Origin of the sequence: Streptomyces sp. NPDC087845 (assembly GCF_044742755.1) — a bacterium.
GTDB lineage: Bacteria > Actinomycetota > Actinomycetes > Streptomycetales > Streptomycetaceae > Streptomyces.
Window position 1 is genome coordinate 113,857 of sequence record NZ_JBIUVC010000005.1, and the last position, 56,135, is coordinate 169,991.

Consider the following 56,135-nt stretch of genomic DNA (forward strand, 5'->3'; position numbering starts at 1 on the left):
GGCGAGCGCCGAGGAGCGGGAGACGCGCGGGTTCATCTCGATCACGATGACCCGGCCGTCGGCCGGATCGACGGCGAACTGGATGTTGCAGCCGCCGGTGTCGACGCCGACCTCGCGGATGATCGCGATGCCGATGTCGCGCAGCCGCTGGTACTCGCGGTCGGTGAGCGTCATCGCCGGGGCGACGGTGATCGAGTCGCCCGTGTGGACGCCCATCGGGTCGAAGTTCTCGATGGAGCAGACGACCACGACGTTGTCGTTCTTGTCCCGCATCAGCTCCAGCTCGTACTCCTTCCAGCCGAGGATGGACTCCTCCAGGAGCACCTCGGTGGTCGGGGAGAGCGTGAGGCCCTGGCCGGCGATGCGGCGCAGCTCGTCCTCGTCGTGCGCGAAGCCGGAGCCGGCGCCGCCCATGGTGAAGGAGGGGCGGACGACGACGGGGTAGCCGCCGAGCGTCTCGACGCCCGCGAGGACGTCGTCCATGGAGTGGCAGATGACCGAGCGGGCGGACTCGCCGTGGCCGATCTTGGCGTTGACGGCCTCGACGACGCCCTTGAAGAGGTCGCGGTCCTCGCCCTTGTTGATGGCTTCGACGTTGGCGCCGATGAGCTCGACGCCGTACTTCTCCAGGACACCGTTCTCGTGCATGGAGATCGCGGTGTTGAGCGCGGTCTGGCCGCCCAGCGTGGGCAGGAGCGCGTCGGGGCGCTCCTTGGCGATGATCTTCTCGACGAACTCGGGGGTGATCGGCTCGACGTAGGTGGCGTCGGCGATCTCCGGGTCGGTCATGATCGTCGCCGGGTTGGAGTTGACCAGGATGACGCGCAGGCCCTCGGCCTTGAGGACGCGGCAGGCCTGGGTGCCGGAGTAGTCGAACTCGGCGGCCTGCCCGATGACGATCGGGCCGGAGCCGATGACCAGGACGGACTGGATGTCGGAGCGCTTAGGCACGCTGGCCCTCCATCAGGGAGACGAAGCGGTCGAAGAGGTACGCGGCGTCGTGCGGGCCGGCGGCTGCTTCGGGGTGGTACTGGACGCTGAAGGCCGGCCGGTCGAGGAGCTGGAGCCCCTCGACGACCTGGTCGTTCAGGCAGACGTGGGAGACCTCGGCGCGGCCGAACTCCGTGTCGGACACCGTGTCGAGCGGGGCGTCGACGGCGAAGCCGTGGTTGTGCGCGGTGACCTCGACCTTGCCGGTCGTGCGGTCCTGCACGGGCTGGTTGATGCCGCGGTGGCCGTACTTCAGCTTGTAGGTGCCGAAGCCGAGGGCGCGGCCCAGGATCTGGTTGCCGAAGCAGATGCCGAAGAGCGGGGTCTTCCGCTCCAGGACGCCCCGCATCACGGAGACCGGGTGGTCGGCGGTGGCCGGGTCACCGGGGCCGTTGGAGAAGAAGACGCCGTCGGGCTCGACCGCGTACACCTCCTCCAGCGTGGCAGTGGCGGGCAGTACGTGCACCTCGATGCCGCGCTCGGCCATCCGGTGCGGGGTCATCCCCTTGATGCCGAGGTCGATCGCGGCGACGGTGAACTTCTTCGTGCCGATCGCGGGGACGACGTACGTCTCCTTGGTGGCGACCTCGGCGGAGAGGTCGGCGCCCACCATCTCGGGGGCCTGCTGGACACGGGCCAGCAGCGCGGCCTCGTCGGCGACGGCGTCGCCGGAGAAGATCCCGACGCGCATGGCGCCGCGCTCACGCAGGTGGCGAGTGAGGGCGCGGGTGTCGATGCCGCTGATGCCGACGACGCCCTGGCGCTCCAGCTCCTCGTCGAGCGAGCGCCGCGAGCGCCAGTTGGAGGGCACCCGGGCGGGGTCGCGGACGACGTAGCCGGAGACCCAGATCCGTCCGGACTCGGGATCCTCGTCGTTCACGCCGGTGTTGCCGACGTGCGGGGCGGTCATCACGACGACCTGGCGGTGGTACGAGGGGTCGGTCAGCGTCTCCTGGTAGCCGGTCATGCCGGTGGAGAACACCGCCTCGCCGAAGGTCTCCCCCACGGCCCCGTAGGCACGGCCGCGGAAGGCGCGGCCGTCCTCCAGGACGAGTACGGCGGGAGCTTTGGCGGCTCCCCGGGTGGAGATCGTCATCGTGCGGTGCCTTCCGTAGTGCTGGTGAGATGGTTGATGGCCTCGACCCAGGCCGGGTGCTCGGCCGAGCGGTCGGAGCGGAATCCGGAGTCGATCAGCTTGTCGCCGTGCGCCCAGGTGATGATCAGCAGGCCGCCCTCGGGGAGGACCTTGCCGGCGATGCCCTTGTCGAGCCTGGCCTCGCGCAGTGCGGCGGCCGGGACGAAGAAGTCGGCCGCCCCGGGTCGTACGACGTCGAGTCCCTGGTCGGTCAGGGTGAGCTCGACGCGGCTGCGGGTGCCGAGGCCGTGGGCGACGATCCGGTCGAGCCACTGCCCGGCGGTCGTCGAGGCGTGGTAGCGGCCGGTCAGCGTCAGCAGCTTCTCGCCGTCCGCGAAGCCCTCCGGAGTGGAGCCGAGTTCCGGCAGACCGGACTGGAGGCTTCCCCGCCATTTCCATCCCTGGCGCATCAGCCAGTAGACGAAGGCGATGAGGACGATCAGTCCGATGACCCAGCTGATGCGAGCGGACCAGTCGGTCACTTCGGCCGACTTCTGCTCGGCGGCGAGCTGGAGGTGCAGGGGGGTCAGTGATGTCACGCGAGCTTCCCGTCGACGACCGTGGCACGGCCCCGCAGGAAGGTGTGGGTGACTCGCCCCGGCAGCTCGCGGCCCTCGTACGGAGTGTTGCGGCTGCGGGAGGCGAAGCCCGCGGGGTCCACGACACCACGGTAAGCCGGATCGACCAGGGTGAGGTTGGCGGGCTCACCGGCCGAGACGGGCCGGCCGTGCCCGTCGAGGCGGCCGATGGCGGCCGGGCGGAACGACATCCGGTCGGCGACGCCCGCCCAGTCGATGAGGCCGGTGTCGACCATCGTCTGCTGGACGACGGAGAGCGCGGTCTCCAGGCCCACCATGCCCATGGCGGCTGCGGCCCACTCGCAGTCCTTGTCCTCGTGCGGGTGCGGGGCGTGGTCGGTGGCGACGCAGTCGATGGTGCCGTCGGCGAGCGCCTCGCGCAGGGCCATGACGTCGGCCTCGGTGCGCAGCGGCGGGTTCACCTTGTAGACGGGGTCGTAGGACCGTACGAGCTCGTCGGTGAGGAGCAGGTGGTGCGGGGTGACCTCGGCGGTGACGTTCCAGCCCTTGGACTTGGCCCAGCGGACGATCTCCACGGAGCCGGCGGTCGACAGGTGGCAGATGTGCACCCGGGAGCCGACGTGGGCGGCGAGGAGGACGTCGCGGGCGATGATCGACTCCTCGGCGACGGCGGGCCAGCCGCCGAGGCCGAGTTCCGCGGAGACGACGCCCTCGTTCATCTGGGCGCCCTCGGTGAGGCGGGGCTCCTGGGCGTGCTGGGCGACGACACCGTCGAAGGCCTTCACGTACTCCAGTGCGCGGCGCATGATCACCGCGTCGTCGACGCACTTGCCGTCGTCGGAGAAGACCTTCACTCCGGCGGCCGAATCGTGCATGGCGCCGAGCTCGGCGAGCTTCTTGCCCTCCAGGCCGACGGTGACGGCGCCGATCGGCTGCACGTCGCAGTAGCCGGATTCCCGGCCCAGCCGCCAGACCTGCTCGACGACACCGGCGGTGTCGGCGACGGGGAAGGTGTTGGCCATGGCGTGCACGGCCGTGAAGCCTCCGACGGCCGCTGCCTTCGTCCCGGTGAGGACGGTCTCGGAGTCCTCGCGGCCGGGCTCGCGCAGGTGGGTGTGGAGGTCGACCAGGCCGGGCAGCAGGATCCGGCCCTCGGCCTCGACGACGCTCGCGTCGCCGGCCTCGATGCCGGTGCCGACCGCTGCGACGGTCTCGCCGTCGATCAGGACGTCCTGGGGTTCGCCGCCGAGGATCTTCGCGCCGCGGATAAGGATCTTGCTCATGGTTACTTGTTCTCCTCGGTACGGGAGGGGGCGGTGGCGGGCGACGGGTGGGCCGGGGCGGCGGGCTCGGAGCCGCCCAGCAGCAGGTACAGGACGGCCATGCGGATCGAGACGCCGTTGGCGACCTGCTCGACGGCCGTGCACCGGTCGGAGTCGGCGACCTCGGCGGTGATCTCCATGCCGCGGACCATCGGGCCGGGGTGCATGACGATGGCGTGCTCGGGCATCTTCGCCATCCGGTCGCCGTCCAGGCCGTAGCGGCGGGAGTACTCGCGCTCGGTCGGGAAGTACGCGGCGTTCATCCGTTCGCGCTGTACACGGAGCATCATCACCGCGTCGGACTTCGGCAGCACCTGGTCGAGGCCGTAGCTGACGTCGCACGGCCACTGCTCGACGCCGACGGGGACGAGGGTCGGCGGGGCCACCAGGGTGACGTGGGCGCCGAGCGTGTGCAGCAGGTGGACGTTGGAGCGGGCCACACGGCTGTGCAGGATGTCGCCGACGATGGTGATCCGGCGGCCTTCGAGATCGCGGCCGAGGCCGCTGTCGGCCCCGACGAGGCGACGGCGCACGGTGAAGGCGTCCAGGAGGGCCTGGGTGGGGTGCTCGTGGGTGCCGTCACCGGCGTTGACGACGGCGCCGTCGATCCAGCCTGAGGTCGCGAGGCGGTACGGGGCACCGGAGGCGCCGTGCCGGATGACGACGGCGTCGGCGCCCATCGCCTCCAGGGTCAGCGCGGTGTCCTTGAGCGACTCGCCCTTGGAGACGGACGAGCCCTTCGCGGAGAAGTTGATGACATCGGCGGAGAGGCGCTTGGCGGCGGCCTCGAAGGAGATGCGGGTACGCGTCGAGTCCTCGAAGAAGAGGTTGACGACGGTACGGCCGCGCAGGGTGGGGAGCTTCTTGATCGGCCGGTCCGCGACCCGTGCCATCTCCTCGGCGGTGTCGAGGATCAGGACGGCGTCGTCGCGGGTGAGATCGGCGGCCGAGATGAGGTGACGCTTCATCTGGGTGTTCTCCGGGGGCTGGAGGATTCAGGCATGCGGGCGCACGGAGGCAGCCGTACGGGCCAGGGGTGCGCCGTACGGGTGAAGTGCGGTTACTGTGCGCCCGCGGGAGCGGTCTGCTCGACACCGAGCAGCACAGCGTCGCGGCCGTCCTCCTCGGCGAGCTGGACCTTGACCGTCTCCCGCAGCGACGTGGGGAGGTTCTTGCCGACGTAGTCGGCACGGATCGGGAGTTCGCGGTGACCGCGGTCGACGAGGACGGCGAGCTGCACCGCGCGGGGCCTGCCGATGTCGCCCAGCGCGTCGAGCGCGGCGCGGATCGTACGGCCCGAGAAGAGGACGTCGTCGACGAGGACGACCAGGCGGCCCTCGATGCCCTCGCCGGGGATGTCGGTGCGGGCCAGGGCACGCGCCGGGCGCAGCCGCAGGTCGTCGCGGTACATCGTGATGTCGAGGGAGCCGACCGGCATCTTCCGGCCGGTGATCTCCTGGAGTTTCTCGGCGAGCCGGCGGGCGAGGAAGACGCCCCGCGTCGGGATGCCGAGAAGTACCACGTCGTCGGCGCCCTTGGCGCGTTCGACGATCTCGTGGGCGATTCGGGTCAGTACCCGGGCGATGTCGGGAGCCTCGAGAACGGGGCGTGCCGCGTTGCCAGTGGCTTCATGCTGTGCGTCCATAAGAAACGGACCTCCTTCTCCGCCTCACTGGACGGACCTTAAAGGACGTCGAAATTGCGTCATCCACGTTACCAGGGCTTGTGCCGGGCCCCGGTCGCACCCCCGGGAGGTGCCGGTGCGGACCGTTCGGCTTGACGCATCCAAGTAACGCTGCGTAACCTCACAGTGAGTTACCAGCCACGCGGCGGAGCCGCAAAATGTTCCAGCGTCCGGGGAGCCTTATGTCCAGCGAATACGCAAAACAGCTCGGGGCCAAGCTCCGTGCCATCCGCACCCAGCAGGGCCTCTCCCTCCACGGCGTGGAGGAGAAGTCGCAGGGCCGCTGGAAGGCCGTCGTGGTCGGTTCGTACGAGCGCGGCGACCGTGCCGTGACCGTGCAGCGCCTCGCCGAGCTCGCGGACTTCTACGGGGTCCCGGTGCAGGAGCTCCTGCCCGGTACGACGCCCGGCGGGGCCGCCGAGCCGCCGCCGAAGCTCGTACTGGACCTGGAGCGCCTCGCCCACGTCCCGCCGGAGAAGGCCGGACCGCTGCAGCGCTACGCCGCGACGATCCAGAGCCAGCGCGGTGACTACAACGGCAAGGTGCTCTCGATCCGCCAGGACGACCTGCGCACGCTGGCCGTGATCTACGACCAGTCGCCGTCCGTGCTCACGGAACAGCTGATCAGCTGGGGCGTGCTGGACGCGGACGCGCGCCGCGCCGTCGCCCACGACGAGGGCTGAGGCCCCTTCGCAGAAACGTGCCGCCGTGTTGACGCGGGCCCCTCTCCGGGGCCCGGTCGGCACGGCGTTCTCGTTGTGCGGCAGCCGGACGCCCGGCATCGGGGCGCGGACGTGCCGAAGGGCCCACGGTCGTCCGACCGTGGGCCCTTCGTCGGCTGAACGCCGCCGGAGGCTACTGCTCCCGGCGAAGGTTCGGCTTGAGGTCCTTGAACCGGGCCAGCAGCCCGTTCACGAAGGACGGGGAGTCGTCGGTGGAGAACTCCTTGGCGAGCTGGACCGCCTCGTCGATCACCACCGCGTCCGGGGTGCCGTCCACCCAGATCAGCTCGTACGCACCGAGCCGCAGGATGTTCCGGTCGACGACCGGCATGCGGTCGATCTCCCAGTCCACGGCGTAGGTCACGATGAGGTCGTCGATCCGGTCCGCGTACTGCGCGTACCCCTCGACGAGCTCCATCGTGTACTCGGTGACCGGCGGCTGGCGGTTGTCGGCCCGCGAGTGCCGCACCCAGTCCGCGAGGACCGTCTGCACGGACTCACCGCGCTGGTCGGCCTCGAAGAGGATCTGGAAGGCGCGCTTGCGGGCCTTGTTCCGGGCAGCCACGGTTAGCTGTTCACCCGGCCGAGGTAGTCGCCCGTGCGGGTGTCGACCTTGATCTTCTCACCCGTGGTGATGAAGAGCGGAACGCCGATCTCGTAGTCGGTCTCCAGCGTGGCGGGCTTGGTGCCACCGGTGGAGCGGTCGCCCTGGACGCCCGGGTCGGTGTGCTTGACGGTCAGCTCGACGGCGGCGGGCAGCTCGACGTAGAGCACCTCGCCCTCGTGCTGGGCGACGGAGGCGGTGAAGCCCTCGATCAGGAAGTTGGCGGCGTTGCCGACAGCCTTGCGGTCGACCATGAGCTGGTCGTACGTGTCCATGTCCATGAAGACGAAGTACTCGCCGTCCATGTACGAGAACTGCATGTCGCGACGGTCGATGGTGGCCGTTTCGACCTTCACGCCGGCGTTGAACGTCTTGTCGACGACCTTGCCGGAGAGCACGTTCTTGAGCTTGGTGCGCACGAAGGCCGGGCCCTTGCCGGGCTTGACGTGCTGGAACTCGACGACGGACCAGAGCTGGCCTCCGTCGAGCTTGAGCACCAGGCCGTTCTTGAGGTCGTTCGTGGAAGCCACGGTTGCGGAATCTCCTGGACTGAAGCTGGTGGAACGACCGAGGATGCGCGCTAGAGCGCGAGCAGCTCCTTGGTCGTAATGGTGAGTAGCTCGGGTCCGCCGTCCGCCTCGGGGCGCACGACGAGCGTGTCATCGATCCGGACCCCGCCCCGGCCCGGGAGGTGGACCCCCGGTTCGACGGTGACCGGCACACAAGCGTCCAGTTTACCCATGGCCGCAGGTGCCAGCTGCGGGTCCTCGTCGATTTCGAGCCCCACCCCGTGCCCGGTCCATGGGGCGAGGCTCCCGCCGTGGCCCGCGGAGTCCAGGATGTGGCGGGCCGCGCGGTCCACGTCGCGGTAGGCGGCGCCCGGTACGAGGGCTTCGCGCCCGGCCCGCTGAGCGGCGAAAACCAGGTCGTAGAGCTCGATCTGCCAGTCGGCCGGCGACGTCCCGATGACGAACGTGCGGCCGATCTCGCAGCGGTAGCCGCGATAGTTGGCGCCGAGGCAGACGGAGAGGAAATCCCCCTCCTCCACCCGTCGGTCCGAGGGCCGGTGGCGGCCCTGGCCCGAGTTCGGCCCGGTGGCCACGGAGGTGGTGAAGGCGGGGCCGTCGGCGCCGTGGTCCACCAGGCGGCGCTCCAGCTCCAGGGCGAGATGCCGTTCCGTGCGGCCCACCAGGATCGATTCGAGGAGTTCCCCCAGGGCCTGGTCGGTGATCTCTGCGGCGATCCGCAGACAGGCGATCTCCTCCTCGTCCTTGACCACCCGGAGCTGCTCGACGGTGGCACCGAGGTCGGCGAGCCGGAGCCGCGGGGCGACCGAGCCCATGGCCCGGTGGCGGGAGACCGTCAGATGGTGCTCCTCGACGGCCAGGGACTCCGCACCCGAGGAACCGGCCAGGTCCGCGGCCGCGACCGCCGGATCACCGTCGCCGTCCGCCAGCGGGGACACCCGCAGCTGATCGTCCGTGCGCCCGTCGGAGGGATCGTCGGGCGGGTCGCGGGGGCAGAGCAGCACGTCCCCACCCGGGCCGAGCAGCAGCACGGCACCCGGAGGCGCTCCGCCCGCGAGATAGCGGACGTTGGCGGGGCGGGAGACCAGCGCGGCCGCGGATCCGACGGCGGCGCACCGGTCGCGGAGCAGCCCGCGGCGGACGGCGTACACGTCTGACATGCCACGAGCCTACGAGCGGTGGCGCGGGCCTGCTCGGTCAGCGCATCCGACCGGGGGCCGCGGCCCGCCCGTCACCGGACCGGGAATCACCGCTCGGTGGTCGTTCACCAGGCCGGTGGACTGGCTATGGAGCGGGCGAGTATGTCGTCCAGGACGCGGGCGGTGGTCTGCACGTCGTACGTCGAGTTGTCGATGATCGGCAGTCCGGAGCCGTACCACCCGGCCATCCGGCCGTGGATCCGGGCGACCTCCTCGTCCGACAGGCGGCGGTTCCCGCTGCGGGCGGCATTGCGCTCCAGCACGATCTCCAGGCCGGGCAGCAGGACGACGGGCAGCAGTCCGGGGCCCACATGGCGCTTCCAGCCGCCGAGACCGACGACCGGCCGGTCCGGGAAGACGGCGTCGTCCAGGATGCAGGAGATGCCGTTGGCGAGGAAGTTGCGGGCGGCGAAGCCGCAGGTGCGGCGGGCGAGGCGGTACTGGGCCTCGGAGTGGTCGTTCCACCCGGCCTGGGGGTCGGCGAAGCCGGAGCAGACCCATTCACGGACGTCGTCGAGGCTGACGTGGGCCGTGGGGACCCGGCGGCGGCTGGCCCAGAGCTTGGCCACGGTGGTCTTGCCGGCGCCCGCGGGCCCGATCAGCAGAACGGCGAGGGTCGCGCTGCCGGTGCCGGACTCGGCGGGTGGCGACGGTAGCGGAACGGGTCCGCCGGGCGGCAGCTGGATGTGCCCGGTGGTCTCCCTGGAGCGCGGTGCCGGGGCGTGCTGCGGCACGGGTCCACTCCAGCCCGGGGGCGTCGGGGGCGTGGGAGGGGTGCTGGGCGGCGGCCCCGGCGGTCCGGGGAGCTGGGCCTGGTGCGTCCAGCCGACAGGTCCGCTTCCGGGGCCTTGGGGCGGCGGCAGCGGGGCCCCCACTGCGTGCTGCATCCGGTGCCACTCCGTCTCGTACAGGCAACTGGCGCTGGTGGAACGGCAACCGTACCGTCCCCGGCCGCCACGGGGGGAACGGCCGGGGACGGTCCACAGTGCCCGGTCGGCCAGGTCGGCCGTCCGGTGTGCCGGTCCGTCAGCCGGTCGTCTCGTCCGCGAGGGCACGCAGGGCGAGGCGGTAGGAGCCGATGCCGAACCCGGCGACGGTCCCGGTGGCGACCGGTGCGACCACGGAGTTGTGGCGGAATTCCTCCCGTGCGTACGGGTTCGAGATGTGCACCTCGATCAGCGGGGCGGTGCGCTGGGCCGCCGCGTCCCGCATTCCGTACGAATAATGGGTGAAGGCGCCCGGGTTGAGAACGACCGGAATTGAACCGTCCGCGGCCTCGTGGAGCCAGCGGATCAGCTCGCCCTCGTCGTTGGTCTCCCGGACCTCGACGTCGAAGCCGAGCTCCTTGCCGAGGGCCTGACAGGTCTCGACGAGTCCGGCGTAGGACGTGGCGCCGTACACATCCGGCTCGCGGGAGCCGAGCCGGCCGAGGTTCGGCCCGTTGAGGACGAGGACCCGGCGGGTCACGCCGACACCTCCCCGTAGGCGGCGAGCAGCACGGCCGGGTCGGGGCCCTCCAGCACGGTGGGCTTGCCGAGGCCGTCCAGGACGATGAAGCGCAGCAGGTCGCCGCGGGACTTCTTGTCGACCTTCATGTTCTCCAGCAGCTTGGGCCACTGGTCGCCGCGGTAGGTGAGCGGGAGTCCGACGGACTCCAGGACGGCGCGGTGCCGGTCGGCGGTGGCGTCGTCGAGGCGTCCGGCCAGCCGGCCCAGCTCGGCGGCGAAGACCATGCCGACCGAGACGGCCGCGCCGTGCCGCCACTTGTAGCGCTCGTTCTTCTCGATCGCGTGGGCCAGGGTGTGGCCGTAGTTGAGGATCTCGCGCAGCCCGGATTCCTTGAGGTCGCTGGAGACGACCTCGGCCTTGACCCGGATGGCGCGCTCGATCAGCTCGGCGGTGTGGGGCCCGGTGGGCGTCCGGGCTCCGTCCGGGTCCGCCTCGATGAGGTCGAGGATCACGGGGTCGGCGATGAAGCCGGCCTTGATGATCTCGGCCATGCCGCTGACGTAGTCGTGCACCGGCAGCGAGTCCAGCGCGGCGAGGTCGCACAGGACCCCGGCGGGCGGGTGGAAGGCGCCGACGAGGTTCTTGCCCTCGGCGGTGTTGATGCCGGTCTTGCCGCCGACGGCCGCGTCGACCATGGCGAGCACGGTCGTGGGCACGGCGATCCAGCGCACTCCGCGCAGCCAGGTCGCCGCGACGAATCCGGCGACATCGGTGGTGGCTCCGCCGCCGACGCCGATGATGACGTCGGTGCGGGTGAAGCCGGTCTGTCCGAGCGCCTTCCAGCAGTAGGCGGCGACCTCGACGGTCTTGGCCTCCTCGGCGTTCGGCAGCTGGATCGCGATGGCCTCGTAGCCCTGCTCGGCGAGGTCCTGGCGGACCGCCTCACCGGTCTCGGCGAGCGCCTCGGGGTGCAGGACGGCGACCCGCTTGGCGCGGTCGCCGATGAGCGTGGGCAGCTCGCCGAGGAGCTGTCGGCCGATCAGCACCTCGTACGGGTCGGTGCCCGCGCTGCCGGCGATCTGGATACGGGTAGGGCCCTGCTCGGTCATGTGTTCTCCCGGCCGGGGGTGACGGGGGCGTCCGTGCGTTCCGGCAGTTCCAGTGCGTCGAGGACCGCCTGGGCGACCTCTTCGGGGGTGCGCTCGTCGGTGGCGACGGTCACCCGGGCCACCTCGGTGTACAGGTGGCGGCGCGCGTCCATCAGCTCGCGCCACTGCCGGCGCGGGTTGACGGCGAGCAGGGGGCGGGCGGTGTTCAGGCCGACCCGCTTGACGGCCTCCTCGACATCCATCGAGAGATAGACGACGGGGCGGTCGGCGAGCAGCGCGCGGGTCGTCGCGTCGAGCACGGCGCCGCCGCCGAGGGAGAGGACACCCGTGTGCTCGGCGACGGCGGTGTGCACGGCCTGTCGCTCCAGCTCGCGGAAGTGCTCCTCGCCCTCGTCGTAGAAGATCTCCGGGATCGGCTTGCCGGCCGCGGCGACGACGTCCGCGTCGGTGTCCCGGTAGGTGGTGCCGAGCCGGTCGGCCAGCAGTTCACCGACCGTGGACTTGCCGACGCCCATCGGCCCGACGAGGACGATCAGCGGGCCGCTCATCGGATCTGCAGGTGGTCGAGGTACGACTGCACGTTGCGGCGGGTCTCCGTGACGCTGTCCCCGCCGAACTTCTCCGCGACGGCGTCGGCCAGGACCAGAGCGACCATCGCCTCGGCGACAATGCCCGCGGCCGGAACGGCACAGACATCGGAGCGCTGGTGGTGAGCCTTGGCGGGCTCACCGGTGACCACATCGACGGTGGCGAGCGCGCGCGGGACGGTCGCGATGGGCTTCATCGCGGCGCGGACCCGCAGCAGCTCGCCGGTGGTCAGACCGCCCTCCGTGCCGCCGGAGCGGCCGGATGCGCGCTTGATGCCGTCCTCGGTGACCAGGATCTCGTCGTGCGCCTTCGAGCCGGGAACCCGGGCCAGGTCGAAGCCGTCGCCGACCTCGACGCCCTTGATGGCCTGGATGCCCATCAGCGCCGCGGCGAGCCGGGCGTCGAGGCGGCGGTCCCAGTGGACGTGCGAGCCGAGGCCGACGGGCACCCCGTAGGCCAGCACCTCGACGACGCCGCCGAGGGTGTCGCCGTCCTTGTGGGCCTGGTCGATCTCGGCGATCATCTCCTTGCTCGCATCGGCGTCCAGGCAGCGCACCGGGTCGGCGTCCAGCCGCTCGACGTCGGCGGGCGTCGGGTAGACGCCGTACGGCGCCCTGGCCGTGGCCAGCTCGACGACATGGCTGACGATCTCGATGCCCGCGGTCTCCTTGAGGTACGACCGGGCGACGGCACCGAGCGCGACCCGGGCCGCGGTCTCCCGGGCGCTGGCGCGCTCCAGGATCGGCCGCGCCTCGTCGAAGCCGTACTTCTGCATCCCGGCGAGGTCGGCGTGGCCGGGACGGGGGCGGGTCAGCGGGGCGTTGCGGGCCAGCGCGGCCAGTTCGTCGGGGTCGACCGGGTCGGCCGACATGACCTGCTCCCACTTGGGCCACTCGGTGTTGCCCACCATCACGGCGACCGGCGAGCCCATGGTGAGACCGTGCCGCACTCCGCCGAGGAAGGTGACCTCGTCCTTCTCGAACTTCATCCGCGCACCGCGGCCGTAACCGAGCCGCCGCCGGGCGAGTGCGTCCGCCACCATCTCCGTGGTGATCGGGACACCGGCGGGAAGACCCTCCAGCGTCGCCACGAGTGCGGGGCCGTGCGACTCCCCCGCGGTCAGCCAGCGCAACCTGCTCAACGGTGCTCCTCTTGCTCGCGCCTGGAACTGCGACGGCGCGACCGGGTGCGCGGCCCTGGCCCGCCGCTTCGATCCTCCCACGACCGGGGGCGTGAACCGGCCGCCGGTCCAGCAGACGGACGCCTCCCGTTCACCGGGCGGGAGGGGTCAGCGGGCGGCGAGTGCCGCTTCCCCGGCCCGCCGCATGGCCGCGAGCGGCGCCGGCGCGCGGCCCGTCATCTGCTCGACCTGAAGGACGGCCTGGTGCACCAGAAGGTCGAGACCTCCGATGACTGCGCCCTCGCGGGCCGCCCAGGCGGTGGCCAGTCCGGTCGGCCAGGGCTCGTACAGCACATCGAAGAGCGTGCCCGGCCGGTCCGGTACGGCGCCGGCCAGCGCGTCCGTGGCACCGGCCGGAGTGGTGGCGACGACCAGCGGAGCACGCAGCGCCTGCTCGGCCTCCGCCCAGTCGGAGATCCGCACGTCGACGCCGAGCCGTTCGCCCCAGCCGCGCATCTCCTGACCTCGTTCCCGGCTGCGGACGTACGCCGTGACCGGTCCCGTACAGATCTCGGACAGTGCGGCGAGCGCCGAGGAGGCAGTCGCTCCGGCGCCGAGGACTGCGGCGGATTCGGTCTTCTCGACACCGCGTTCCCGCAGCGCGGCGATCATGCCGGGGATGTCGGTGTTGTCACCGACTCGTCGCCCGTCGGCCGTGAGGACGACCGTGTTGACGGCCTCCACGGACGATGCGGTCGCGCTGACGGAATCCAGCAGCGGGATGACCGCGCGCTTGAGCGGCATGGTCAGCGAGAGCCCGGCCCAGGTGGAGTCGAGCCCCTCCATGAAGGCGGGGAGACCCTCCTCGTCGATCTCGAAGCGGTCGTACGACCACCCGTTCAGGCCGAGTTCGGCGTACGCGGCCCGGTGCAGCACCGGGGAGAGCGAGTGGGCGATGGGCGAACCGAGGACGGCTGCCCGGCGACGCCCGTCAGTCGAGGCCATGCTCTTCCTTGAATTTCCGGTTGAGCTTTTCGTGCTCGGCGGCCGTCTTGGTGAACTCGGTCTTCTTGCCGTCGAGCGAGATGAAGAACATCCACCCGTCACGAGTGGGATTGAGTGTCGCTCGCAGGGCTTCGTCACCCGGATTGCTGATCGGACCCGGCGGAAGGCCCTCGTGGTAATAGGTGTTGTAGGGGTCCGGATTGGTCCGGATCTCCTTCGAGCTGATCTTGATCCTGCTCTGGTTCTTGAGGTAATTGAATGCGGAATCGAATTCAATCTTACGGTTCGTGATGACGTTGTTCGGCTTCAAGCGGTTGTAGACGACTTCGGCCATCTTGCGGAAGTCGTCGTGCGTGAGGCCCTCCGCCTGGACCATGCTGGCGACAGTGAGAACCTGCCATGGGCCATCCAGCTTGTACTTCTTGGCCGTTCCCTCAAGGTCGAACTTGTCGTACTCCTCGTTGGCACGGGAGACCATCTTCTTCAGAAGTGTCTCCGGCTTGGTTTCCTTGGTGACCGGATAGGCGGCCGGGTAAAGGAATCCTTCCAGCGGGTCCTTGATGTCCTTGTCGTCGCTCACCCAGTCCGGCAGACCGAGGTCGGACGCCTTGGACGTGGCAATTCCCTTGGTCGTTCCCTTTTTGAGGCCCAGCTTCTTGTCGATCATCCCGTAGATGACGATGTTGCGGTAACCCTCGGGAATCACCAGAAGATTCTGGCTGTTCGGGTCGGTCATCATCTTCAGGGCCTCGGCCGCGGACATCTTCTCGTGGAGCAGGTAGACGCCGGCCTGGATCGACTTGCCCTTGGGGTTGTCGTTCTGCGCGGCGACGAACGCGTCGACGCTCTTGACGACGCCCTTCTGCTTCAGGATTTTGCCGATGTCGTAACCGAGGGCGCCCTTCTCGATCTCGACCTCGACATCGCCCGTGCCCGTTCCGGTGAAGTCGGGCGCCGCGCCGAACTTGTCCTGCCAGAGCGAGTATCCGAGGTAGCCCACTCCCCCGACGCCGCCGACCAGGACCACCGCGACGACCAGGCAGGCAAAGCCGCTGCGGCTCTTCTTCTTGCCCTTGCCCCGGCGCTCGTTGCCACCCCGGCTGCCGCGGCGTGACTCACGCGGGTCGTCGTCGTGCTCGTCGTCCTTGTCGCCCCCGTCGTCCGCGCCGGTGAAGAAGGGGTGGGTCTCCTCCGGCTGGACCTCCGGGTCCCAGTCGGGGCTCTGCACCGGGGCCGGCTCGGGAGCGGCCTCCCGGCGGCCCGGGGGCTGCGGCGGCGGGTAGGCCTCCGGCGTGCCGTAGTAGTCGTGCGTCTCGCCGTAGCCGGCCTGCCGGCCACCGTACGGGTCGGCCTGCTGGGCGTCGTAGGGCATCGCGGCGGGCTGCTGTCCGGTGTCCCAGCCGCCGTTGTTGTACGGGGGCTGGGACTGCTGGGGCTGCTGCTGCTGCGCGTACGGGTCCTGCTGGACTCCGTACCCGGGTTGCTGCTGGTAGGACTGCTGCTGCCCGTACGGGTCCTGCGACTGGGGCTGCTGCGCGTAAGGATCCTGGGGCTGCGCCTGGTGCGCGTACGGGTCCTGCGGCTGCGGCTGCTGCCCGTACGGGTCCTGGGGGTAGGGCTGCTGGCCGCCGCCGTACTGGTTCTGGCCGTGGGCAGGCTGCTGTCCTCCCCATCCCTGGTCCCCGTACAGGGGATCCTCGGGATGCCACGGTTCGGAGCCGGGGCCCCGGCCATACTCAGTCATCGATCCCCTAGAGCCGCGAGACGACATTCCGTCTCTGTGCTGTGCGGTTCGTTCGAACACCGCCGCATCGCGCGGAACGTTACCGTATCGCGATCAGGCAGCCACTTCGACGCCTTCGCCCGGGGCTTTGCCTGACGCCCGTTCGGACTCCAGAGCGTTCTGAAGGATCACCACAGCGGCAGCCTGATCGATGACGGAACGGCCTTTCTTGGACTTCACGCCCGAAGCGCGCAGTCCTTGACTGGCCGTCACTGTGGTCATCCTCTCGTCCACCAGACGCACCGGAATGGGCGCGACCGAGCGGGCGACCTCCTGGGCGAAGACCCGGATCTTGGCAGCGGCGGGGCCTTCACCGCCGCCGAGCGACCGCGGCAGACCGATGATGATCTCGATCGGCTCGTACTCCTCGACGATCTGCCCGAGCCGCCGGTGGGCCGCCGGGACATCGCGTCCCGGAACGGTCTCCACCGGCGTGGCGAGGATCCCGTCGGGGTCGCACGAGGCGACCCCGATCCGGGCGTCCCCGACGTCGATCGCGAGTCGACGGCCGCGGCGCATCTGCGTCATCCCCGCCGTCACGCCGTCTCGGTGACGAGGCGTTCGACAGCGGCCACGGCGGCGCCGATGGCCTCGGGGTTCTGGCCGCCGCCCTGGGCGACGTCCGGCTTCCCGCCGCCACCGCCGCCGAGGGTCTTGGCGGCCGCACGGACCAGGTCGCCGGCCTTGAGTCCGCGCTCACGGGCGGCCTCGTTGGTGGCGATCACGGTCAGCGGCCGGCCGTTGGCGGTGGTGAACAGGGCCACGACGGCCGGGCGGCCGCCCTGGACGCGACCGCGGACGTCGAAGACGAGCCTGCGCAGATCGTCGGCCGACGTGCCGTCGGGGACCTGCCCGGTGACCAGGGCGACGCCCCGTACGTCCTTGGCGGAGTCGGCCAGGCCGGCGGCGGCCTGCAGGACCTTCTCCGCGCGGAACTTCTCGATCTCCTTCTCGGCGTCCTTCAGCTTGCCGAGCATTCCGGCGATCTTCTCCGGGAGCTCCTCGGGGCGGCCCTTGACCAGCTCCTGGAGCTGGGCGACGACCGTGTGCTCCCGGGCGAGGAAGTTGTACGCGTCGACGCCGACGAGGGCCTCGATACGGCGCACACCAGACCCGATGGACGATTCGCCGAGCAGCTTCACCAGGCCCAGCTGGGCGGTGTTGTGGACGTGCGTACCGCCGCAGAGCTCCTTGGAGAAGTCGCCGATGGTGACGACCCGGACCCGTTCCCCGTACTTCTCGCCGAACTCGGCGATGGCCCCCTGCTTCTTGGCCTCGGCGATCGGCATGACCTCGGCCTGGACGTCGAGTTCGCGGGCGAGGACCTCGTTGATCCTCTGCTCGACGTCGGTGAGGACCGTGCCGGGTACGGCGGCGGGCGAGCCGAAGTCGAAGCGGAAGCGGCCCGGCGAGTTCTCCGAACCGGCCTGGGCGGCCGTCGGGCCCAGTGCGTCGCGCAGCGCCTGGTGCGTGAGGTGCGTGGCGCTGTGGGCGCGGGCGATGGCGCGGCGGCGGGTGGTGTCGATGGCGGCGTAGGCCGAGGCACCGACGGTCACCTCGCCGACCTGCACCGAACCCTTGTGGACGGAGACGCCGGGGACGGGCTGCTGGACGTCGCGGACCTGGATGACGGCGCCGCTGTCCAGCCGGATGCGGCCCTGGTCGGCGAGCTGGCCGCCGCCCTCGGCGTAGAACGGGGTGCGGTTCAGGACGACTTCGATCTCGTCGCCCTCGGTGGCGGCGGGCGAGGGGACGCCGTCGACGAGCAGGCCGACGATGGTCGACTCGCCCTCGGTGGCGGTGTAGCCGGTGAACTCGGTGATGCCGGAGTTGTCGGCGACCTCGCGGTAGGCGGACAGGTCGGCGTGGCCGGTCTTCTTGGCCTTGGCGTCGGCCTTGGCCCGCTCCCGCTGCTCCTTCATCAGGCGGCGGAAGCCGTCCTCGTCCACCGAGAGGCCCTGTTCGGCGGCCATCTCCAGGGTGAGGTCGATCGGGAAGCCCCAGGTGTCGTGGAGCAGGAACGCCTTGTCGCCGGCGAGGACCCTGCCGCCGGCGGCCTTGGTCTCGGTGACGGCGGTGTCGAGGATGTTGGTGCCGCCCTTGAGGGCCTTGAGGAAGGCGGCCTCTTCGGCGAGGGCGACGGTCTCGATGCGCTTGCGGTCGGTGATCAGCTCCGGGTACTGCTGCCCCATCGTGTCGATCACGACGTCGACCAGGTCCTTGACGACCGGGCCCGTGGCGCCCAGCAGCCGCATGTTGCGGATGGCGCGGCGCATGATGCGGCGCAGGACGTAGCCCCGGCCCTCGTTGCCGGGGGTGACGCCGTCGCCGATGAGCATCACGGAGGTACGGATGTGGTCGGCGACCACGCGGAGCGAGACGTCCGAACCGTGCTCGGCGCCGTACCGGACGCCGGTCAGCCCGGTGGCCCTGTCCATGACGACGCGCAGGGTGTCGGTCTCGTACATGTTCTGTACGCCCTGCAGGATCATGGCGAGGCGTTCCAGGCCGAGACCCGTGTCGATGTTCTTCGACGGCAGGTCGCCGAGGATCGGGAAGTCCTCCTTGCCGTCACCGGCGCCCCGCTCGAACTGCATGAAGACGAGGTTCCAGATCTCCACGTAGCGCTCGTCGTTGACGGCCGGGCCGCCCTCGACGCCGAACTCGGGGCCGCGGTCGTAGTTGATCTCGGAGCAGGGACCGCAGGGGCCGGGGACGCCCATGGACCAGAAGTTGTCCTTCTTGCCCAGGCGCTGGATCCGCTCGGCCGGTACGCCGATCTTGTCGCGCCAGATGACCTCGGCCTCGTCGTCGTCGAGATAGACCGTGATCCAGAGCCGCTCGGGGTCGAGACCGAAGCCGCCGTCCGCCACGGAGCTCGTCAGAGCCTCCCAGGCGTAGCTGATGGCGCCTTCCTTGAAGTAGTCGCCGAAGGAGAAGTTGCCGCACATCTGGAAGAACGTGCCGTGCCGGGTGGTCTTGCCGACCTCTTCGATGTCCGGCGTCCGGACGCACTTCTGCACGCTGGTGACGCGCGGGGCGGGCGGCTTGACCTCCCCGAGGAAGTACGGCTTGAAGGGAACCATGCCCGCCGGGACGAGCAGCAGAGTCGGGTCGTCCGCGATGAGCGACGCCGAAGGGACGACGGTGTGACCGCGCTCCTCGAAGAAGCTCAGCCAGCGGCGACGAATTTCAGCCGACTCCATCAGTGGTCCTCATTCCGGTTGTACGAGTTGTAGGGAAGCTTGCGGTAGCGGGCGGCTTCGAGGGACCTGTCGGGTCCGACGGGCTCGGCCGCTTCGACGGCGAAGTGGCGCCGTACGGGGAGCTCGGGGTCGACCGGTGCCTCCAGGCCCAGCGCCTCGCCCAGTTCGGCCTCGCGCCGGGCCATGGACTCACGGACGTCCAGAGCGAAGTCCTTGAGCTTGTGGCCGGTCTCGATCGCCCTGTCGGCGGCCTGCGCCGCGAGGCTCTCGGGGGTCAGCTGCTTGAGCTTGCGGTTGACCTTGGTGGTGGCCCAGACGCCGGCGGCGGCGCCGGCGGTGAACCAGAACGTACGGCGGAACATCGCTGCGTCAGTCCTTCGATCCGCGGGAGTTTCTGCCGTTGCGCTTCCTGCCGCGCGCGGACGGCACGGTACGGCCGACGATCACCGCACGGCGGGCCGGCCGTCGGGCAGGTTCCGGTTCCGGGCCGGCCTTGCGGCCGATGGCCTGGCGCACCCCGTAACCGAAAGCGGCGACCTTGACGAGCGGCCCGCCGAAGGTCGAGGCGACGGTGGTGGAGAGAGCGGAGGCGTTGGAGGTGACTTCCTGGACGTCCGTGGCGATCGCGTCGACCTTGTCGAGCTGGGTCTGCGCGGAGCGCACGGTGGTGGCGGCGTCGGCAAGCAGCGGGACCGCCTGCTCGGTCACGTCCGCCACGAGCTTGGTGGTCGCCCTGAGCGTCTGGGCCAGCCTCACCAGTACGACGGCGAGGAACGAAACCAGGATCGCCCAGAAGACGGCCACCAGGATCCCGGCCACCTCTCCACCGGACACAGTGCACCGCTCTCTAGCTTGTCGCTGTCTCTGTACTGTCTCTGTCTGTCTCTGCTCGGTCCGGCGACCGCTGCCGCAACAGCCAGTCGTCGTCTCCCGAGCCTATCGCGCCGGTGGTCGCGCCCCGTACCGCATTACCGGCGGGAAGGACCGGAGTTGCCATAAGGCGATTGTACGGAGAGCATCCATGCCAGTACTCTGCGTGTTTCATGCGACGCCCCCAGCGCTCCTTCCCCTCCCCCCACGGTCCGGGAACCCCCACAGCCGCCCCCGGCGGTCTCCCGGCGGAACTCAACAGCTTCGTCGGCCGGGAGAACGAACTGGCCGACCTCGGCCGGCGGCTGGACGAATCGAGGCTCGTCACCGTGGTCGGGGTGGGCGGGGTGGGCAAGACCCGCTGCGCCACCAAGATCGCGGCGCTCATGGAGAAACGGTACTGCGACGGTGTCCGCATGGTGGAGCTGTCCGCCATCCACGATCCCGAGCTGCTGGAACACGCGCTGGTCGACGCCCTCGGACTGACCGATCACACCAGCAGACCACCCCGTACGACGCTCGTCGAGCACCTGGCCGGACGCCAACTCCTCCTGGTGATCGACGGCTTCGAGCATCTCGTGGACGCCTGCGCCGAGCTCGTGCGCGAACTGCTGCGCCGGGCCCCGCAGCTGCGGGTGCTGGCCGCCGGGCGGCTGCCCCTGGAGCTGGACGGCGAGCTCACCTTCCCGCTCGCGCCGATGACGGACGAGGACGCGATGCTGCTCCTCGCGGAGCGTGCCGCCGCGGTGCGGCCGGGGTTCCGGCTGACGGACCGCAATCGCGCGAGCGCACGGGAGCTGTGCCGCCGGCTGGACGGGATCCCGCTCGCGCTGGAGCTGGCCGCCGGACGGCTGCGCGCCCTCTCCACCGAGCAGGTGCTGCAGCGCCTGGACGACCGCTTCCGGCTGCTGACCGGCTCCGGCCGCGGCGCCCTGGCACGTCACCAGACCCTCCGCACGGCCATCGGCTGGAGCCACGAACTCTGCGCTCCGGAGCAGCGGCTGCTCTGGGCACGGCTCTCGGTGTTCGCCGGGCAGTTCGATCTGGAAGCCGTCGAGTACGTCTGCGGCGGCGTCGGCCTGCCGGCCGAGTCGGTGCTCGATGTGCTCTGCGGACTGCTGACCCAGTCCGTCGTTGTTCGAGAGGACTCGGCGGCCGGCACCCGCTACCGGATGCTGGACACGGTGCGGGAGTACGGCGCCGAGTGGCTGGCGGCCACCGGCGACACGGACCGGCTGCGCCGCCGCCACCGGGACTGGTTCCTGGGTCTGGCCACCTGGTGCGAGCTCGACTGGTTCAGCCCGCGGCAGGGTGAGGTGGCCGCCCGGGTGGAGAGCGAGCTGCCGAATCTGCGGCGGGCGATGGAGTCTTCGCTGGAGAGCCCGGGCGAGGCCCACCTCGCGCAGTACCTCGCGGGCACCCTCTGGTTCCTCTGGGTGGGCTGCGGACGCCTCTCGGAGGGCCGGCACTGGCTGGACCACGTGCTGGAGGAGGAGACACCGTACGACTCCTCGCGGCTCAAGGCGCTGTGGGTGCTGGGCCATGTGGCCGTGCTGCAGGGGGACCCGGTCGGCGCGATCTCCGCACTGCAGGAGTGCCGGGACGAGGCCGACCGGGCCGACGACTCCACGGCGCTCGCGTACGCGGTGCACCGGATGGGGTGCCTGGCGCTCGTCACGGACGACATGGTCAGGGCGCAGGAGTTGCTGGACGACGCGCTCGGCCGCTACCGGGAACTCGGCGAGCTGAACAGCAATGTGCTGATGGCCCAGATCGAGCTGGCGATGGCGGTCGGGTTCCACGGGGACCTGGACGGCGCCGCCGCGATCTGCGAGGAGGTCAGGGAGATCTGCGAGGACCACGGGGAGCGGTGGGCCCTCTCGTACGCGCTGTACGTACTGGCCTTCGCGGCGCTGCAACGGGACCGGCCGGACCGGGCCCGGGAGCTGCTCGGGGAGTCCCTGGCGATCGGCCGCGCCTTCCACGATCTGCTCGGCTCGGTCCTCGCCCTGGAGCTGATGGCCCTGGTCACGGCGGTCGAGGGGGACGCGGCGGAGGCGGCGGTGCTACAGGGGGCCGCCGACCGGATCTGGCCGTCGGTGGGACTGCCGCTGTTCGGTTCGGCGTACTACGGGCAGCCCCGTGTCCGCTGCGAGCAGCTGGCCCGCCGGGAGCTGGGTGACGGCCCGTACGAATCGGGGCTGCGTGCGGGCGGGCGGCTGGATCTGGACGCGGCGGTGGCCAGGGCGCTGGCGGGCGGGCCCGCGGGCCGGCCGCGGACGCCGGAACGTTTCCCCGGGCCGCTGCCGGACCCCGGAGAAACGCGGAGGCCCGCCACCTCCCGTACGACGGGAAGGGGCGGGCCGGAGCGCTGGTGAGAGCGACTGCGCCTGGATCAGCGGGCGTAGTACTCGACGACGAGCTGCTCGTCGCAGATCACGGGGATTTCCTTGCGGTTCGGGTCCCGGTCAAGGCGGAAGGCCAGGGCCTTCAGGTTCACCTGCAGGTAGCGCGGGGTCTCGCCGTCGGGGGCGTAACCACCCTCGCGGGCCACCTGGAAGGGGTGCTTGTCGCGGCTGCGCTCGCGGACCATCACGATGTTGTCGGGACGGACACGGAAGGACGGCTTGTCGACCTTGCGGCCGTCGACCTCGATGTGACCGTGCACGACCATCTGGCGCGCCTGGTAGATCGTCTTGGCGATGCCCGAACGCAGAACCAGAGCGTCGAGACGGCGCTCAAGCTCGACGACCAACGCCTCGCCCGTCTTGCCCTCGGCCTTCTTGGCGCGGTCGTAGGCACGCGCCATCTGACGCTCGCTGATGTCGTACTGGGCACGCAGGCGCTGCTTCTCCAGCAGACGGACCTTGTAGTCCGAGTTCTGCTTGCGACCGCGGCCGTGCTCGCCCGGCGGGTAGGGGCGGGCCTCGAAGTACTTGACGGCCTTCGGCGTCAGCGCGATGCCGAGCGCGCGGCTCTTCTTGACCTTGGGACGCGACTGGTTAGGCACGTTCTCCAGACCTCCGTTGTAGGTTAGGTTAGGCTCACCTTACTTGAGGAGATCGCATGTCTCGCCCGGGGAACACCACACACATCACGGACAGCACTGACAGCGTCGACACCCCTCGGGGTGCCGATACGACGGAGGACCGATCAGATCGTGGTCAGCCGCGTCCCGGCGGGCTAGAAAACACTCGGATGCCGTCAGCAGCCGAGCGCACACGAACTCTCGTACAGAGTACCTGTTCGGCGGTACTGCTCGTGCCCGGGCTGAACGCGGCCGGCCCGCATCAGCTGATGCCGTCGGCCAGGAGCGTAGGACCCGACGGGGATCTGTTCCTCGAACTCCCCACGGATTCCCCGGCCGTACGGGCCGCGACGCACGCCGAGGGCGACGAGCTGACCGCTGTGCTGGAGATCACGGACGTCGCCCCGGTCTCCGTACCGCACCGCATCCGCGGCCGCGCCCGGATCTCCGGCTGGCTCACCACCGTACCCGGCGTGTCGGGGCCCGGCCGGACGACGCTCCGGCTGGAGACGGGCGAGGCGTACGTGGACGATCTGTGGGGCGCCGAGGAAGTCGAACCCGAGGAGTTCCGGGACGCGCTGCCCGACCCGCTCGTCGGTCACGAGGCGGAACTGCTCCAGCATCTGCACACGGCGCACGGCGCACAGCTGTCCACGCTGTGCGGACTGCTGGGCGAGCTCTCGGCCCGCCGCTGCGCGGCCCACCGGCCCTCCGTCGTACCGCTCGCGCTGGACCGGTACGGGCTGCGCGTGCGCCTCTGCGAGGGCCGGGGACGCTGCTTCGACGCGCGCTTCGAATTTCCCGAGCCGGTGCGCGACATCAGCGGACTCCGCCACGCCATGCACACGCTCTTCGAGGCAGCGGCGGGCTGAAACGGAGGGACCGGCCCCGCCGCGCTCCCGCACGCCCTGCGGCTGCGTGCCCCGCCCTCCCCCAGACCCCTGTGGCTGCGTGCCCCGCGCGTCCGCGGACCGCGCGCGGGCGCCTCAGTCCGCGGACGGGCTCGCGCCGTCGGAGCCCGCGCGGCCGAGGCGCTCGCGGACCCGCTCCACCACATCCGCGTAACGCGCCTCCGCGCCGTAGCGCGTGGGCTGGTAGTAGTGCTTGTCGCGGACCGCGTCCGGGGCGTACTGCTGGACGGCGATGCCGCCGGGGACGTCGTGCGGATACACATAGCCCTGGGCGTGGCCCAGCTTGGCGGCGCCCTTGTAGTGGCCGTCGCGCAGATGGGCCGGGACGGGGCCAGCAAGGCCCTTCCGCACGTCCTCCTGGGCGGCGAAGATCGCCAGCGTCGCGGCGTTGGACTTGGGAGCGAGAGCCAGCGCGATCGTGGCGTGGCTCAGGGTGAGTGCCGCCTCCGGGAATCCGATCATGGCGACCGCCTGGGCGGCCGCGACGGCGGTGGGCAGCGCCGTGGGGTCGGCGAGACCGATGTCCTCGCTGGCCGAGATCATCAGCCGCCGGGCGATGAACCGGGGGTCCTCCCCCGCCTCGATCATCCGGGCCAGGTAGTGCAGCGCGGCGTCGACGTCGGAGCCGCGGATCGACTTGATGAGCGCGCTCGCCACGTCGTAGTGCTGGTCGCCGTCACGGTCGTACTTGACCGCCGCGCGGTCGACGGTTTCCTCCAGCGTCTGGAGGCTGATCTCCGTCTCCTGCTTGGACAGCGCCGCACCGGCCGCGGCCTCCAGCGCGGTCAGCGCCCGGCGGGCGTCCCCGCCCGCGATGCGCAGCAGATGTGCCTCGGCATCCTCCGGCAGTGCCACCGCGCCGCCGAGCCCGCGCGCGTCGGCCAGCGCACGCCGGAGCAGGCCGCGCAGGTCGTCGTCGGTGAGCGACTCCAGTGTGAGCAGCAGCGAGCGTGACAGCAGGGGCGAGATGATCGAGAAGTACGGATTCTCGGTGGTCGCCGCGATCAGGGTCACCCAGCGGTTCTCCACGGCCGGAAGCAGGGAGTCCTGCTGCGCCTTGGAGAAGCGGTGGATCTCGTCGAGGAAGAGGACGGTCTCCTTGCCGTACCCGCCGGTGGCGCGACGGGCGCCCTCGATGACGGCCCGCACTTCCTTGACGCCCGCGGTGATCGCGGAGAGCTCCACGAAGCGCTTGTTGGTGGCCTTGCTGACCACGTACGCCAGAGTCGTCTTCCCGATGCCGGGCGGCCCCCAGAGGATCACGGACGAGGGGCCCGCGGGTCCGCCGTTGCCCTCGCCGACGAGGCGGCGCAGCGGCGAGCCCGGCTTGAGCAGATGCTGCTGGCCGACGACCTCGTCGAGAGTGCGGGGGCGCATCCGGACAGCCAGTGGGCTGCTGGACGGGTCCTTCTCCTGGCGGTCTTCGGCGGCTGCGGTAAAGAGGTCGGGCTCCACGTTTCGAAGCCTATGCCACGGCACCGACATCCCTGCCGGGCCGGTCGCCCGGCAGGAGCGGCGGTCCGGTCAGCCGGTCCAGAAGTCCCACCAGCGGGTCAGGATCAGCATGCCGATGATGCCGACCCACAGGACCGGCGGCACCCAGTGGAACTCCGTCAGCCCGTTGCGCAGCCAGTTCGGCGCGGGCAGGATCCGGTGCTTGATGTTGTGCGTGGTGACGTAGCAGAACATGAAGATCGTGGCGACCCAGGCCAGGCAGCACCACAGGCAGAGCGAGTTGATGTTGTAGAGGGACTGGTACTGGAGCCAGGTGCAGAAGCCGACGCCGAACAGCGTGCCGGCGTTCATCCCGAGCCAGTACCAGCTGCGGAAGCGCGCGCCCGCGAGCAGCGCCAGGCCGATGCCGATGATCACGGAGTAGGTGGCGAGACCGAGCATCGGGTTCGGGAAGCCGAAGGCGGCCGCCTGCTCGCTCTTCATGATGTTGCCGCACGCGACGACCGGGTTGAGGCTGCATCCCGGTGTGAAGTTGGGGTCTTCCAGCAGCTTGAACTTGTCGATCGTGATGACCCAGGCGGCGAGGAGTCCGGCGGCACCCGTGATCACCAGCAGCAGTGCCAACGCCCGGCTGCCGCCGATGGTCCTCTTCCCGCCGTCCTCGTCCTGGTCGGAGGAGGGATGGTCAACCGCTGCAGTCGTCATATCGCCGTTCCATCAGTGAGTGGCCTGCTGGGCACCGTCATTGTGCCGCACCGCATCACTGGTCTTCTGTTCGATGGACATAAAGGTGTGCGCGGGGTTTCACGCAGGGACGGTACGGAGCGCGCGGGTCCGCGCGACCGTCCGGACCACGACCGAATGTGCGGGAGCGGTGCGCGAACTGCGCGGGCGCTACGGCGAACCGGCCGCGGTCGACGGCCCGGACCTGGGGATCCGGCGGGGCGGGGTGTCCGGGATCCTCGGACCGGGCGGGGCCGGGAAGCGCACGGCCGTGGAAGTCCCGCAGGGCCACCGGAGCTGCGACGAAGGGCCCGGATCGGTGCTCGGGACGACCCCGGCTTCCGCCGGCCTCGGTTGGCACTCCCGGGCCGGAGTCGTCCGGCAGGATGAATCCGCGCCCGCCGGGTTGACGGGGCGCGAGGCGGTGGCGCACGTCGCCCGCCCCTGCCCGAGGCCACACGACCGCGAGGGCGTGATCGCGCCGGTGGTCCCGGACCGTAGTCCGGCGCCCGCGGCAAGGAGCTTTCCGGCGGTCGGCGGCGCCGTCCGGTGCAGCGCTCGGCGCGACCGCGGTCACGTCCCGGTCGCCGCGGACGGACCGGGGGTTGCGCCGAGTGTTCCTGCCCGAGCCGGCCGCCGTGATCGAGCAGTCGGGGACCGGTCGTACGGGGAGACCCCGCCGGTGCTGGGGCCCGGTGCGTCGGCGGCCTCGTGCCGTGCACGAGGCCGCCGGTGGAAGGACCGGCGCGACGGCCGACCGGGGTGCCGCGCCGGTTCGCCGGGCGGGCCGGGATTCCGGCCCGCCCTAGGCCAGGCGCTCGCGGATCGTCCGCGCCACGTCCGCCAGGGAGACCGCCGTCTGCTCGCCGGACTCCATGTCCTTGAGCTGGACCACGCCCTCTGCCAGGTCCCGCTCGCCCGCGACGACCGTGAACCGGGCGCCCGACCGGTTGGCGCTCTTCATCGCGCCCTTGAGGCCGCGGCTTCCGTACGCGAAGTCCGCTGCCACGCCCTCGCGGCGCAGTTGCGTGACGATCCCGAAGAGCACCCGCCGGGCCTCCTCGCCGAGCGGTACCGCGAAGACACTGGTCGCCGCTGGCAGTTCGAGCTCGATGCCCTCCGCCTCCAGTGCGAGCACCGTGCGGTCCACGCCGAGCGCCCAGCCGACCGACGGGAGCGCCGGCCCGCCGATCATCTCGGACAGGCCGTCGTAGCGGCCGCCGCCGCCCACCGCGGACTGCGAGCCGAGTCCGTCGTGGACGAACTCGAAGGTGGTGCGGGTGTAGTAGTCGAGGCCGCGGACGAGCTTCTCGTCGTCCTCGTACACCACACCGGCCGCGGAGAGCAGGTCGCGCACCTCCTCGTGGTACGCCTTGCAGGCGTCGCAGAGGTAGTCGCGCAGCACGGGCGCGCCGGCCAGCTGCTTCTGCACCTCGGGCCGCTTGTCGTCGAGGACCCGGAGCGGGTTGATCTCGATGCGGCGGCGGGTCTCCTCGTCCAGGTCGAGCTCGCGCAGGAAGCCCTGGAGCGCGTCCCGGTAGACGGGGCGGCACTCCTTGTCGCCCAGCGAGTTGAGCAGGATACGGAAGTTCCGCAGGCCCAGCGTGCGGTAGGCCTGGTCGGCCAGGATGATCAGCTCGGCGTCCAGCGCCGGGTCCTCGGCACCGATCGCCTCGGCACCGACCTGCGAGAAGTGCCGGTAGCGGCCCTTCTGCGGGCGCTCGTAGCGGTAGTACGAGCCGGAGTACCAGAGCTTCACGGGCAGGTTGCCGAGCTTGTGGAGGTTGGCCTCCAGTGCGGCGCGCAGCACGGACGCGGTGCCCTCGGGGCGCAGCGCCAGCTGGGAGCCGCCCTTGGTGGTGAGGGTGTACATCTCCTTGGTCACGATGTCGGTGGACTCACCGACGCCGCGCGAGAAGAGGGCGACGTCCTCGAAACCGGGCGTCTCGATGTAGCCGTAGCCGGAGTTCTTCAGGGGTGCGGCGATCGCGTCGCGCACCGCGAGGTACTTCGCGGAGTCGGGCGGGGTCAGGTCGTACGTGCCCTTGGGGGCCTTGAAGGTGCTCACGGAATTTCTCTCGTCACATTCCTCGTCGGGGCGCGTCCATACCGTGCAGGTACGGATTCGAGGCGCGCTCGCGGCCGATGGTCGTCTGGGGGCCGTGGCCGGACAGCACCACGGTCGAGTCGTCGAGCGGCAGGCACACGCGCGCCAGCGACTCGAGCAGCTCGGCGTGGTCGCCGCCGGGCAGGTCGGTGCGTCCGACGGAGCCGGCGAAGAGCAGGTCGCCCGAGAAGAGGATCTGCGGAACATCCGCGGCCTCGGGCATCCTGAACGTCACCGACCCCTTGGTATGGCCGGGCGCATGCGCGACACCGAACTCCAGACCGGCCAGCTTCAGCAGGGCGCCGTCGCTCAGTTCCTCGACGTCGTCCGGCTCCCCCACCGTCAGCTCGCCCATGAGCGGCATCCCGATGGAGCGGCCGAGGGCCTTCTCCGGGTCGCTCATCATGTACCGGTCCTCCGGGTGGATCCAGGCGGGGACGCCGTGCGCGCCGCACACCGGGACGACCGAGGCGACATGGTCGATGTGGCCGTGGGTCAGGACGACGGCGACGGGCTTCAGCCGATGCTTCTTCAGTGCCTCCTCGACTCCGGATGCGGCCTGGTGGCCCGGGTCGATGATCACGCACTCCTCGCCTGCGGCCGGGGCGACCAGGTAGCAGTTGGTCCCCCAGGCCCCGGCGGGGAACCCGGCAATGAGCACGATCGTCCTTACTGGTCGTCCGACGGCGGAATGCGACGGAGAAGGTCGCGGCAGTTCAGAGCCTACCGGCGCTCCTCATTCCACAGCTAACCCATATACGGTACGGGCAGCCCAGGCCCCATCAGACGACCTACAAGGAGATCACCCGGTGGTCAGCAGCGATCAGCGGCGGCGGCAGCTCGCCAGGGAGAAGTTCGAGCGGCAGCAGCAGCGCCGGGAGGAGGCCCGCCGCAGGACGAGGCGGCTGACGGTCGTCATCGCGTCGGCGGTGGCCGTGGTGGCGGTCATCGGGGTGGGTACGTACCTCGCCCTCGACGGCGACGGCAAGAAGGACAAGAACGACTCGGCCGCGAGCAAGAGCCCGGCGCCTTCGCCGTCGGCGAGCGAGAGCAGCGCGCCCGAGCCCGCGATGAAGATCGACAAGAAGTCGAAGTACACGATGTCGATCAAGACGAACCAGGGCGACATCGCGTTCACGATGGACGCGGCGAAGACCCCGCACACCACGAACTCGTTCAAGTCACTGGCCGACAAGGGCTTCTTCGACGGTACGAAGTGCCATCGGCTGACCACGCAGGGCATTTTCGTCCTGCAGTGCGGCGACCCCAAGGGCGACGGCACGGGCGGCCCCGGCTACACCATCCCGGACGAGAACCTGACCGCGCTGGGCAAGGCGGCCAAGGACGGCACGGTGACCTATCCGGCAGGCACCGTGGCGATGGCGAACACCGGCCAGGCGCACACCGGCGGCAGCCAGTTCTTCCTGGTCTACAAGGACAGCAAACTCCCGCCCTCCTACACCCCGTTCGGCACGATGGACGCTGCCTCGCTGAAGGCCGTCGAGGGCATCGGTGCGGCGGGTGTCGCCGGCGGTGCGGCCGACGGTGCGCCGAAGAAGGCCGTGGACATCTCGAAGGCCGCCGTCGCGAAGTCCTGACGCGGCCGGGCGGCCCGACCGGGCCGTCCGGCGAGGACGGCGAAGCGCGGGCCGGAATATTTTGAGCCGCGCTGAGTGCGGACAGCCGGGCGGCCGGTCGCCTAGATTGGCGTTGTGCAGGGCGGGCGCTGCCCGCCCCAGGAAACTGTGGACGATGCCAGGGGGGCGAACCCTCTCGCGGGCATCAGGTGGAGGAGGCGCTGTGAGCAGCGACCCGTGGGGCCGTGTCGATGAGACAGGCACCGTGTACGTGCGTACAGCCGATGGCGAGCAGGTCGTCGGATCGTGGCAGGCGGGTTCCCCCGAGGAGGCTCTGGCCTACTTCGAGCGCAAGTACGAGGGCATTGTGGTCGAGATCGGCCTCCTCGAACGGCGGGTGAAGACCACCGACCTGTCGGCGAAGGACGCGACGACCGCCATCGAGCATCTGCGTCTGCAGGTGGACGAGCATCACGCCGTCGGTGACCTCGACGCGCTGCGCAAGCGGCTCGACGCGCTGGGCGCGACGGTCGAATCGCGGCGCGAGGAGCGCAAGGCCCAGAAGGCGAAGCAGACCGACGAGGCGAAGCACGCCAAGGAGGCGCTGGTCGTCGAGGCGGAGGAGCTGGCGCAGAGCGAGCAGTGGCGCTCCGCGGGCGAGCGGCTCCGCGCGCTCGTGGACACGTGGAAGGGCCTCCCGCGGCTCGACCGCAAGTCCGACGACGAGCTGTGGCACCGCTTCTCGCATGCCCGCTCGGCGTTCTCCAAGCGCCGCAAGGCCCACTTCGCCTCGCTGGACGCCCAGCGCGAGGAGGCCCGCAAGGCCAAGGAGAAGCTGGTTGCGGAGGCCGAGTCGCTGTCCGGTTCCACGGACTGGGGAGCCACGGCCGCCCGCTATCGCGATCTGATGACGGAGTGGAAGGCGGCGGGCCGCGCCCAGCGCGAGGCCGAGGACGACCTGTGGAACCGTTTCCGCGGTGCTCAGGACGTCTTCTTCGCCGCCCGCAGCGGGGTGTTCGCCGAACGGGACGCGGAGCAGGGCGAGAACCTCAAGCTCAAGGAGGAGCTCGCGGCCGAGGCCGAGAAGCTGGTGCCGGTGAAGGACCTGAAGGCGGCCAGGGCCGCGTTCCGGGCCGTCAACGAGCGCTGGGAGGCCATCGGCCATGTGCCGCGTGACGCCCGCCCGAAGGTCGAGGGGCGGATGCACGCGGTGGAGCGGGCCCTCCAGGAGGCCGAGGAGTCGGAGTGGCGCCGGACGAACCCGGAGGCGCGTGCGCGCGCCGCGGGTCTGACCGGTCAGCTGCAGGCGGCCGTCGACAAGCTGCGTACGCAGATCGACACGGCCCGTGCCTCGGGCAACAACGCCCGGGCCGACAAGCTGGCCAAGGAGCTCGAAGGCCGGCAGGCACTGCTGGACCAGGCGCTGAAGGGCCTGGAGGAGTTCGGCGGCTGATCAAGCCGCTTGTGGTGACGAGGCCCCCTGTACGCGTCCCTCGGGACGTGTGCAGGGGGCCTCTCGTCTGCGCAGAGCCGCCGGTCAAGGCCTGCGGGCGGAGGTGACGCGGTAGACGTCGTAGACGCCCTCCACACCCCGCACCGCCTTCAGTACGTGGCCCAGGTGTTTCGGGTCGCCCATCTCGAAGGTGAAGCGCGAGGTGGCCACCCGGTCCCGGGAGGTCTGCACGGCCGCCGACAGGATGTTGACGTGCTGGTCGGACAGGACGCGGGTGACGTCCGACAGCAGCCGCGACCGGTCCAGTGCCTCGACCTGGATGGCGACCAGGAAGACCGAGGACTGGGTCGGCGCCCACTCGACGTCCAGGATCCGCTCCGGCTGCTGGGACAGCGAGTCCACGTTGACGCAGTCGGCACGGTGCACGGAGACGCCGCTGCCGCGGGTGACGAAGCCGATGATCGGGTCGCCGGGGACGGGCGTGCAGCAGCGGGCCAGTTTGACCCAGACGTCCTCGACGCCCTTGACGACGACACCGGGATCGGCGTTGGAGCGGCGCTTGCCGCGGCTGCGCGAGGGCGGCGAGCTCTCCGCGATGTCCTCGTTGGCGGCGTCCTCGCCACCGAGTGCCTGGACGAGTTTCTGTACGACACCGGCGGCGGCCACATGGCCCTCGCCGATCGCCGCGTACAGGGACGAGATGTCGGGGTAGCGCATCTCATGGGCGAGGGTCACCAGGGAGTCGCCGGTCAGGATGCGCTGGATCGGCAGGTTCTGCTTGCGCATGGCACGCGCGATCGCGTCCTTGCCCTGCTCGATCGCCTCGTCGCGGCGCTCCTTGGAGAACCAGGCGCGGATCTTGTTGCGGGCGCGGGGCGACTTGACGAAGCCCAGCCAGTCCCGGGACGGGCCGGCGCCGGCCGCCTTGGAGGTGAAGACCTCCACCAGGTCGCCGTTGTCGAGGGTCGATTCGAGCGGGACGAGCCGTCCGTTGACCCGCGCCCCTATGGTCCGGTGGCCGACCTCCGTATGCACGGCGTACGCGAAGTCGACCGGCGTCGCACCCGCGGGGAGCGCTATGACGTCGCCCTTGGGCGTGAAGACGAAGACCTCGTTGCGGGAGAGGTCGAAGCGCAGGGACTCCAGGAACTCGCTGGGGTCCTCGGTCTCCTTCTGCCAGTCCAGGAGCTGGCGCAGCCACGCCATGTCGTTGACGGTGTCCTGGCCGCGGCCGGTGTTCTTCGGCACGTCGGTGCGCACCTTGGAGGCGCCCGCGACGGCCTCCTGCTTGTACTTCCAGTGCGCGGCGATGCCGTACTCGGCACGGCGGTGCATGTCGAACGTGCGGATCTGCAGCTCGACCGGCTTGCCGCTGGGACCGATCACCGTGGTGTGCAGCGACTGGTACATGTTGAACTTGGGCATCGCGATGTAGTCCTTGAACCGGCCGGGGACCGGATTCCATCGCGCGTGGACGGTGCCGAGCGCCGCGTAGCAGTCGCGGACGGTGTCGACGAGGACCCTGATGCCCACCAGGTCGTAGATCTCGGCGAAGTCCCGGCCCCGCACGATCATCTTCTGGTAGACGCTGTAGTAGTGCTTCGGCCGCCCCGTGACGGTGGCCTTGATCCGGGCGGCACGCAGGTCGGCCTGGACTTCGTCGGTCACTATGGCGAGGTATTCGTCGCGTTTGGGGGCCCGCTCGGCGACGAGGCGGACGATCTCGTCGTACATCTTGGGGTAGAGGATCGCGAAGGCGAGATCCTCCAGCTCCCACTTGATGGTGTTCATGCCCAGGCGGTGGGCCAGCGGGGCATAGATCTCAAGCGTCTCGCGGGCCTTCTTCTCCTGCTTCTCCCGCTTGAGGTAGCGCATGGTGCGCATGTTGTGCAGCCGGTCGGCGAGCTTGATGACCAGGACCCGGGGGTCCTTGGCCATGGCGACGACCATCTTGCGTACGGTCTCGGCCTGCGCGGCCTCGCCGAACTTGACCTTGTCCAGCTTGGTGACACCGTCGACCAGCAGGGCGACCTGGTCGCCGAAGTCCCGCCGCAGGGTGTCCAGGCCGTACTCGGTGTCCTCGACCGTGTCGTGCAGCAGTCCGGCCATCAGCGTCGCCGGGTCCATGCCGAGCTCGGCGAGGATCGTCGTGACGGCGAGCGGATGCGTGATGTAGGGGTCGCCGCTCTTGCGCTTCTGGCCGCGGTGCCAGCGCTCGGCGACCTGGTAGGCGCGCTCGATCTGGCGCAGGGTGGCCGTCTCGATCTTGGTGTCGTTGCTGCGGACGATGCGCAGCAGTGGTTCGAGCACCGGGTTGTACGGGCTGGAGCGCTGCACACCGAGGCGGGCGAGCCTGGCCCGTACCCGATTGGAGGAGCCGCCGGAGCGGGACGCGGGAGCCGCCGGGGTGACGGGCTTGGCGGCGGGCTTCGACGGGGGCTTCGCGGCGGACGCGGCCGGGGAGGCGGGGGCAGCCGGCTGGGCGGGCGAGGCGGGGGCGGGCCGCAGCGCCGCTCCCCCGGCCGGCACCGCGCCCGCACCGGGCTCGGGCGCCGGGGGCTTCGGCTTCTGCGCGGGCTGCTTCTTCCCGGGCACGGCTGAGGCCGCCGCGGGCTTGTCGGGCTGCGGGGCGGCGACTGGCTGGGCCTCGTCTGGCAAGAGCGCTCCTCGTGCGGATCCGGGTACCCGGAAAGGCCATCGTATCGACCCTGTGGCCGGTCCTCCCCCGGGGACCGTGAGACCCCTCACAACGCGGGACGGGCACCCGGTTGTTCCCGGATGCCCGTCCTTCGCGCATGAGCCGTTGCCACGTGCGGTCCGCTGTCACTCAGACCGTGATCAGAACCTCCAGCGGGGCGCCGCGCAGGCCCTGCTCCAGACGGGCGCGACCGGGCAGGAATCCGAGCTCCATGAGGACCGCGACACCCGCGACCTCGGCACCGGCACGCCGGATCAGCTCCAGCGAGGCCTCGGCGGTGCCACCGGTCGCGAGGATGTCGTCGATGACCATGATCCGGTCGTCCGCGGACAGGTCCTCCGCGTGGATCTCGATCTCGGCGGTGCCGTACTCCAGCTCGTACGCCTGGCTGAGCGTGGCTCCCGGCAGTTTCCCGGCCTTGCGGACGGGTACGAAGCCGAGCCCGGCCCGGATCGCGACCGGGGCGGCCAGGATGAAGCCGCGTGCCTCAAGGCCGACGATCTTCGTGGCGCCGTGGCGTACGCAGAGTTCCGCGAGGGTCTCGGTGAGGGCCGCGAACGCTGCCGGGTCCGCGAGCAGCGGGGTGATGTCCTTGAACAGCACCCCCGGCTTGGGGTAGTCCGGCACATCGCGGATCCGGCTGAGCAGAAGCTCGCGGGTGGTCTCGGTGGTGCTGCTGGTCATCGACGCTTCCCCGGGGTCCGGCCGTGGCCCCTGGGGGGCTGCTGGCGCTGGCCGACGACCGCGGCGGCGGGTGCGGCGTCCTGGGGGAAGTCGTCGTCCGGCTGCTCGTCCTCGGCGGACTCGCCCTTGGCGGCGGCCGCCGCGCGCTTGGCGAGGATCCGCTTCTTCAGGGCCTTCATCTGCGGGTCGCGTTCCTTGAGGTCGGCGACGAGCGGGGTGGCGATGAAGATCGAGGAGTACGCACCGGCGGCGAGGCCGACGAAGAGCGCCAGGGAGATGTCGTTCAGCATGCCGGCGCCGAGGACACCGCCACCGATGAACAGCAGACCGGCGACCGGCAGCAGCGCCACGACGGTGGTGTTGATGGAACGGACCAGCGTGCCGTTGATGGAGCGGTTGGCGATCTCGCTGTACGTCCACCGGGTCTGCTTGGTGATCCCGTTCGTGCCCTCCTTGAGGCTGTCGAAGACGACGACCGTGTCGTAGAGGGAGTAACCGAGGATGGTCAGCAGACCGATCACGGTGCCCGGCGTGACCTCGAAGCCGACCAGGGCGTAGACACCGACCGTGATGGTGATGTCGTGGATCAGTGCGACCAGGGCCGCGACGGCCATGCGCCACTCGAAGGCGATGGCCAGGTAGATCACCACGAGGACCATGAAGATGCCGAGACCGGTCCACGCCTTGTTGGCGATCTGCTCACCCCAGCTGGGGCCGACCAGGTCCGCGGCGATCTTCTCGGTCGGGACGTCGAGGTCCTTGGAGAGCTGGTTCTTGATCTGGTCGGACTTCGCGGTGTCGACCTCGGTGATCTGGATGCGCAGACCGCCGTTGCCGAGCTTCTGGACGATCGCCTGGTGGCCGGAGGCCTCCGTGGCCAGGTCCTCCGCCTGGGCGACGCCGACATTCGTCTTCGTGGTGGTGAAGACCGCGCCGCCCTTGAACTCGATGCCCATGTTCAGGCCGCTGACCGCCAGGCCGACGATGGCCGTGATGGTGATCAGGATCGAGATCCCGTACCAGATCTTGCGCTTGCCGATGAAGTCGTAGCCGACCTCGCCGCGGTAGAGACGGGCGCCGAGACTGCCGAGTCGCGACATCTCACGCCTCCTTCGGGTCAGTGGGGGCGTTGACACGGCGCGAGCGGCGCAGCGGCGGCTTGGCACCGAGCCGCTTCGGGTCCAGACCGGACCACGGGTGACCGCTGGAGAAGAACTTCGTACGGGCCATCAGCGTCATGACGGGCTTGGTGAAGAGGAACACCACGACCACGTCGAGCAGGGTGGTGAGACCCAGCGTGAACGCGAAGCCCTGGACCTTGCCGACGGTGACCACGAAGAGCACCGCGGCGGCGAGGAACGACACGAAGTCGGAGACCAGGATGGTGCGCCGGGCGCGCGGCCAGGCGCGCTCGACGGCCGGGCGGAGCGTACGGCCCTCGCGGATCTCGTCGCGGATTCTCTCGAAGTACACGATGAAGGAGTCCGCGGTGATACCGATGGCCACGATGGCGCCGCAGACCGCCGGGAGGTTCAGCGCGAAGCCGATGGCCGGTCCGAGCAGCGACATGAGCGTGTAGGTCAGGACGCCGGAGGCCAGCAGGCTCAGGAGGGCGATGAGCGCGAGGCCGCGGTAGTAGACCACCAGGTAGATGACCACGAGGGCCAGACCGATGGCGCCCGCGATCAGACCCGCCTGGAGCTGCTCGCCACCGAGCGCGGCGGTGACGGTGGTGACGCTCTGCTCCTTGAACGAGAGCGGGAGCGCACCGTAGGAGAGGACGTTGGCCAGGTCCTCGGCGGACTGCTGGGTAAAACTGCCGGAGATCTCGGCGCTGCCGCTGAGCGTCGTGTTCACCTGGGGAGCCGAGACGACCTCGCCGTCCAGGGCGATGGCGAACTGGTTCTGCGGGGGCTGCTGCGCGGAGAGCTTCTTGGTGATCGTCTGGAACTGCTTGGAGCCCTGCTTGCTGAACTCCATGTTGACGATCCACATGCCGCGCTGCTGGTCGAAGCCGGCCTTGGCGTTGTCGACCTCGGTGCCGGACACCTCGGCCGGGCCCAGGATGTACTTGGCGTCGCCCTCGGAGCTGCACGCGACGACCGAATCGGTCGGCTTGGCGCCCTGGGCGGCCTTGGACCGGGATGCCTTGCTGGAGCAGTCGAGCTCCTCGAACTGCTTCTGCAGCTTGGCGGCGGCCGCTTCGTCGGCGGCGGATGCCGACGGCGTGGTGCCCGCCTTCGGGGTGGTGCTCGCCTTCGGGGTGGGCGAGGAGTCGGCCTTGAGGCCGTCGGTGACCGCGCGGCCCTGGGTGGTGGCGCTCGGATTCGGCGTCGACGACGCCTTTCCGTCGGCCCCCGCCGAGGCGCCCGGGCTGGGCTTGCCGGACGACGTGGTGCTGGGTGTCGGCGTGGGCGTGCCCTGGGCGACGGTCAGCACCGGCCGGAAGTAGAGCTTGGCGGTGGTACCGACCTGCTCACGGGCCTGGGCGGAATTCGTGCCCTTGGGGATGTTGACGATGATGTTGCGATCGCCCTGCGTCTGGACCTCGGCCTCGGAGACACCCAGACCATTGACACGGCGTTCCATGATCTGGACCGCGGTGTCCATGTTGGTCTTGTTGATCGCCGATTCCTGGCCCGGCTCGCTCTTCGCCTCGAGCGTGATGGACGTGCCACCCGCCAGGTCGATGCCCAGACGTGGGGTCGGCTGATCGGCCAGGAACATCCCGCCGGTGAGCGCGACCATGGCGATCAGGATCAGAGCCAGGGAACGCCCCGGCCTGCCCTGACCGCCGGCCGGCCCTCGGCTCTTCTTCGGTGCTGCCACCTTCTCGTTTCTCCCTGTCCAACCGCCCCGCGCCGGGTACGCGCCCGAGCGGCCACGAAGTGTAGTGGGGACCCGCCCCCGCAGAAGACCGCACGGTCCGGGGAGTGCCGGATGCCGGTGGGCTCACGGCATCCCCGGGTCGTGGGTTACTTCGCGTCGGCCTCGCCGTCGGTCTTGCCCTCGGACTTCTTGTCGGACTCGGCATCCGTCGGCTCGGCGTCGCCGGCGTCGGCCTCGGCCTTCTTGCCCAGGTCGATCTTGGCGTCGTCCGAGGTGTCCTCGTCGGCGTCGGCCCCGGTCAGCGAGGAGGCGTCGTCCGGCACGACCGCGCCGTCGATGTCGAGGGCGTTCTCGTCGTCGCCGTGGACGATGCGGTTGTACTCCGCGTCGTCGAGGACGGCGCCGATGGCGTTCTTGGCGTAGACGGCGTGGACGCCGGGCGCGATCTCAAGGAGAACCGTGTCTTCGTGAAGCTCCTTGACGGTGGCGTACATGCCCCCGATCGTCCGGACGCCGGTGCCGGGCTGCATCTCATTGCGCATCTGGGCGGCGGCCGCCTGCTTCTTCTTGGCGGACCGCGTCATCAGGAACATGGCCCCGATGAGCACGATGAAGGGGAGGAGAGTCACGGGATTCACGGGACGAGTTTCCTTCGCACGACCGCGCTGGAGGGCGGCCTGATCTACGGGGGTGGGTACACCGACCTGTAAGGGCGGCATCGGCGGAGTCTAAGCGAGTCCGCATCGATGGAACAACGCCCGGCGCCGCTCGGTGGTTCCTGTCCGGGTGAACCTGTGACTCATCACGCCCCGAACAGGCCCTGTTGTCCCTTTCCGCCGTGCTGCGGCGGCACGAGGCCGAGGTGGGCCCAGGCCGCGGGTGTCGCGACGCGCCCCCGCGGAGTCCTGGCCAGCAGCCCCTCCCGTACGAGGAAGGGCTCGGCGACCTCCTCGACCGTTTCGCGCTCCTCGCCCACGGCCACCGCGAGGGTCGACAACCCGACGGGACCGCCGCCGAAGAGCTTCAGCAGGGCGCCGAGCACCGCCCGGTCCAGCCGGTCGAGACCGCGGGCGTCGACCTCGTACACGCCGAGGGCCGCGGAGGCGACGGCGCGGTCGATCCGCCCGTCGGCCTTGACCTGGGCGTAGTCCCGGACGCGGCGCAGCAGCCGGTTGGCGATCCGGGGGGTGCCGCGGGACCGCCCGGCGATCTCGGCGGCGCCGTCCGTGTCTATCGCCACGTCGAGAAGGCGGGCGGAGCGGTGGATGACGCGTTCCAGTTCGGTGGGGGCGTAGAACTCCATGTGCCCGGTGAAGCCGAAGCGGTCGCGCAGCGGGGGCGGCAGCAGTCCGGCCCTGGTGGTGGCGCCGACCAGGGTGAAGGGCGGCAGTTCCAGCGGGATGGCGGTGGCGCCGGGTCCCTTGCCTACGATGACGTCGACGCGGAAGTCCTCCATCGCCATGTAGAGCATTTCCTCGGCGGGCCGCGACATGCGGTGGATCTCGTCGAGGAAGAGGACCTCGCCCTCCTGGAGCGAGGAGAGGATCGCGGCGAGATCACCCGCGTGCTGGATGGCGGGGCCGGAGGTGATCCGGATCGGCGCGTCCATCTCGGCCGCGATGATCATGGAGAGTGTGGTCTTGCCGAGGCCGGGGGCGCCGGAGAGCAGGACATGGTCGGCGGTGGCTCCCCGGGCCTTGGCCGCCTTGAGGACCAGGTCGAGCTGTTCGCGCACCTTCTCCTGGCCGACGAATTCGTCGAGGTCCTTCGGCCGCAGCGCCGCCTCGACCGCGGTGTCCTCGCCGTCCGCGCCGGCGTCGACAAGACGCTCGTCGAGGCGCTCGCCAAGGCGCTCGTCGGTGTCGGATCCGGTGTCGGGTCCGGTGTCGTCCCAGTTCATTCAGTCTGTCCCGCCTCGGGTGTTTCGGTGCCGTGCGGTGCCCGGCCCGGCGTCGGGGAGGGGAGTCGGTGCCCCCCGGGGTGCCGCGCTCCGCTCAGCGCGCGCGGTTGAGGGTCTGCAGCGCGGCGCGCAGCAGCTGCGGCACGGGCGCCTGCCCGCTCTCGGCCAGCGCCGCCTCGGCCTGCGGGGTGACCGCGGTGACCGCTTCGTCGGCCTCGCGGGTGGCGTAGCCGAGACCGATCAGGGCCGCCTGCAGCTGGTCGCGCCAGGAGGAGGTGACTGCCGTGCCGATGCCCTGTCGGCCGATCTGCGCGCCGACGGGCTCGCCGAGCCTGTCCTTCAGTTCGAGGAGGAGTTTCTGCGCGCCCTTCTTGCCGATGCCGGAGACGGCGGTGAGCGCCTTCTCGTCGCCGGTGGCGACCGCGATCCGCAGGGCGTCCGGGGTATGGGTGGCGAGCATGGCCTGGGCGAGCCGGGGACCGACTCCGCTGGCGGTCTGGAGCAGCTCGAAGACCTGCCGCTCGTCGTCGTCGGCGAAGCCGTAGAGGGTGAGCGAATCCTCCCGTACGACGAGGGAGGTGGCCAGCCTGGCCTCCTTGCCGATCCGGAGGCCGGCGAGGGTGTTCGGCGCGCACTGGACGGCCATGCCGATGCCGCCGACCTCGATCACGGCCGTGGTCGGGGCGAGTGCGGCGACGGGGCCGCTGACGAAGGCGATCATCGGGGGACCTTCCGGACGGGGACTGCGGGTGTACGGGGAACGCGCGGGGTACGGGCCGCGGCGGCTGCCGCGTGTGCCTGCTGGAGGCGGTTTACCGCGGGCGCGCGCCAGATGTGACAGATGGCGAGCGCGAGGGCGTCGGCCGCGTCGGCCGGTTTCGGCGGGGCGTCGAGCCTCAGCAGCCGGGTCACCATGGCACCGACCTGCGCCTTGTCGGCACGGCCACTGCCGGTGACGGCCGCCTTGACTTCGCTGGGGGTGTGCAGGGCGACGGGAATGCCGCGCCGGGACGCGCAGAGCATGGCGACCGCGCTGGCCTGGGCGGTGCCCATCACCGTACGGACGTTGTGCTGGCTGAACACCCGCTCCACGGCGACGAATTCGGGCCGGTGCTCGTCGAGCCATTCCTCGATGCCGCGCTCGATGGCGACCAGCCGGTGGCCGAGCTCGGCGTCGGCCGGGGTGCGGACGACGCCGACACCGAGCATCGTCAGGGGCCGCCCGGCAACGCCTTCGACGACACCGACACCGCACCGGGTCAGCCCCGGGTCGACACCGAGTACCCGCATGCGACGCCCCCTCCGTACCGATCGGTCAACTGTTCCCGCAGGCTATCGGCTCGCACTGACAATGCGACGGGCCGACGGGGTGTGTCCCCGTCGGCCCGTCCCTGAAGGCTGTGCCGGTGCCGGCTCAGGCGTCGACCTTCTCCATGACCTCGTCCGAGACGTCGAAGTTGGCGAAGACGTTCTGCACGTCGTCGCTGTCCTCCAGCGCGTCGATCAGCTTGAAGATCTTGCGCGCGCCCTCCTCGTCCAGCTCGACCTGCATGGTGGGCAGGAAGTTGGCCTCGGCGGAGTCGTAGTCGATGCCGGCCTCCTGGAGCGCGGTGCGGACCGCGACCATGTCGGTGGCCTCGCTGACGACCTCGTACGTGTCACCGAGGTCGTTGACCTCCTCGGCGCCCGCGTCGAGCACGGCGCCCAGGACGTCGTCCTCGGTCAGCCCGCCCTTGGGGACGATGACGACGCCCTTGCGGTTGAAGAGGTACGAGACCGAACCCGGGTCGGCCATCGAGCCGCCGTTGCGGGTCATCGCGACACGCACGTCGGACGCGGCACGGTTGCGGTTGTCGGTGAGGCACTCGATGAGCACCGCGACACCGTTCGGGCCGTAACCCTCGTACATGATCGTCTGGTAGTCGACGCCGCCCGCTTCGAGACCGCCACCGCGCTTGACCGCGGAGTCGATGTTCTTGTTCGGTACGGAGCTCTTCTTCGCCTTCTGGATCGCGTCCACGAGGGTCGGGTTTCCCTCGGGGTCCACACCGCCGGTGCGGGCCGCGACCTCGATGTTCTTGATCAGCTTCGCGAAGAGCTTGCCGCGCTTGGCATCGATCACGGCCTTCTTGTGCTTCGTCGTAGCCCATTTAGAGTGGCCGGACATCTGCCTTCTCCTTCGCGTCACCAAAATCGATCGGAACCCGAGAGATCCTACCGGGATCGAGTCAGCCGACTGCGCGCACCATGTCCACGAACAACGCGTGAACCCGGTGGTCTCCGGTCAGTTCCGGGTGGAAGGACGTCGCCAGTGCGTTTCCCTGGCGGACGGCGACGATGTGACCGCCGTGCTCCGCCGCCACCTCGGCCCGCGCTCCGACCGACTCCACCCACGGGGCGCGGATGAACACGCCCTCGACCGGGCCGCCCCCGATGCCGGCGACCTCCACGGCCGCCTCGAAGGACTCGTTCTGTCGCCCGAAGGCATTACGGCGCACGATCATGTCGATCCCGCCGACCGTCTCCTGGCCCGCGCGCGGGTCGAGGATCTTGTCGGCGAGCAGGATCATTCCGGCGCAGGTGCCGTAGACCGGCATTCCCTCCCGGACCCGCTCGCGCAGCGGTTCCAGCATGCCGAACAGGACAGCCAGTTTGGACATCGTGGTGGACTCGCCGCCGGGAATGACCAGGCCGTCGACCTCGGCGAGTTCCTCGGGACGCCGGACCGGCCTGGCCAGGGCGTCCGCCGAGGCCAGGGCGATCAGGTGTTCCCGTACGTCGCCCTGGAGAGCCAGGACTCCGATCACAGGGGTGTCGCTCATCAGGGACTACCAGCCGCGGTTGGCGTAGCGCTCGGCCTCGGGCAGGGTGTCGCAGTTGATGCCGACCATGGCCTCGCCCAGGTTCCGGGAGGCGTCCGCGATGATCTTCGGGTCGTCGTAGAAGGTGGTGGCCTTCACGATGGCGGCGGCGCGCTTGGCCGGGTCGCCGGACTTGAAGATGCCGGAGCCGACGAAGACGCCCTCGGCGCCGAGCTGGCGCATCAGCGCGGCGTCGGCGGGGGTGGCGACGCCGCCCGCGGAGAACAGCACGACGGGCAGCTTGCCGAGCTCGGCGACCTCCTTGACCAGCTCGTACGGGGCGCGGAGGTCCTTGGCGGCGGCGTACAGCTCGTTGTTGTCGTAGCCGCGCAGCCGGGCGATCTCGTTCTTGATCTGGCGCAGGTGGCGGACGGCCTCGACGACGTTTCCGGTGCCGGCCTCGCCCTTCGAACGGATCATGGCCGCACCCTCGGCGATGCGGCGCAGGGCTTCGCCCAGGTTCGTGGCGCCGCAGACGAACGGGGTGGTGAAGGCGAACTTGTCGCTGTGGTTGACCTCGTCGGCCGGGGTGAGGACCTCGGACTCGTCGATGTAGTCGACACCGAGGGACTGGAGGACCTGGGCCTCGACGAAGTGCCCGATGCGGGACTTCGCCATCACGGGGATGGAGACGGCCTCGATGATCTCCTCGATCATGGTCGGGTCCGACATCCGGGCCACGCCGCCGTCCTTGCGGATGTCGGCCGGCACCCGCTCCAGGGCCATGACGGCCACGGCGCCCGCGTCCTCGGCGATCTTCGCCTGCTCGGCGTTGACGACGTCCATGATCACGCCGCCCTTGAGCTGCTCGGCCATGCCCCGCTTGACGCGGGCGGTGCCGATGGCCGGGGAGTCGGCGGACTGCGGGGTGGTGGGAAGCGTGGACACGGATCGACCTCACTCGGAGAAAAAGTTGCTGAAAGCGCTGATGGGTGCAGTGCTGAGGAAACTCTCCGGAACCGGTCCACAGCAAGGGCCAATAGGAGGCCGGTGGATCGTTTTGAACGCGTACGGGAGGGGTTGTGAGCCCGGTCACGCCCGGGGCGAGCGGGGCCGCCGCCCACGGTTTCCTGTTCCTGCCCTGGGCGGTCGACGACGTCACGCACGCGGGCGGGCGGGGCCGCCGGGTCAGCTGACGGGGCGGTCCGCCAGGGCGACCGGCGGTTCGTCGTCCATCTCGAAGGCGAGCGGGAACGGCGCGTGCCCGGCCAGCCGGAACCATCGCACGGTGCGGTGCCGACGCAGCGCCCGCGCCGCGCGCACCGCGTCGTTGTGGAACCGCCTGGCCATCGGGACCCGGCGCACGGCCGCGGCGAGCTCGGACGCCGCCTCCTCGCCGCCGGGGATCTCCTTCACGGTCTCCACCTGCGCCGTCTCGCCGAAGACCGCCCGCAGGGCGGCGCTCAGCTCGCTCTCCGCGACCTCGCGGTGTTCTTCCTCCGCCTGACGGGCGGCGTGCGCGGCCTCGTACAGCACGATGGACGCGGCCGGGTCGAGAACACCCGATGTGGCCAGTTCCTGGGTGACCGAGGCGCGACGCAGGAGCTGCGCGTCGAGGGCCGCACGGGCGGCGTCGATGCGGGCGTGCAGCCGGTCCAGCCGTCCGGCGGTCCAGCTGAGGTACATACCGGTCGCGACGATCGCGACGGCGATCCAGATGAGGGTTTCGATCACGGGCGGCAAGGCTACCGTCGGGGCGCGGACGGTGCGGCCGCCCGGCAATCAAGGACCAGGGCCGGGACAAGGACCGCCCTGGTCAGGCCCGCCCTAAGGGCTGTCCCGTAATCCCTGGTGGATCAGTGTGCGGCGTCGGATGCGGTGCATCGCAAGGCGGAGGGACGCCCGAATACTGGATGCACTCGGGCGTTCCGACAACGCGGCGAGGTGCCATAGCCGTCGTCGCACGCCCGCCGGGGATTACGGGACAGCCCTTAGTCCCGCGCCAGTCCGAAACGCGCCCGCAGGCCCGTGCGCTCGTCGGCAGCCACCGACGCCGCGCCGTCCGTCACCGTCTCGTACACCGCGAGGATGTCGGCCCCTACAGTCGACCAGTCGAAGCGCCGCACGTGCGCGGCTCCCCGCTCGCGCAGCTCCGCACGCCGCTCCGGGTCGCCGAGCAGCCGCACCGCCGCCGCCGCCAGCGCGTCCGCGTCCTCGTTGGCGAACAGCTCGCCCGCCGCGCCCAGATTCAGGACCTGCGCGAACGCGTCCAGATCGCTGGCGAGGACCGGCGCACCGGCCGACATCGCCTCGACCAGGATGATCCCGAAGCTCTCGCCGCCCGTGTTGGGCGCGACGTACACATCGACGCTGCGCAGCAGCCGCGCCTTGTCCTCGTCGCTCACCATGCCGAGGAACTCGACGCGTCCGCGCATCTGCGCGGGCAGCGAGGCGACCGCCTCCTCCTCGTCGCCGCGGCCCGCCACCAGCAGCCTGGTGTCCGGACGGGCGGCGAGGATCGCGGGCAGCGCCCTCATCAGGACGGGCAGGCCCTTGCGCGGCTCGTCGATGCGCCCGATGAAGCCGATGGTGCCGCCCTCCCGTCTCCCGCCACCGCCCTCGACCGAGCTTCGCGCCCCCTCTGATTGCCACTCGGCCTTGGGTTCGGCTCCGGCGAAGAAGCCGACGTCGACGCCGTTCGGGATGACGACCGCGTCGCCGCCGAGGTGCTCGACCAGGGTCCGGCGCGCGTACTCGCTCACCGCGATGCGCGCGCTGATCTTCTCCAGCGCGGGCTGCAGGATCGGGTACGCGGCGATCATGGCCCGGGAGCGCGGGTTGGAGGTGTGGAAGGTGGCGACGATCGGCCCCTGCGCGGCCCAGCAGGCGAGCAGCCCCAGCGACGGCGACGTCGGCTCGTGGATGTGGATCACGTCGAAGGTGCCGTCGTGCAGCCAGCGGCGCACCCGGGCTGCCGAGAGGAAGCCGAAGTTCAGCCGGGCCACGGAGCCGTTGTACGGGACGGGCACGGCCCGGCCCGCCGAGACCACGTACGGCGGCAGCGGTGTCTCGTCGTCGGCGGGCGCCAGCACCGACACCTGATGTCCCAGACGGATCAGGTGTTCGGCGAGGTCGCGGATGTGGAACTGCACACCGCCCGGGACGTCCCAGGAGTACGGGCACACGATGCCGATCTTCACGGCCGGTCCTCCCGGTTCTCCCGGTTCTCCAGATCGGCCGACCAGAGCCGCTGCAGCATGTGCCAGTCCTCCGGATGGTCGGCGATCCCGACGGCGAAGGCATCGGCGAGCGCCTGCGTCATCGAGGACGTCTTCTCCGTGCGGCTGCCCGACTCGGGCACCTCGACGGGCGGATGGATACGCGCCTTCATCACGGGCGTCTCGTCGTAGTTGAGCGTCACCGGCAGCAGCAGTGCCCCGGTCTGCTGGGCCAGCAGCGCCGGTCCCGCGGGCATGCGCGCGGTGTCCCCGAAGAACGCCACCTCGACGCCGGAGGCCGACAGGTCGCGGTCGGCGACCAGGCAGACCAGGCCGCCCGCGCGCAGCCGCCGGGCCAGGGTGCCGAAGGCGGCGCCGCCGCTGTGCGGCAGGACCTCCATGCCGAGCCCCTCCCGGTAGGCCACGAACCGGTCGTAGAGCGTCTCCGGCTTGAGCCGCTCGGCGACCGTGGTGAAGGGCACCTTGAGATCGGTGGTGACCCAGGCTCCCGCCAGGTCCCAGTTCCCCAGGTGCGGCAGGGCGAGGATGACGCCGCGGCCGGTGGCCAGGCCGTCGGTCAGCCGGTACGCGTCCGTCACGTCTATCGACGCCTTGATCCGTGCCGGGCTCCAGGTGGGCAGCCGGAACGACTCCATCCAGTAGCGCATGTACGAGCGCATCCCGGCCCGGGAGAGCGCGGCGAGCCGGGCCGGGGACGCCTCGGGCACGACCCGCGCCAGATTCGCCTCCAGCCGCAGGACGCCTTTGCCCCGCCGCTTCCACGCCTGGTCGGCGATGGTGCGGAAGAGCGTCCGGGCGGCCGGCTCGGGGAGCTTCTTCACGGCGGCCCAGCCGAGCCCGTACAGCCCGTCGGTCAGCCGGTCCCGCAGGCTGCTCCGCGCGTCACCCGGTGCGCCGCTCACTGCGCGGCTCCCCTCCCCCGGTCCGCAGCGGCCTCGGCCGCCTCGGCGGCGTCGGCCTCGGCGGACTCGCGGCGCACGGTCACGACCCGCTGCACGAGCGTCACCAGGCTGCCCGCGGCGACGATCCACAGCGCGATCGGCAGCAGCACCTGGATCCCGGGGACACCGAACTTGTGGAGCCCCGCGAACCCGGCCGCGACCAACGAGATAACCAGCCGCTCGGCACGCTCCACGAGCCCGTTGACCGCGACCGGCAGCCCGATCGACTCGCCGCGCGCCTTCGTGTACGAGACCACCTGGCCGCTCGCCAGGCAGAAGATCGCGACCGCGCACAGCACGTTGTCGTCGCCCTTGCCCGCGTACCAGAGCGCGAACCCGCCGAAGATCGCCCCGTCGGCGACCCGGTCCAGGGTCGAGTCCAGGAACGCGCCCCAGCGGCTGGAGATGCCGGCCTGCCGGGCCATGTTGCCGTCGACGAGGTCGGAGAAGACGAAGATCGTGATGACGATCGTGCCCCAGAAGAACTCCCCCATGGGGAAGAAGACCAGCGCACCTGCCATCACCCCGGCCGTACCGATCAGAGTGACCGCGTCAGGGCTCACGCCGAGACGGAGCAACAGTGCGGCGAACGGTGTGAGGACACGCGTAAAAAATGCACGCGCGTACTTGTTCAGCATGGCCTTCCCGAGGGTCGGTGGGCCGAGCGGCCCCTTCGGCCACCGGCTGGCCCATCGTAGTCACGCCCGCCGGACTCCACCTTCCGGGCACCCGGCCTCGCGCGGCGGCGCCCGACGTATGGACGCGACCCGGTGTGAGTGCAAAGCTCGAAATACCGCGGGCGTCGCCGTAGCCGCCGCGGCGGCTCCCCCGTGCCCGTGCACCCTTCTCCCCACACCGCGCCGGATTCTCTTCCCGCTCCGCGCCACTATCTGGGAGGCACGCATCATGGGCGACAAGGCACACGCACACACCGGGGCCGCCGGCAGGGCGGCGACGGCCGACCAGCCCGCGTCGATACGCAATGTGGTGCTGGTCGGCCACAGCGGCTCCGGCAAGACCACCCTCGTCGAGGCTCTCGCGCTCACCGCGGGCGCGGTCAACCGGGCGGGCCGGGTCGAGGACGGCGCGACGGTCTCCGACTACGACGAGATCGAACACCGCCGGCAACGCTCCGTACAGCTCTCCCTCGTCCCCGTCGAATGGGGCGGGTACCGGATCAATCTTCTGGACACCCCCGGATACGCGGATTTCGTCGGGGAACTCAGGGCCGGTCTGCGGGCGGCGGACGCGGCCCTTTTCGTCGTGTCCGCCGCTCAGGAGGCCGACGCCGTGGCGGGCACGACCCGCGCCGTGTGGGACGAGTGCGCCGCCGTCGGCATGCCGCGCGCCATCGTCGTCACCCACCTCGACACCGCGCGCACCTCGTTCGACCGGATGACCCGGATCTGCGGCGAGATCTTCGGCGGCGACGACCCCGACGCGGTGCTCCCGCTCTACCTGCCCGTCCACGGCCCCGAGGGCCCCGACGGGCACGCCCCGCTCACCGGACTCACCGGGCTCCTCACCCAGCGGATCTTCGACTACACGTCGGGAGAGCGGCGGGAGAACCCGCCCGCCGGTGCCCAGCAGGCCCCGCTCCAGGAGGCCCGCAACCGGCTCATCGAGGGGATCATCGCCGAGAGCGAGGACGAGACCCTGATGGACCGCTACCTCGACGGGGCCGACATCGACATCAAGACACTCGTCGACGACCTGGAACGCGCGATCGCCCGGGACGCCTTCCACCCCGTCCTCACCGCGGCCCCCGCCGCCGAGGGCGCCCGCCAGGGCGTCGGCACCGTCGAGCTCCTCGACCTCATCACCGGCGGCTTCCCCACTCCGCTGGAGCGTCCGCTCCCCGAGGTCACCCCCCTGCACGGAGCGCCTCGCCCGGTCCTCACCTGCGACCCGCGGGGCCCGCTCCTCGCCGAGGTCGTCAAGACGGCCTCCGACCCGTACGTCGGCCGGCTCTCGCTCGTACGCGTCTTCTCCGGCACCCTGCGCCCCGACGACACCGTCCACGTCTTCGGCCACGGCCTCACCGACCCCGGCCGCGAGACCCGCCCCTTCCACGAGGCGGAGGTACGCGTCGGCGCGCTCTCCTCCCCGTTCGGCAAACAGCAGCGCCCCCTCACGGCGTGCATCGCCGGAGATCTGGCCTGCGTCGCCAAGCTGGCCGGCGCCGAGACCGGGGACACCCTCTCCCCCACGGACCAGCCGCTGCTGCTGGACCCCTGGACCACGCCCGACCCCCTGCTGCCGCTCGCCATCGAGGCGCACAGCAAGGCCGACGAGGACAAGCTCTCCCAGGGCCTCTCCCGGCTCGTCGCGGAGGACCCGACCATGCGCCTCGAACAGAACCAGGACACCCACCAGGTGGTCCTGTGGTGCCTCGGCGAGGCCCATCAGGACGTGGCGCTGGACCGGCTGCGCAGCCACTACGGAGTCCAGGTCGACGCCGTGCCCCACAAGGTGTCGCTGCGCGAGACCTTCGCCGCCCCCGCGACCGGGCGCGGCCGGCATGTGAAGCAGTCCGGCGGCCACGGCCAGTACGCCATCTGCGAGATCGACGTGGAGCCGCTGCCACCGGGATCGGGCATCGAATTCGTCGACAAGGTGGTCGGCGGAGCAGTACCGCGCCAGTTCATCCCGTCCGTCGAGAAGGGCGTGCGCGCCCAGGCCGCCCGCGGAGTGGCGGCCGGGCATCCGCTCGTCGACGTACGCGTCACCCTGCGGGACGGGAAGTCCCACTCGGTGGACTCCTCCGACGCCGCGTTCCAGACGGCGGGCGCGCTGGCCCTGCGCGAAGCGGCCTCGGACACCCGCATCCAGCTCCTCGAACCCGTCGCGGAGATCCGGGTCCTGGTCCCCGACGACTACGTCGGGCCGGTGATGAGCGACCTGTCCGGACGGCGGGGCAGAGTGATCGGGACCGAGCAGTCCGGCCCCGGACGCACCCTCGTACGGGCCGAGGTGCCCGAGCTGGAGATCGGCCGGTACGCGATCGAGCTCCGCTCCCTCTCCCATGGCGCCGGGCGCTTCGACCGGGCGTACGCCCGGCACGAAGCCATGCCCCCGCAGCTGGCGGAACGCGTCCACGAACAGCAGCAGAACAACCCGAATGATGCGTAATCGTCTGCGCCGCCCGCCCTTGTCCACAAGAGCGGGCGGCGCAGTGATCCGGACGATACGCTGTGGTCCCAGCTCAGAAGGTGTGCCGGGCACGGCAGTTGGGAAACAGCCGCAGGAGCAGTTCCTTGGCGGCGAGTGGGGGCGACAGTGGCCAACGACGGATTCGATTTCTCTCCGGGAGCGCAGATCCCGCTCCAGGGCTCGGGCGGACAGGCGGTGGCGACGAACGCCCTCGCCTCCGCCGCGTACCGCGACAGCCCGGTGGAGAAGATCCTTGACGCCAACAGCGAGTGGCACAAGTCCGAAGTCAAGGCGGGCCGCTCCAAATTCCTCAAGTCCGACTACTTCAAGCCCAACCTCGGCGAGGCGTTCTCCCGCGCCGTCCAGGAACGCACGCTGGGCGGCGCCCGGAAAGCCCTCATCCAGTCCTTCGGCACCGACCCTCAGGCCGTCGTCGAGCACTGCCTGTCCGCGACCCGTCTCCGCAAGGCGCGCGACACCAAACTGACCGCCGTCACGGCCTTGTTCGGCTTTCTCTTCCTGCCCGGCATGATCCTCTGGGTCGTCGCCTTCCGGCTGCGCGACTGGCTCGGCGGCACCAAGGACAAGGCCCTCGCCACCCTGGGCAACGTCCTGCTCCCGATCATCGGCATCGTGGCCCTGTTCTTCCTGGTCAAACTGCCGGTCACCGGATTCCTGGCGCTCTACGTGCGGGCGATGATCGTCGCCCCCGTCGTCGGCTGGCTCATCGCCAGACGGATCGCGGAATCCTCCGCCAAGGACATGCGTGCCCGCTGGGAAGGACTGCTCTCCGGCGGCGGCGTCATCGCCAAGATCCCCGAGGCGGTGCCCAAGAACCCCAACGAGACCTCCCGCGAGGCACTCCGCCAGGGCCTGCAGAAGCTCTCCGCCGAGCAGCAGTCCAACTCGGTCTTCTACGCCGGCCCCAAGGGAATCCTCGGCATGGGAACCCGCTGGGGCAGCTGGCAGCTGGCCGAAGAGCTCGTCTCCAAGGAACCCGGCAAGGAATTCCACCAGTTCCGCAGCTGGGACCTGATACGGGCCATCCACGACCAGCTCAAGGTGCTGGAGCGCGGCCCGCTGAACACCGGCGGATTCCCCACCCCGTCGGTCACCCACTGGATCGTCTCGCCCGTCGGTGAGAACGCGGACTCGGTCTCCCGCCCCGACGGCGACGACGTCGCCACCTTCCAGGTCAAGCCGCACGAGATACAGCGAATCTGCAACCACCAGCAGTTCGGCGGCGGCGACCGGCACTACCTGGGCGTCCAGTTCACCCTCTGGGACGGCCAGTTGGTCATCACCATGATGATCACGGTCACGGTGCTCTACGAAACCCTGCGCATCGAAGTCACCGGACACGCGCTCGGCCCGGTCCATTCGCTCTTCACCAGCAAGCCCGCGGCCAAGACCAGGACGGTCAACAAGACCGTCCGGTTCTGGGAGACCCGCGACATCACCCTCGCGCTGGTCGAGCCCCAGGAGGTCGTCCGCCTCGCCCTGCGTGCGCCGTTCACCTGGTACCCGCCGCTCCTCGACTACCTGGGCGGCAAGATCGCCCTGCCCGAGCCGTTCGGCCTGCGTCACGCCTGGGCCGAGAAGCCGTGGCGCCACCGCTTCATGGCCGACGACGCGATGCGCGCCGCCACCCCCGTCCTGCGCGCCGTGCACAACGCAGCCCTGCGCGTCCTGGAGGAGAACGGCGTCGACACCGAACGCTTCGACAACCGCTCGATGATCCTGAGCGGAGCGGTCCAGGACCCGACCCCGCGCAAGGCCGACCTGTACGACGCATAGTCGGCGGGAGGCCGCCCCGGCGCGTCGCGACGTGCCGGGGCGGCCTCCCGGAATCAGGCGGAGACGACAGCCCGGATCAGTCCACCGGCCAGGCGTCGGCCAGCATCTTGCGCGTATCGGCGAGCAGTTGCGGCAGTACCTTCGTGTGCCCGACCACCGGCATGAAGTTGGTGTCACCACCCCAGCGCGGCACCAGATGCTGATGCAGATGGGCCGCGATACCGGCGCCCGCCACGGAACCCTGGTTCATACCGATGTTGAACCCGTGTGCTCCCGACGCCGTTCGCAGAGCCACCATCGCCCGCTTGGTGAAGTCGGCCAGCTCCAGGGTCTCCGGACCGTCCAGCTCCGTGTAGTCCGCGACATGCCGGTAGGGCACCACCATCAGGTGCCCACCGTTGTACGGATACAGATTCAGCACGGCATAGACACTCCTGCCGCGCGCGACGACAAGGCCGTCCTCGTCCGACTGCGACGGAATCGCGCAGAACGGACAGCCGTCGCCGGCCTCCGGACCGGACGGCTTGTTCTCGCCCTGGATGTACGCCATCCGGTGGGGCGTCCACAGGCGCTGGAACGCGTCGGGCGTCCCCACTCCGATCTGCTGCTCCGGCTCACTCGTCATGCCGATCAGCATATTGCTTCGCTCCCGGCAAGCGTGTCGCCGGGGCCGCACCCGTCGGTGCCCGGCAATGCTGGGGCGATGAGCGACCAGCCCGCGGTCTCCGCCCCGCCTCGTCTCAGGCGCTGGGAACAGCGCACGGAAGTGCCGCTCTTCGGCGTGTCCCTGCTCTTCCTGCTCGGTTACGCGGTCCGCGTGCTCGCCCCGCACCACGCCGGGCCATGGCGCGCCCTCGCCCTCGCCCTGGTCGGCACCACCTGGCTGGCCTTCGCCGCGGACTACGCCGTACGGCTCCGCCTCAGCGGCCTCGGCCACCGCTTCGTCCGTGTGCACTGGCTCGACACGGTGGTGCTGCTGCTCCCCCTGCTGCGGCCACTGCGCCTGATCCGGGTCTACACGGCTGTCCAGCAGCGCAGGGAGCAACCACGGCTGAGCCTGTACGCCCGCGTGATCGCGTATGCCGGTGCCAGCGCCCTGCTGCTCGGCTTCTCCGCCGCGCTCGCCGTGTACCACCAGGAGCACGCCGCGAAGAATGCGTCGATCCGCACGTTGGGCGACGCGGCGTGGTGGGCCTGCGAGACGCTCACGACCGTGGGGTACGGGGACGCGGTGCCGGTCACACCGGGCGGCCGGGTCGTGGCGTCGGGCCTGATGGCCTGCGGTCTGGCACTGCTGGGAGCGGTGACGGGGTCGTTCTCGTCGTGGCTGCTGCAAGTGTTCCGGCGAGAGGACGGGAAGAGGCCCCCGGAGAGCCGCTAGCTCTTCGGGGGCCCCACTCCGTGCGCGTCAGACCTGGACGCGTTCCTCGACGGCCTTCTGGATCTTGGCGAGGGCGTCCTCGACGGGGATGCCGTTCTCCTGCGAGCCGTCGCGGTAGCGGAAGGAGACGGCGCCGTTGGCCATGTCCTCGTCGCCCGCGATGATCATGAAGGGCACCTTGGCCTTCTGCTGGTTCCGGATCTTCTTCTGCATCCGGTCGGACGAGGCGTCGACCTCGACCCGCAGCCCCTTCTTCCGGGCCTTGGCCGCGAACTCCTGGAGGTACGGGATGTGCGCGTCGCCGATCGGGATGCCGACCGCCTGGACCGGGGCCAGCCACACCGGGAACGCACCCGCGTAGTGCTCCAGGAGCACCGCGAAGAAGCGCTCGATGGAGCCGAACAGGGCACGGTGGATCATGACCGGGCGCTGCTTGGTGCCGTCCGGGCCGGTGTACTCCAGGTCGAAGCGCTCCGGGAGGTTGAAGTCGAGCTGCACGGTCGACATCTGCCAGGTGCGGCCGATGGCGTCCTTGCACTGCACCGAGATCTTCGGGCCGTAGAACGCGGCGCCGCCCGGGTCCGGGACCAGCGGCAGCCCCTGCTTCTCGGCGACCTGGCGCAGCGTCTCGGTGGCCTCTTCCCAGATCTCGTCGGAGCCGACGAACTTCTCCGGGTCCTTGGTGGAGAGCTCCAGGTAGAAGTCGGTCAGACCGTAGTCGCGGAGCAGGTTCAGGACGAAGGTGAGCGTCCGGTCGAGCTCCTCCGCCATCTGCTCCTTGGTGCAGTAGATGTGCGCGTCGTCCTGCGTGAAGCCGCGCGAGCGGGTCAGACCGTGCACGACGCCGGACTTCTCGTACCGGTACACCGTGCCGAACTCGAAGAGCCGCAGCGGCAGTTCACGGTACGAACGCCCGCGCGCATCGAAGATCAGGTTGTGCATCGGGCAGTTCATCGGCTTGAGGTAGTAGTCCACCCCGTCGTCGAGCTGCATGGGCGGGTACATGCCGTCGGCGTACCAGTCCAGGTGGCCGGACTTCTCGAAGAGCTTGCCCTTGGTGGCGTGCGGAGAGTAGACGAACTCGTAGCCCTCCTCCTCGTGGCGCCGGCGCGAGTAGTCCTCCATGGCGCGGCGGATGATGCCGCCCTTGGGGTGGAAGACCGCGAGACCGGGGCCGATCTCGTCCGGGAAGGAGAAGAGGTCCAGCTCGTTGCCGAGCTTGCGGTGGTCGCGCTTGGCGGCCTCCTCCAGGAACTCCAGGTGTGCCTTCAGCTCGTCCTTGGTGGGCCAGGCGGTGCCGTAGATGCGCTGGAGCATCGGGTTCTTCTCGCTGCCCCGCCAGTACGCCGCGGCGTTGCGCATCAGCTTGAACGCCGGGATGAACCGGGTGGTCGGCAGGTGCGGGCCCCGGCAGAGGTCCTTCCAGCACAGGTCGCCGGTCTTCGGGTCGAGGTTGTCGTAGATGGTCAGCTCGCCGCCGCCCACCTCGACGTCCGCGCCGTCGTCCGTGGACGCGGAGCCCTTGATGCCGATGAGCTCCAGCTTGTACGGCTCGTCGGCCAGCTCCTCGCGGGCGGCCTCGTCCGTCACGACCCGGCGGGAGAACCTCTGCCCCCGCTTCTGGATCTCCTGCATCTTCTTCTCGATGGCCTTGAGGTCCTCGGGAGTGAACGGCTTCTCGACGTCGAAGTCGTAGTAGAAGCCGTCCTTGACCGGCGGACCGATGCCCAGCTTGGCCTCGGGGAAGAGCTGCTGCACGGCCTGCGCCATCACGTGCGCGGTGGAGTGCCGCAGGATGTTCAGGCCGTCCTCGGAGGAGATCTCGACGGGCTCGACGACCTCGCCGTCGGCGACGACGTACGCGAGGTCCTTCAGCTCACCGGCGACCCGGGCGGCGACGACGGTGCGCTCGCCGGGGAAGAGCTCGGCTGCCGTAGTGCCCGTCGTCACCACGCGCTCTTCCCGCTCGGAATCGCGTTGGATGATCACACGGACGTCTGACACCGGTCTCTCCTGACTCAGGGGGCGCACCCACATTCCTGTGGTGGGCACAATGGGAATCGTACCGAGCCGACGCCCCCCTTAGCGAAAAGGCCGGGTCCCGGCGGCCTCCGCCCCGCTACTCGCCCGTGCACGCCTCCTCGAACTGGTCGACGTTCTCCTGGAGCGACTTCATCAGCCGGTCCCGCTCCGCCTCGTCCACCTGCACGGGCACCACCTGCGCGGTCCGGGTCAGCCGCCGGAAGCCGCCGCGGCTCTCCAGCCTGCCCTCCACCCTGATCGGCAGCCCCACCAGGTGGGCGTGGCCGGCGATCCGGTACGCCTCCTCGTCCAGCTCCAGCCGTACGTGCGGCACCTCGGCGCCGGCCAGCACCCGCAGCCGTACGATCCCGGCGCCGCGCGGACCCGAGCGCCGCAGCCGTTCGACGGCGCCGGTGATCCGTACCGTCACGGCGGGCTCGTCCCGGAGGTACCGGGCTCCTGCCCGGCGCAGGGCGGGCAGGTCGCCCGGGGAGAATTCCACCGGCTCGGGGCGGGCCGGGCAGCCCTCGGGGGCCCCGGCGGCAGGCGCCCATTCCAGGGCGATCCCGGCCCCTTCCGAACCCCGGACCAGGGCGATGAGTGCCTCGGTGAGCTCCCGGCTGACGCCTGCCTCGACAGCGCTGTCGAAGGCTTCGAGGCCGCCGGTGGCCCGCTGGTAGTCCACGGCGTCGCGAGTGGCGTGCAGGGCGTGGTGGAGCCGTACGGTGAGGGCTCGGCCCGGTTCGACGGGGACGAACGCGGTGAGATCGCGGCCGCCGGGTGCGGGCCCGACGAGGATGCCGTCGAGGGCCGCTCGGGCCCTGCGACGGTGGCGTGCGCCGTGGTAGCCGGTGCGTTCCCGTACGGCGAGGGCGCCGGCGAGCAGGATCTGCCGGGCGGCGCCGTGCAGGCGCTCCGCGCCCGTCCAGCCGGCCGCCCCGGCCGCTCCCGCGACCGGTTCGGGGACCTCGCGCCACCAGCGGATCTCGTCGCTGGGGACGGCGAGGGAGACGAGGACTTCGCGGGCGGAGGGTGCGGCGCTGCGGGCGAGGGCGGTCAGCGCCTCGCCGAGGAGGTCCTCGCTGTCGGGGAAGCCGGTGGTGTCCGGGACGAGGAGGCTCGTACCGCCGCCGGGCGGGGCCGGTGGTCCCGGCGGGGTCCAGCGGCTGTACCGTCCGGCCACGCCGCCGCGGCGGCGCCAGCCGTGCCGGTCGAGCAGGACGCCGAGGACCGCGGGGTCGACCCGAGCGGGGTCGGGGATGTCTCCGGGCGGCCGGGGGGCCGTCGTCCACGGTTCCGCGGATTCGCTGGGGCGCGGGCGGGTGGCTGAGGGGATCGCTTCGTCGGCGGACTCGTCCATCGGCCGGTGCATCAGGGCCTCCCTCCCGCCCCTACGCGGGTCATGATCTCGCAGAGCGCCCGGTCGTCGAAGATGCGCGACGTCGGGATCCGCACGGTGGTCCTGTGCCGTCCGGTGACCGCGTGGCCGGCCAGGTTGGTCCAGTAGCAGCAGTGCCGCAGATCGAGACGGTCGTGTCCGGCGCGCAGCCAGTCGTCCTGGCTGCGCGGCACGATCATCACCAC

Annotated in this window: 52 protein-coding genes (2 of these 52 only partly in view); 8 read left to right on the forward strand and 44 right to left on the reverse strand. The window is 70.6% G+C overall.

Translation table 11 applies throughout. The annotated features are described in order from the left end of the window. From carB to pyrR, 6 genes are all read right to left on the reverse strand, one after another. On the reverse strand, window positions 1-951 hold the start of the coding sequence (carB, locus tag ACIOMQ_RS14965; protein ID WP_362205706.1) for a carbamoyl-phosphate synthase large subunit. The gene continues 2,358 nt to the left of window position 1, outside the view; only the first 951 of its 3,309 coding nucleotides appear in the window; the start codon lies at window positions 949-951; its stop codon lies beyond the left edge, outside the window. Beyond that, window positions 944-2,086: a glutamine-hydrolyzing carbamoyl-phosphate synthase small subunit gene (carA, locus tag ACIOMQ_RS14970; protein ID WP_362205703.1), complete on the reverse strand. Its 1,143-nt coding sequence runs from the start codon at window positions 2,084-2,086 to the stop codon at window positions 944-946. The genes carB and carA overlap by 8 nt, the downstream gene beginning before the upstream one ends. Beyond that, a complete protein-coding gene (locus tag ACIOMQ_RS14975; RefSeq protein ID WP_362205700.1) occupies window positions 2,083-2,664 on the reverse strand; it encodes a hypothetical protein in 582 nt (193 codons plus the stop codon). The genes carA and ACIOMQ_RS14975 overlap by 4 nt, the downstream gene beginning before the upstream one ends. Continuing rightward, window positions 2,661-3,947 (reverse strand): dihydroorotase, encoded by a 1,287-nt coding sequence (locus ACIOMQ_RS14980; RefSeq protein WP_362205697.1) that lies wholly within the window; start codon window positions 3,945-3,947, stop codon window positions 2,661-2,663. Before ACIOMQ_RS14980 ends, ACIOMQ_RS14975 begins: the two co-directional genes overlap by 4 nt. A gap of 2 nt (window positions 3,948-3,949) precedes the next feature. Next, on the reverse strand, window positions 3,950-4,954 hold the full coding sequence (locus ACIOMQ_RS14985; RefSeq protein ID WP_362205694.1) for an aspartate carbamoyltransferase catalytic subunit: 1,005 nt from the start codon (window positions 4,952-4,954) through the stop codon (window positions 3,950-3,952). Between the two features lie 92 nt (window positions 4,955-5,046). Next, complete coding sequence (gene pyrR, locus ACIOMQ_RS14990) at window positions 5,047-5,631, reverse strand: bifunctional pyr operon transcriptional regulator/uracil phosphoribosyltransferase PyrR (RefSeq protein ID WP_362205691.1); 585 nt, start codon at window positions 5,629-5,631, stop codon at window positions 5,047-5,049. A 221-nt stretch (window positions 5,632-5,852) separates the two neighbouring features. Here pyrR and bldD point away from each other — a divergent pair, with 221 nt between their 5' ends. Further along, window positions 5,853-6,353, forward strand: a complete 501-nt coding sequence (bldD, locus tag ACIOMQ_RS14995; protein WP_014157378.1) for a transcriptional regulator BldD — start codon at window positions 5,853-5,855, stop codon at window positions 6,351-6,353. A 172-nt stretch (window positions 6,354-6,525) separates the two neighbouring features. Here the strand turns inward: bldD and nusB are convergent, their stop codons facing one another. The 14 genes from nusB to ACIOMQ_RS15065 all read right to left on the reverse strand — a co-directional run bounded on the left by nusB (window position 6,526) and on the right by ACIOMQ_RS15065 (window position 19,801). Beyond that, a complete protein-coding gene (nusB, locus tag ACIOMQ_RS15000; RefSeq protein ID WP_072484538.1) occupies window positions 6,526-6,957 on the reverse strand; it encodes a transcription antitermination factor NusB in 432 nt (143 codons plus the stop codon). A 2-nt stretch (window positions 6,958-6,959) separates the two neighbouring features. After that, on the reverse strand, window positions 6,960-7,526 hold the full coding sequence (efp, locus tag ACIOMQ_RS15005) for an elongation factor P (protein ID WP_266363161.1): 567 nt from the start codon (window positions 7,524-7,526) through the stop codon (window positions 6,960-6,962). 50 nt (window positions 7,527-7,576) lie between these two features. Then, entirely contained in the window at window positions 7,577-8,683 is a 1,107-nt protein-coding gene (locus tag ACIOMQ_RS15010; RefSeq protein WP_362205687.1) for an aminopeptidase P family protein, read from the reverse strand. Window positions 8,684-8,787: 104 nt separating this feature from the next. Continuing rightward, window positions 8,788-9,609, reverse strand: coding sequence for a Pro-rich N-terminal domain-containing protein (locus ACIOMQ_RS15015; protein ID WP_362205684.1), 822 nt, complete (start codon window positions 9,607-9,609; stop codon window positions 8,788-8,790). 139 nt (window positions 9,610-9,748) lie between these two features. Next, window positions 9,749-10,189 (reverse strand): type II 3-dehydroquinate dehydratase, encoded by a 441-nt coding sequence (gene aroQ, locus ACIOMQ_RS15020; RefSeq protein ID WP_362205681.1) that lies wholly within the window; start codon window positions 10,187-10,189, stop codon window positions 9,749-9,751. Further along, window positions 10,186-11,280 carry a 3-dehydroquinate synthase gene (gene aroB / locus ACIOMQ_RS15025; protein WP_362205678.1) on the reverse strand — a complete coding sequence of 365 codons (1,095 nt, stop codon included), beginning with the start codon at window positions 11,278-11,280 and terminating at the stop codon, window positions 10,186-10,188. Before aroB ends, aroQ begins: the two co-directional genes overlap by 4 nt. Further along, the gene (locus tag ACIOMQ_RS15030; RefSeq protein WP_402189161.1) at window positions 11,277-11,828 is read right to left on the reverse strand and encodes a shikimate kinase; all 552 of its coding nucleotides are present in this window, start codon (window positions 11,826-11,828) and stop codon (window positions 11,277-11,279) included. Before ACIOMQ_RS15030 ends, aroB begins: the two co-directional genes overlap by 4 nt. Then, window positions 11,825-13,009 carry a chorismate synthase gene (gene aroC / locus ACIOMQ_RS15035; RefSeq protein ID WP_401267223.1) on the reverse strand — a complete coding sequence of 395 codons (1,185 nt, stop codon included), beginning with the start codon at window positions 13,007-13,009 and terminating at the stop codon, window positions 11,825-11,827. The genes ACIOMQ_RS15030 and aroC overlap by 4 nt, the downstream gene beginning before the upstream one ends. Window positions 13,010-13,156: 147 nt before the next feature. Continuing rightward, on the reverse strand, window positions 13,157-13,993 hold the full coding sequence (locus tag ACIOMQ_RS15040) for a shikimate dehydrogenase (protein ID WP_401938636.1): 837 nt from the start codon (window positions 13,991-13,993) through the stop codon (window positions 13,157-13,159). After that, window positions 13,980-15,737: an endolytic transglycosylase MltG gene (mltG, locus tag ACIOMQ_RS15045; RefSeq protein WP_402189163.1), complete on the reverse strand. Its 1,758-nt coding sequence runs from the start codon at window positions 15,735-15,737 to the stop codon at window positions 13,980-13,982. The genes ACIOMQ_RS15040 and mltG overlap by 14 nt, the downstream gene beginning before the upstream one ends. A gap of 93 nt (window positions 15,738-15,830) precedes the next feature. After that, on the reverse strand, window positions 15,831-16,304 hold the full coding sequence (ruvX, locus tag ACIOMQ_RS15050; RefSeq protein ID WP_362205663.1) for a Holliday junction resolvase RuvX: 474 nt from the start codon (window positions 16,302-16,304) through the stop codon (window positions 15,831-15,833). Window positions 16,305-16,312: 8 nt separating this feature from the next. Next, complete coding sequence (alaS, locus tag ACIOMQ_RS15055) at window positions 16,313-18,982, reverse strand: alanine--tRNA ligase (protein WP_402189165.1); 2,670 nt, start codon at window positions 18,980-18,982, stop codon at window positions 16,313-16,315. Next, window positions 18,982-19,344, reverse strand: a complete 363-nt coding sequence (locus ACIOMQ_RS15060; protein WP_362205657.1) for a DUF6167 family protein — start codon at window positions 19,342-19,344, stop codon at window positions 18,982-18,984. The genes alaS and ACIOMQ_RS15060 overlap by 1 nt, the downstream gene beginning before the upstream one ends. A gap of 7 nt (window positions 19,345-19,351) precedes the next feature. Beyond that, the gene (locus ACIOMQ_RS15065) at window positions 19,352-19,801 is read right to left on the reverse strand and encodes a DUF948 domain-containing protein (RefSeq protein WP_402189299.1); all 450 of its coding nucleotides are present in this window, start codon (window positions 19,799-19,801) and stop codon (window positions 19,352-19,354) included. 224 nt (window positions 19,802-20,025) lie between these two features. On the opposite strand from ACIOMQ_RS15065, the gene ACIOMQ_RS15070 reads away from it, so the two are divergent. Further along, on the forward strand, window positions 20,026-22,230 hold the full coding sequence (locus ACIOMQ_RS15070) for an ATP-binding protein (protein ID WP_401267230.1): 2,205 nt from the start codon (window positions 20,026-20,028) through the stop codon (window positions 22,228-22,230). Between the two features lie 17 nt (window positions 22,231-22,247). Here ACIOMQ_RS15070 and rpsD read toward each other — a convergent pair whose 3' ends face one another. Continuing rightward, the gene (rpsD, locus tag ACIOMQ_RS15075; RefSeq protein WP_114243508.1) at window positions 22,248-22,862 is read right to left on the reverse strand and encodes a 30S ribosomal protein S4; all 615 of its coding nucleotides are present in this window, start codon (window positions 22,860-22,862) and stop codon (window positions 22,248-22,250) included. Window positions 22,863-23,050: 188 nt separating this feature from the next. Here rpsD and ACIOMQ_RS15080 point away from each other — a divergent pair, with 188 nt between their 5' ends. Beyond that, a complete protein-coding gene (locus tag ACIOMQ_RS15080) occupies window positions 23,051-23,752 on the forward strand; it encodes a DUF2470 domain-containing protein (protein WP_402189167.1) in 702 nt (233 codons plus the stop codon). A 114-nt stretch (window positions 23,753-23,866) separates the two neighbouring features. On the opposite strand, the gene ACIOMQ_RS15085 is transcribed toward ACIOMQ_RS15080, so the two are convergent. From ACIOMQ_RS15085 to ACIOMQ_RS15100, 4 genes are all read right to left on the reverse strand, one after another. After that, entirely contained in the window at window positions 23,867-25,246 is a 1,380-nt protein-coding gene (locus tag ACIOMQ_RS15085) for a replication-associated recombination protein A (protein ID WP_401267235.1), read from the reverse strand. A gap of 69 nt (window positions 25,247-25,315) precedes the next feature. Continuing rightward, entirely contained in the window at window positions 25,316-25,951 is a 636-nt protein-coding gene (locus ACIOMQ_RS15090; RefSeq protein ID WP_362205644.1) for a vitamin K epoxide reductase family protein, read from the reverse strand. Between the two features lie 823 nt (window positions 25,952-26,774). Then, a complete protein-coding gene (gene hisS / locus ACIOMQ_RS15095; RefSeq protein ID WP_401267238.1) occupies window positions 26,775-28,037 on the reverse strand; it encodes a histidine--tRNA ligase in 1,263 nt (420 codons plus the stop codon). A gap of 13 nt (window positions 28,038-28,050) precedes the next feature. Continuing rightward, window positions 28,051-28,737, reverse strand: a complete 687-nt coding sequence (locus ACIOMQ_RS15100) for an MBL fold metallo-hydrolase (protein ID WP_401755486.1) — start codon at window positions 28,735-28,737, stop codon at window positions 28,051-28,053. A 148-nt stretch (window positions 28,738-28,885) separates the two neighbouring features. Here ACIOMQ_RS15100 and ACIOMQ_RS15105 point away from each other — a divergent pair, with 148 nt between their 5' ends. Together ACIOMQ_RS15105 and ACIOMQ_RS15110 are read left to right on the forward strand one after the other, a co-directional pair. Further along, the gene (locus ACIOMQ_RS15105; protein WP_401755483.1) at window positions 28,886-29,674 is read left to right on the forward strand and encodes a peptidylprolyl isomerase; all 789 of its coding nucleotides are present in this window, start codon (window positions 28,886-28,888) and stop codon (window positions 29,672-29,674) included. 202 nt (window positions 29,675-29,876) lie between these two features. Next, window positions 29,877-31,106 (forward strand): DUF349 domain-containing protein, encoded by a 1,230-nt coding sequence (locus tag ACIOMQ_RS15110; protein ID WP_362205631.1) that lies wholly within the window; start codon window positions 29,877-29,879, stop codon window positions 31,104-31,106. A gap of 84 nt (window positions 31,107-31,190) precedes the next feature. Here ACIOMQ_RS15110 and ACIOMQ_RS15115 read toward each other — a convergent pair whose 3' ends face one another. The 15 genes from ACIOMQ_RS15115 to pgsA form a co-directional block, all read right to left on the reverse strand. After that, on the reverse strand, window positions 31,191-33,764 hold the full coding sequence (locus tag ACIOMQ_RS15115; protein ID WP_362205628.1) for a bifunctional (p)ppGpp synthetase/guanosine-3',5'-bis(diphosphate) 3'-pyrophosphohydrolase: 2,574 nt from the start codon (window positions 33,762-33,764) through the stop codon (window positions 31,191-31,193). A gap of 169 nt (window positions 33,765-33,933) precedes the next feature. Next, on the reverse strand, window positions 33,934-34,488 hold the full coding sequence (locus ACIOMQ_RS15120; RefSeq protein WP_362205625.1) for an adenine phosphoribosyltransferase: 555 nt from the start codon (window positions 34,486-34,488) through the stop codon (window positions 33,934-33,936). Then, the gene (gene secF, locus ACIOMQ_RS15125; protein WP_401267243.1) at window positions 34,485-35,588 is read right to left on the reverse strand and encodes a protein translocase subunit SecF; all 1,104 of its coding nucleotides are present in this window, start codon (window positions 35,586-35,588) and stop codon (window positions 34,485-34,487) included. Before secF ends, ACIOMQ_RS15120 begins: the two co-directional genes overlap by 4 nt. Before the next feature lies 1 nt (window position 35,589). After that, the gene (gene secD, locus ACIOMQ_RS15130) at window positions 35,590-37,317 is read right to left on the reverse strand and encodes a protein translocase subunit SecD (RefSeq protein ID WP_362205619.1); all 1,728 of its coding nucleotides are present in this window, start codon (window positions 37,315-37,317) and stop codon (window positions 35,590-35,592) included. 146 nt (window positions 37,318-37,463) lie between these two features. Beyond that, complete coding sequence (gene yajC, locus ACIOMQ_RS15135) at window positions 37,464-37,955, reverse strand: preprotein translocase subunit YajC (protein ID WP_362205616.1); 492 nt, start codon at window positions 37,953-37,955, stop codon at window positions 37,464-37,466. 164 nt (window positions 37,956-38,119) lie between these two features. After that, window positions 38,120-39,217: a Holliday junction branch migration DNA helicase RuvB gene (gene ruvB, locus ACIOMQ_RS15140; RefSeq protein ID WP_401267248.1), complete on the reverse strand. Its 1,098-nt coding sequence runs from the start codon at window positions 39,215-39,217 to the stop codon at window positions 38,120-38,122. Between the two features lie 94 nt (window positions 39,218-39,311). Next, complete coding sequence (gene ruvA / locus ACIOMQ_RS15145) at window positions 39,312-39,938, reverse strand: Holliday junction branch migration protein RuvA (protein ID WP_362205611.1); 627 nt, start codon at window positions 39,936-39,938, stop codon at window positions 39,312-39,314. Further along, entirely contained in the window at window positions 39,935-40,507 is a 573-nt protein-coding gene (ruvC, locus tag ACIOMQ_RS15150; protein WP_030918815.1) for a crossover junction endodeoxyribonuclease RuvC, read from the reverse strand. The genes ruvA and ruvC overlap by 4 nt, the downstream gene beginning before the upstream one ends. Window positions 40,508-40,631: 124 nt before the next feature. Beyond that, window positions 40,632-41,384 (reverse strand): YebC/PmpR family DNA-binding transcriptional regulator, encoded by a 753-nt coding sequence (locus tag ACIOMQ_RS15155; RefSeq protein ID WP_362205607.1) that lies wholly within the window; start codon window positions 41,382-41,384, stop codon window positions 40,632-40,634. A 61-nt stretch (window positions 41,385-41,445) separates the two neighbouring features. Next, entirely contained in the window at window positions 41,446-42,039 is a 594-nt protein-coding gene (gene pdxT, locus ACIOMQ_RS15160; protein WP_362205604.1) for a pyridoxal 5'-phosphate synthase glutaminase subunit PdxT, read from the reverse strand. 6 nt (window positions 42,040-42,045) lie between these two features. Beyond that, window positions 42,046-42,966 carry a pyridoxal 5'-phosphate synthase lyase subunit PdxS gene (gene pdxS, locus ACIOMQ_RS15165; protein ID WP_362205601.1) on the reverse strand — a complete coding sequence of 307 codons (921 nt, stop codon included), beginning with the start codon at window positions 42,964-42,966 and terminating at the stop codon, window positions 42,046-42,048. A gap of 240 nt (window positions 42,967-43,206) precedes the next feature. Continuing rightward, on the reverse strand, window positions 43,207-43,704 hold the full coding sequence (locus ACIOMQ_RS15170; protein ID WP_362205794.1) for a hypothetical protein: 498 nt from the start codon (window positions 43,702-43,704) through the stop codon (window positions 43,207-43,209). Between the two features lie 305 nt (window positions 43,705-44,009). Then, the gene (locus tag ACIOMQ_RS15175) at window positions 44,010-45,218 is read right to left on the reverse strand and encodes a glycosyltransferase family 4 protein (RefSeq protein ID WP_362205598.1); all 1,209 of its coding nucleotides are present in this window, start codon (window positions 45,216-45,218) and stop codon (window positions 44,010-44,012) included. Continuing rightward, on the reverse strand, window positions 45,215-46,159 hold the full coding sequence (locus tag ACIOMQ_RS15180) for a phosphatidylinositol mannoside acyltransferase (RefSeq protein ID WP_402127723.1): 945 nt from the start codon (window positions 46,157-46,159) through the stop codon (window positions 45,215-45,217). The genes ACIOMQ_RS15175 and ACIOMQ_RS15180 overlap by 4 nt, the downstream gene beginning before the upstream one ends. Further along, window positions 46,156-46,836 (reverse strand): phosphatidylinositol phosphate synthase, encoded by a 681-nt coding sequence (pgsA, locus tag ACIOMQ_RS15185; protein WP_401938661.1) that lies wholly within the window; start codon window positions 46,834-46,836, stop codon window positions 46,156-46,158. The genes ACIOMQ_RS15180 and pgsA overlap by 4 nt, the downstream gene beginning before the upstream one ends. 268 nt (window positions 46,837-47,104) lie before the next feature. Between pgsA and ACIOMQ_RS15190 the strand changes: the two genes are divergently transcribed. Both ACIOMQ_RS15190 and ACIOMQ_RS15195 read left to right on the forward strand, forming a co-directional pair. After that, window positions 47,105-49,330, forward strand: a complete 2,226-nt coding sequence (locus ACIOMQ_RS15190) for an elongation factor G-like protein EF-G2 (protein ID WP_402189170.1) — start codon at window positions 47,105-47,107, stop codon at window positions 49,328-49,330. Window positions 49,331-49,477: 147 nt separating this feature from the next. Further along, complete coding sequence (locus ACIOMQ_RS15195) at window positions 49,478-51,148, forward strand: hypothetical protein (RefSeq protein WP_362205586.1); 1,671 nt, start codon at window positions 49,478-49,480, stop codon at window positions 51,146-51,148. A 76-nt stretch (window positions 51,149-51,224) separates the two neighbouring features. Here the strand turns inward: ACIOMQ_RS15195 and ACIOMQ_RS15200 are convergent, their stop codons facing one another. Further along, window positions 51,225-51,785 (reverse strand): HIT domain-containing protein, encoded by a 561-nt coding sequence (locus tag ACIOMQ_RS15200; RefSeq protein WP_362205583.1) that lies wholly within the window; start codon window positions 51,783-51,785, stop codon window positions 51,225-51,227. Between the two features lie 66 nt (window positions 51,786-51,851). Here ACIOMQ_RS15200 and ACIOMQ_RS15205 point away from each other — a divergent pair, with 66 nt between their 5' ends. Beyond that, window positions 51,852-52,529, forward strand: coding sequence for a potassium channel family protein (locus ACIOMQ_RS15205; protein WP_401267262.1), 678 nt, complete (start codon window positions 51,852-51,854; stop codon window positions 52,527-52,529). A 27-nt stretch (window positions 52,530-52,556) separates the two neighbouring features. On the opposite strand, the gene thrS is transcribed toward ACIOMQ_RS15205, so the two are convergent. From thrS to ACIOMQ_RS15220, 3 genes are all read right to left on the reverse strand, one after another. Next, complete coding sequence (thrS, locus tag ACIOMQ_RS15210; protein WP_401938667.1) at window positions 52,557-54,533, reverse strand: threonine--tRNA ligase; 1,977 nt, start codon at window positions 54,531-54,533, stop codon at window positions 52,557-52,559. A 115-nt stretch (window positions 54,534-54,648) separates the two neighbouring features. Further along, complete coding sequence (locus ACIOMQ_RS15215; protein WP_401938669.1) at window positions 54,649-55,923, reverse strand: hypothetical protein; 1,275 nt, start codon at window positions 55,921-55,923, stop codon at window positions 54,649-54,651. After that, window positions 55,923-56,135, reverse strand: partial view of a DUF4365 domain-containing protein gene (locus tag ACIOMQ_RS15220; protein ID WP_362205571.1) — the end only. 354 nt of this gene lie beyond the right edge of the window; 213 of the gene's 567 nt are visible here — the last part of the coding sequence; the start codon falls outside the window, past its right edge — the gene reads right to left on this strand; the stop codon is at window positions 55,923-55,925. The genes ACIOMQ_RS15215 and ACIOMQ_RS15220 overlap by 1 nt, the downstream gene beginning before the upstream one ends.

What these genes read in the sequence shown, in the direction of transcription:
- ACIOMQ_RS15040 (WP_401938636.1), bottom strand. Translation starts at nt 13,993, where the DNA reads ATGGCCTCGACTGACGGGCGTCGCCGGGCAGCCGTCCTCGGTTCGCCC.
- ACIOMQ_RS15215 (WP_401938669.1), bottom strand. Translation starts at nt 55,923, where the DNA reads ATGCACCGGCCGATGGACGAGTCCGCCGACGAAGCGATCCCCTCAGCC.
- ACIOMQ_RS15060 (WP_362205657.1), bottom strand. Translation starts at nt 19,344, where the DNA reads ATGTTCCGCCGTACGTTCTGGTTCACCGCCGGCGCCGCCGCCGGCGTC.
- ACIOMQ_RS15070 (WP_401267230.1), top strand. Translation starts at nt 20,026, where the DNA reads ATGCGACGCCCCCAGCGCTCCTTCCCCTCCCCCCACGGTCCGGGAACC.
- bldD (WP_014157378.1), top strand. Translation starts at nt 5,853, where the DNA reads ATGTCCAGCGAATACGCAAAACAGCTCGGGGCCAAGCTCCGTGCCATC.
- ruvC (WP_030918815.1), bottom strand. Translation starts at nt 40,507, where the DNA reads ATGCGGGTACTCGGTGTCGACCCGGGGCTGACCCGGTGCGGTGTCGGT.
- ACIOMQ_RS15155 (WP_362205607.1), bottom strand. Translation starts at nt 41,384, where the DNA reads ATGTCCGGCCACTCTAAATGGGCTACGACGAAGCACAAGAAGGCCGTG.
- ACIOMQ_RS15030 (WP_402189161.1), bottom strand. Translation starts at nt 11,828, where the DNA reads ATGAGCGGCCCGCTGATCGTCCTCGTCGGGCCGATGGGCGTCGGCAAG.
- alaS (WP_402189165.1), bottom strand. Translation starts at nt 18,982, where the DNA reads ATGGAGTCGGCTGAAATTCGTCGCCGCTGGCTGAGCTTCTTCGAGGAG.
- carA (WP_362205703.1), bottom strand. Translation starts at nt 2,086, where the DNA reads ATGACGATCTCCACCCGGGGAGCCGCCAAAGCTCCCGCCGTACTCGTC.
- ACIOMQ_RS15120 (WP_362205625.1), bottom strand. Translation starts at nt 34,488, where the DNA reads ATGACCAGCAGCACCACCGAGACCACCCGCGAGCTTCTGCTCAGCCGG.
- secF (WP_401267243.1), bottom strand. Translation starts at nt 35,588, where the DNA reads ATGTCGCGACTCGGCAGTCTCGGCGCCCGTCTCTACCGCGGCGAGGTC.
- ruvA (WP_362205611.1), bottom strand. Translation starts at nt 39,938, where the DNA reads ATGATCGCCTTCGTCAGCGGCCCCGTCGCCGCACTCGCCCCGACCACG.
- ACIOMQ_RS14985 (WP_362205694.1), bottom strand. Translation starts at nt 4,954, where the DNA reads ATGAAGCGTCACCTCATCTCGGCCGCCGATCTCACCCGCGACGACGCC.
- ACIOMQ_RS15190 (WP_402189170.1), top strand. Translation starts at nt 47,105, where the DNA reads ATGGGCGACAAGGCACACGCACACACCGGGGCCGCCGGCAGGGCGGCG.
- ACIOMQ_RS15010 (WP_362205687.1), bottom strand. Translation starts at nt 8,683, where the DNA reads ATGTCAGACGTGTACGCCGTCCGCCGCGGGCTGCTCCGCGACCGGTGC.
- aroB (WP_362205678.1), bottom strand. Translation starts at nt 11,280, where the DNA reads ATGACCGAGCAGGGCCCTACCCGTATCCAGATCGCCGGCAGCGCGGGC.
- ACIOMQ_RS15015 (WP_362205684.1), bottom strand. Translation starts at nt 9,609, where the DNA reads ATGCAGCACGCAGTGGGGGCCCCGCTGCCGCCGCCCCAAGGCCCCGGA.
- ACIOMQ_RS15090 (WP_362205644.1), bottom strand. Translation starts at nt 25,951, where the DNA reads ATGACGACTGCAGCGGTTGACCATCCCTCCTCCGACCAGGACGAGGAC.
- ruvX (WP_362205663.1), bottom strand. Translation starts at nt 16,304, where the DNA reads ATGACGCAGATGCGCCGCGGCCGTCGACTCGCGATCGACGTCGGGGAC.
- mltG (WP_402189163.1), bottom strand. Translation starts at nt 15,737, where the DNA reads ATGACTGAGTATGGCCGGGGCCCCGGCTCCGAACCGTGGCATCCCGAG.
- ACIOMQ_RS14980 (WP_362205697.1), bottom strand. Translation starts at nt 3,947, where the DNA reads ATGAGCAAGATCCTTATCCGCGGCGCGAAGATCCTCGGCGGCGAACCC.
- ACIOMQ_RS15205 (WP_401267262.1), top strand. Translation starts at nt 51,852, where the DNA reads ATGAGCGACCAGCCCGCGGTCTCCGCCCCGCCTCGTCTCAGGCGCTGG.
- pgsA (WP_401938661.1), bottom strand. Translation starts at nt 46,836, where the DNA reads ATGCTGAACAAGTACGCGCGTGCATTTTTTACGCGTGTCCTCACACCG.
- pdxT (WP_362205604.1), bottom strand. Translation starts at nt 42,039, where the DNA reads ATGAGCGACACCCCTGTGATCGGAGTCCTGGCTCTCCAGGGCGACGTA.
- ACIOMQ_RS15080 (WP_402189167.1), top strand. Translation starts at nt 23,051, where the DNA reads ATGCCGTCAGCAGCCGAGCGCACACGAACTCTCGTACAGAGTACCTGT.
- ruvB (WP_401267248.1), bottom strand. Translation starts at nt 39,217, where the DNA reads ATGAACTGGGACGACACCGGACCCGACACCGGATCCGACACCGACGAG.
- pyrR (WP_362205691.1), bottom strand. Translation starts at nt 5,631, where the DNA reads ATGGACGCACAGCATGAAGCCACTGGCAACGCGGCACGCCCCGTTCTC.
- ACIOMQ_RS15170 (WP_362205794.1), bottom strand. Translation starts at nt 43,704, where the DNA reads ATGTACCTCAGCTGGACCGCCGGACGGCTGGACCGGCTGCACGCCCGC.
- ACIOMQ_RS15200 (WP_362205583.1), bottom strand. Translation starts at nt 51,785, where the DNA reads ATGCTGATCGGCATGACGAGTGAGCCGGAGCAGCAGATCGGAGTGGGG.